At 45.0% G+C, this 57,671-nt stretch carries 47 protein-coding genes (2 of these 47 running past the window's edge); 34 read left to right on the top strand and 13 right to left on the bottom strand.

Going from position 1 to position 57,671, the window contains the following annotated elements; genetic code table 11:
• On the bottom strand, positions 1 to 362 hold the 5' portion of the coding sequence (locus ACTWQL_RS05320) for a GNAT family N-acetyltransferase (protein WP_443141364.1). The gene continues 223 nt to the left of window position 1, outside the view; 362 of the gene's 585 nt are visible here — the first part of the coding sequence; the start codon lies at positions 360 to 362; the stop codon falls past the left edge of the window.
• Between the two features lie 63 nt (positions 363 to 425).
• Positions 426 to 554 carry a hypothetical protein gene (locus tag ACTWQL_RS05315; protein ID WP_443141363.1) on the bottom strand — a complete coding sequence of 43 codons (129 nt, stop codon included), beginning with the start codon at positions 552 to 554 and terminating at the stop codon, positions 426 to 428.
• A 193-nt stretch (positions 555 to 747) separates the two neighbouring features.
• Here ACTWQL_RS05315 and ACTWQL_RS05310 point away from each other — a divergent pair, with 193 nt between their 5' ends.
• Both ACTWQL_RS05310 and ACTWQL_RS05305 read left to right on the top strand, forming a co-directional pair.
• Positions 748 to 1,806 (top strand): acyltransferase, encoded by a 1,059-nt coding sequence (locus ACTWQL_RS05310; RefSeq protein ID WP_443141362.1) that lies wholly within the window; start codon positions 748 to 750, stop codon positions 1,804 to 1,806.
• Between the two features lie 171 nt (positions 1,807 to 1,977).
• Entirely contained in the window at positions 1,978 to 3,999 is a 2,022-nt protein-coding gene (locus tag ACTWQL_RS05305; RefSeq protein ID WP_443141361.1) for a penicillin-binding transpeptidase domain-containing protein, read from the top strand.
• Positions 4,000 to 4,405: 406 nt separating this feature from the next.
• Here ACTWQL_RS05305 and ACTWQL_RS05300 read toward each other — a convergent pair whose 3' ends face one another.
• The 3 genes from ACTWQL_RS05300 to ACTWQL_RS05290 all read right to left on the bottom strand — a co-directional run bounded on the left by ACTWQL_RS05300 (position 4,406) and on the right by ACTWQL_RS05290 (position 7,312).
• A complete protein-coding gene (locus ACTWQL_RS05300; protein WP_443141360.1) occupies positions 4,406 to 5,098 on the bottom strand; it encodes an OmpA/MotB family protein in 693 nt (230 codons plus the stop codon).
• Between the two features lie 5 nt (positions 5,099 to 5,103).
• Positions 5,104 to 6,672, bottom strand: coding sequence for a hypothetical protein (locus ACTWQL_RS05295; RefSeq protein WP_443141359.1), 1,569 nt, complete (start codon positions 6,670 to 6,672; stop codon positions 5,104 to 5,106).
• Positions 6,673 to 7,135: 463 nt separating this feature from the next.
• On the bottom strand, positions 7,136 to 7,312 hold the full coding sequence (locus ACTWQL_RS05290; protein WP_443141358.1) for an aspartyl-phosphate phosphatase Spo0E family protein: 177 nt from the start codon (positions 7,310 to 7,312) through the stop codon (positions 7,136 to 7,138).
• A 265-nt stretch (positions 7,313 to 7,577) separates the two neighbouring features.
• Between ACTWQL_RS05290 and ACTWQL_RS05285 the strand changes: the two genes are divergently transcribed.
• Entirely contained in the window at positions 7,578 to 10,889 is a 3,312-nt protein-coding gene (locus ACTWQL_RS05285) for a 5'-nucleotidase C-terminal domain-containing protein (RefSeq protein ID WP_443141357.1), read from the top strand.
• Positions 10,890 to 10,963: 74 nt separating this feature from the next.
• On the opposite strand, the gene ACTWQL_RS05280 is transcribed toward ACTWQL_RS05285, so the two are convergent.
• Positions 10,964 to 11,230, bottom strand: a complete 267-nt coding sequence (locus ACTWQL_RS05280) for a hypothetical protein (RefSeq protein WP_443141356.1) — start codon at positions 11,228 to 11,230, stop codon at positions 10,964 to 10,966.
• Positions 11,231 to 11,568: 338 nt separating this feature from the next.
• Here ACTWQL_RS05280 and ACTWQL_RS05275 point away from each other — a divergent pair, with 338 nt between their 5' ends.
• Positions 11,569 to 13,011, top strand: a complete 1,443-nt coding sequence (locus ACTWQL_RS05275) for a phospholipase D family protein (protein WP_443141355.1) — start codon at positions 11,569 to 11,571, stop codon at positions 13,009 to 13,011.
• Positions 13,012 to 13,088: 77 nt separating this feature from the next.
• Here the strand turns inward: ACTWQL_RS05275 and ACTWQL_RS05270 are convergent, their stop codons facing one another.
• Both ACTWQL_RS05270 and ACTWQL_RS05265 read right to left on the bottom strand, forming a co-directional pair.
• A complete protein-coding gene (locus ACTWQL_RS05270) occupies positions 13,089 to 13,970 on the bottom strand; it encodes a diacylglycerol/lipid kinase family protein (protein ID WP_443141354.1) in 882 nt (293 codons plus the stop codon).
• 408 nt (positions 13,971 to 14,378) lie between these two features.
• The gene (locus ACTWQL_RS05265; protein ID WP_443141353.1) at positions 14,379 to 15,326 is read right to left on the bottom strand and encodes an LCP family glycopolymer transferase; all 948 of its coding nucleotides are present in this window, start codon (positions 15,324 to 15,326) and stop codon (positions 14,379 to 14,381) included.
• Between the two features lie 200 nt (positions 15,327 to 15,526).
• On the opposite strand from ACTWQL_RS05265, the gene ACTWQL_RS05260 reads away from it, so the two are divergent.
• Together ACTWQL_RS05260 and panF are read left to right on the top strand one after the other, a co-directional pair.
• Positions 15,527 to 15,817 (top strand): YhdT family protein, encoded by a 291-nt coding sequence (locus ACTWQL_RS05260; protein WP_443141352.1) that lies wholly within the window; start codon positions 15,527 to 15,529, stop codon positions 15,815 to 15,817.
• Positions 15,814 to 17,280: a sodium/pantothenate symporter gene (panF, locus tag ACTWQL_RS05255; RefSeq protein WP_443141351.1), complete on the top strand. Its 1,467-nt coding sequence runs from the start codon at positions 15,814 to 15,816 to the stop codon at positions 17,278 to 17,280. The genes ACTWQL_RS05260 and panF overlap by 4 nt, the downstream gene beginning before the upstream one ends.
• Before the next feature lie 325 nt (positions 17,281 to 17,605).
• Here panF and ACTWQL_RS05250 read toward each other — a convergent pair whose 3' ends face one another.
• Positions 17,606 to 17,956, bottom strand: a complete 351-nt coding sequence (locus ACTWQL_RS05250) for a DUF7310 family coiled-coil domain-containing protein (protein WP_443141350.1) — start codon at positions 17,954 to 17,956, stop codon at positions 17,606 to 17,608.
• Positions 17,957 to 18,394: 438 nt separating this feature from the next.
• Here ACTWQL_RS05250 and ACTWQL_RS05245 point away from each other — a divergent pair, with 438 nt between their 5' ends.
• On the top strand, positions 18,395 to 19,732 hold the full coding sequence (locus ACTWQL_RS05245; RefSeq protein ID WP_443141349.1) for a hypothetical protein: 1,338 nt from the start codon (positions 18,395 to 18,397) through the stop codon (positions 19,730 to 19,732).
• Positions 19,733 to 19,780: 48 nt separating this feature from the next.
• Here ACTWQL_RS05245 and ACTWQL_RS05240 read toward each other — a convergent pair whose 3' ends face one another.
• Positions 19,781 to 20,908 (bottom strand): M20 family metallopeptidase, encoded by a 1,128-nt coding sequence (locus ACTWQL_RS05240; RefSeq protein ID WP_443141348.1) that lies wholly within the window; start codon positions 20,906 to 20,908, stop codon positions 19,781 to 19,783.
• Positions 20,909 to 21,168: 260 nt separating this feature from the next.
• On the opposite strand from ACTWQL_RS05240, the gene ACTWQL_RS05235 reads away from it, so the two are divergent.
• From ACTWQL_RS05235 to ACTWQL_RS05180, 12 genes are all read left to right on the top strand, one after another.
• Positions 21,169 to 22,518: a M20/M25/M40 family metallo-hydrolase gene (locus ACTWQL_RS05235; RefSeq protein WP_443141347.1), complete on the top strand. Its 1,350-nt coding sequence runs from the start codon at positions 21,169 to 21,171 to the stop codon at positions 22,516 to 22,518.
• Between the two features lie 12 nt (positions 22,519 to 22,530).
• The gene (locus ACTWQL_RS05230) at positions 22,531 to 23,739 is read left to right on the top strand and encodes a M20 metallopeptidase family protein (protein ID WP_443141346.1); all 1,209 of its coding nucleotides are present in this window, start codon (positions 22,531 to 22,533) and stop codon (positions 23,737 to 23,739) included.
• The gene (locus ACTWQL_RS05225; protein ID WP_443141345.1) at positions 23,736 to 25,289 is read left to right on the top strand and encodes an ABC transporter substrate-binding protein; all 1,554 of its coding nucleotides are present in this window, start codon (positions 23,736 to 23,738) and stop codon (positions 25,287 to 25,289) included. The genes ACTWQL_RS05230 and ACTWQL_RS05225 overlap by 4 nt, the downstream gene beginning before the upstream one ends.
• A 64-nt stretch (positions 25,290 to 25,353) precedes the next feature.
• On the top strand, positions 25,354 to 26,268 hold the full coding sequence (locus ACTWQL_RS05220) for an ABC transporter permease (protein WP_443141344.1): 915 nt from the start codon (positions 25,354 to 25,356) through the stop codon (positions 26,266 to 26,268).
• Between the two features lie 17 nt (positions 26,269 to 26,285).
• A complete protein-coding gene (locus tag ACTWQL_RS05215; RefSeq protein ID WP_443141343.1) occupies positions 26,286 to 27,206 on the top strand; it encodes an ABC transporter permease in 921 nt (306 codons plus the stop codon).
• 27 nt (positions 27,207 to 27,233) lie between these two features.
• Positions 27,234 to 28,217: an ABC transporter ATP-binding protein gene (locus ACTWQL_RS05210; RefSeq protein WP_443141342.1), complete on the top strand. Its 984-nt coding sequence runs from the start codon at positions 27,234 to 27,236 to the stop codon at positions 28,215 to 28,217.
• Positions 28,217 to 29,227: an ABC transporter ATP-binding protein gene (locus tag ACTWQL_RS05205; protein WP_443141341.1), complete on the top strand. Its 1,011-nt coding sequence runs from the start codon at positions 28,217 to 28,219 to the stop codon at positions 29,225 to 29,227. The genes ACTWQL_RS05210 and ACTWQL_RS05205 overlap by 1 nt, the downstream gene beginning before the upstream one ends.
• Positions 29,228 to 29,645: 418 nt before the next feature.
• Positions 29,646 to 31,136 (top strand): AbgT family transporter, encoded by a 1,491-nt coding sequence (locus tag ACTWQL_RS05200; RefSeq protein ID WP_443141481.1) that lies wholly within the window; start codon positions 29,646 to 29,648, stop codon positions 31,134 to 31,136.
• A 25-nt stretch (positions 31,137 to 31,161) separates the two neighbouring features.
• Positions 31,162 to 32,355 (top strand): M20 metallopeptidase family protein, encoded by a 1,194-nt coding sequence (locus ACTWQL_RS05195; RefSeq protein WP_443141340.1) that lies wholly within the window; start codon positions 31,162 to 31,164, stop codon positions 32,353 to 32,355.
• Complete coding sequence (locus tag ACTWQL_RS05190; protein WP_443141339.1) at positions 32,352 to 33,659, top strand: amidohydrolase; 1,308 nt, start codon at positions 32,352 to 32,354, stop codon at positions 33,657 to 33,659. The genes ACTWQL_RS05195 and ACTWQL_RS05190 overlap by 4 nt, the downstream gene beginning before the upstream one ends.
• A 3-nt stretch (positions 33,660 to 33,662) precedes the next feature.
• On the top strand, positions 33,663 to 34,916 hold the full coding sequence (locus ACTWQL_RS05185) for a M20 family metallo-hydrolase (protein ID WP_443141338.1): 1,254 nt from the start codon (positions 33,663 to 33,665) through the stop codon (positions 34,914 to 34,916).
• Positions 34,917 to 35,240: 324 nt separating this feature from the next.
• Positions 35,241 to 36,542: a hypothetical protein gene (locus ACTWQL_RS05180; protein ID WP_443141337.1), complete on the top strand. Its 1,302-nt coding sequence runs from the start codon at positions 35,241 to 35,243 to the stop codon at positions 36,540 to 36,542.
• A gap of 224 nt (positions 36,543 to 36,766) precedes the next feature.
• Here ACTWQL_RS05180 and ACTWQL_RS05175 read toward each other — a convergent pair whose 3' ends face one another.
• Positions 36,767 to 39,094 carry a glycerophosphodiester phosphodiesterase family protein gene (locus ACTWQL_RS05175; protein ID WP_443141336.1) on the bottom strand — a complete coding sequence of 776 codons (2,328 nt, stop codon included), beginning with the start codon at positions 39,092 to 39,094 and terminating at the stop codon, positions 36,767 to 36,769.
• A gap of 226 nt (positions 39,095 to 39,320) precedes the next feature.
• On the opposite strand from ACTWQL_RS05175, the gene ACTWQL_RS05170 reads away from it, so the two are divergent.
• From ACTWQL_RS05170 to ACTWQL_RS05155, 4 genes are all read left to right on the top strand, one after another.
• A complete protein-coding gene (locus ACTWQL_RS05170; protein ID WP_443141335.1) occupies positions 39,321 to 39,551 on the top strand; it encodes a hypothetical protein in 231 nt (76 codons plus the stop codon).
• Between the two features lie 354 nt (positions 39,552 to 39,905).
• Entirely contained in the window at positions 39,906 to 40,937 is a 1,032-nt protein-coding gene (locus ACTWQL_RS05165) for an extracellular solute-binding protein (protein ID WP_443141334.1), read from the top strand.
• An 18-nt stretch (positions 40,938 to 40,955) separates the two neighbouring features.
• Complete coding sequence (locus ACTWQL_RS05160) at positions 40,956 to 42,080, top strand: ABC transporter ATP-binding protein (protein ID WP_443141333.1); 1,125 nt, start codon at positions 40,956 to 40,958, stop codon at positions 42,078 to 42,080.
• Positions 42,077 to 43,837 (top strand): ABC transporter permease, encoded by a 1,761-nt coding sequence (locus ACTWQL_RS05155; protein WP_443141332.1) that lies wholly within the window; start codon positions 42,077 to 42,079, stop codon positions 43,835 to 43,837. The genes ACTWQL_RS05160 and ACTWQL_RS05155 overlap by 4 nt, the downstream gene beginning before the upstream one ends.
• 93 nt (positions 43,838 to 43,930) lie before the next feature.
• Here ACTWQL_RS05155 and ACTWQL_RS05150 read toward each other — a convergent pair whose 3' ends face one another.
• Both ACTWQL_RS05150 and ACTWQL_RS05145 read right to left on the bottom strand, forming a co-directional pair.
• Entirely contained in the window at positions 43,931 to 44,815 is an 885-nt protein-coding gene (locus tag ACTWQL_RS05150; protein WP_443141331.1) for a hydroxymethylglutaryl-CoA lyase, read from the bottom strand.
• On the bottom strand, positions 44,812 to 45,483 hold the full coding sequence (locus ACTWQL_RS05145) for a GntR family transcriptional regulator (protein WP_443141330.1): 672 nt from the start codon (positions 45,481 to 45,483) through the stop codon (positions 44,812 to 44,814). Before ACTWQL_RS05145 ends, ACTWQL_RS05150 begins: the two co-directional genes overlap by 4 nt.
• Before the next feature lie 225 nt (positions 45,484 to 45,708).
• Here ACTWQL_RS05145 and ACTWQL_RS05140 point away from each other — a divergent pair, with 225 nt between their 5' ends.
• The 11 genes from ACTWQL_RS05140 to ACTWQL_RS05090 all read left to right on the top strand — a co-directional run.
• Positions 45,709 to 46,917, top strand: coding sequence for a CaiB/BaiF CoA transferase family protein (locus tag ACTWQL_RS05140; protein ID WP_443141329.1), 1,209 nt, complete (start codon positions 45,709 to 45,711; stop codon positions 46,915 to 46,917).
• Between the two features lie 111 nt (positions 46,918 to 47,028).
• Positions 47,029 to 47,274 carry a hypothetical protein gene (locus ACTWQL_RS05135; protein ID WP_443141480.1) on the top strand — a complete coding sequence of 82 codons (246 nt, stop codon included), beginning with the start codon at positions 47,029 to 47,031 and terminating at the stop codon, positions 47,272 to 47,274.
• Between the two features lie 56 nt (positions 47,275 to 47,330).
• On the top strand, positions 47,331 to 48,776 hold the full coding sequence (locus ACTWQL_RS05130) for a sodium:solute symporter family protein (protein WP_443141479.1): 1,446 nt from the start codon (positions 47,331 to 47,333) through the stop codon (positions 48,774 to 48,776).
• Positions 48,777 to 48,824: 48 nt separating this feature from the next.
• Positions 48,825 to 50,075 (top strand): MFS transporter, encoded by a 1,251-nt coding sequence (locus ACTWQL_RS05125; protein WP_443141328.1) that lies wholly within the window; start codon positions 48,825 to 48,827, stop codon positions 50,073 to 50,075.
• 26 nt (positions 50,076 to 50,101) lie between these two features.
• A complete protein-coding gene (locus tag ACTWQL_RS05120) occupies positions 50,102 to 50,698 on the top strand; it encodes a flavin reductase family protein (RefSeq protein ID WP_443141327.1) in 597 nt (198 codons plus the stop codon).
• A 368-nt stretch (positions 50,699 to 51,066) separates the two neighbouring features.
• Positions 51,067 to 51,624, top strand: coding sequence for a sigma-70 family RNA polymerase sigma factor (locus tag ACTWQL_RS05115; protein WP_443141326.1), 558 nt, complete (start codon positions 51,067 to 51,069; stop codon positions 51,622 to 51,624).
• Entirely contained in the window at positions 51,614 to 52,981 is a 1,368-nt protein-coding gene (locus tag ACTWQL_RS05110; RefSeq protein ID WP_443141325.1) for a hypothetical protein, read from the top strand. The genes ACTWQL_RS05115 and ACTWQL_RS05110 overlap by 11 nt, the downstream gene beginning before the upstream one ends.
• 478 nt (positions 52,982 to 53,459) lie before the next feature.
• Positions 53,460 to 54,512: a M14 family metallopeptidase gene (locus ACTWQL_RS05105; protein WP_443141324.1), complete on the top strand. Its 1,053-nt coding sequence runs from the start codon at positions 53,460 to 53,462 to the stop codon at positions 54,510 to 54,512.
• Positions 54,513 to 55,166: 654 nt separating this feature from the next.
• Positions 55,167 to 56,177 carry a LacI family DNA-binding transcriptional regulator gene (locus tag ACTWQL_RS05100; RefSeq protein ID WP_443141323.1) on the top strand — a complete coding sequence of 337 codons (1,011 nt, stop codon included), beginning with the start codon at positions 55,167 to 55,169 and terminating at the stop codon, positions 56,175 to 56,177.
• Between the two features lie 99 nt (positions 56,178 to 56,276).
• Positions 56,277 to 57,593, top strand: a complete 1,317-nt coding sequence (locus tag ACTWQL_RS05095; protein WP_443141322.1) for a sugar ABC transporter substrate-binding protein — start codon at positions 56,277 to 56,279, stop codon at positions 57,591 to 57,593.
• 71 nt (positions 57,594 to 57,664) lie between these two features.
• On the top strand, positions 57,665 to 57,671 hold the beginning of the coding sequence (locus tag ACTWQL_RS05090) for a carbohydrate ABC transporter permease (protein WP_443141321.1). It continues 923 nt past the right edge of the window; the window shows 7 of its 930 coding nt (coding positions 1–7); the start codon lies at positions 57,665 to 57,667; its stop codon lies beyond the right edge, outside the window.

Genomic DNA, 57,671 nt, shown 5'->3' with positions numbered 1-57,671 from the left:
AATCGATATCCTGCATAGCCGATCGCACGATCCCCGTCCATGACGATCAAAAAACCGCCTCGACGGCCAGGAACTTTTAGATACGCAAGCCTCTGCTGTACCAACGTTTCCTTCGTGGCATCATCATATCCCCAGATTTTTGCACTTACCTCAACATAATGACTGACATCATCCTCATCCACTACATTTCGCACTGAATAAGGCAGGTCAACCTTTTCCCACCGATCAACGGCTTTCACCAGTCCGTAGTAGGTGTCTTCATGCTCAAGCCCCGCCGATTCAACTTTTAAAATCAAATCCTCAGGCGCAGAATCCGGACCAATCCACCAGGAGTATGGTTTGCCTTGATAAAAACGTTCCACTTCACCAATCAACTGCTCGAACGCTTCATCAGTCTCAACTTCAACCTTCGCAACTTTGTTTGATCAAATGCTTGATGACCCTTCCGTCTTGTACATCAGTAACGCCGGACACTCCACAAATTCTACATTGTCCGGCACACTTTCATAATCCCACATGACCCCACGGACATACGTCCATAATTGTTCATTCATTGCTGTCACACCTTTTTTTCACTTAACAGTCATTTCGTTTACAATGTTAAAACTCCTGCAACCCAAATTTTACAATTGCCTGAGTAGGCGTCAAATCAACATTTTACATAAATTGTAAGTCGATTTATGGTCACTTTGCCTCCCATAAGGCCGAATTGCTAATTGTAGTAATTTTTTAGGGGAGGTGTTACTAGTGGAAAAAACACTTGATAAGCCAAAGGGTAAGTTTTTCGAAGAAATTCATTTTTTGCGTGCATTCGCTTGTATCGGTGTTGTGCTGGTACACCTTAGTGCAAGTTATTATAATCAACATGACCAGACCTACAACTGGTTGACATTCGCATTAAACCAGCTCGGGCGGTTCGGAACACCGACATTCGCGTTGATAAGCGGTTTCTTATTGTTTCACCAGGTAAAAGCAAAAGGCTTTGATTTTCAAAGATTTTTAAAATCACGATTCACAAAAATCGTCATGCCGTTTGTCATTTGGAGTATCTTTTATTTGCTGATCAATGTTTTTGTATTGAAGGCCACCCTGCCAACGGGATCTGATTTCATCGAATCATTCTTGACGGGTGCTTCGTTTTATCACTTATATTTCATGGTCATTGTCATCCAGTTCTATTTCATTTTTCCTATATTGCAGTCAATAAGGACAAAACGTTCATGGACGATCGCACTCATTCTTTCATTCATAATCAGTGCGTTTTTCATAAATCTATCCCATTTCTTGTCCGTGCAAGAGGGATTGGGAGCAATCTTAAGTAACCGTGTATTCATTTTCACATGGATCTTTTACTTTATATTTGGTGGCTTTTTAGCCTATTATTGGCGCTCGATCACAAAGCTCATCACCAGTCAGACGAAATTGGTGCTTTTGGTCGTTGTTGTCTATGTTTTAGCGATTTACGAATATAAAATAATGGGGTCGATCCCCTCGAATAGGATGACAAATCTGATCAATATCCCATTATTGAGTATGGCTGTCATCGGACTTTTTCCAGTCATTCAAAACCTGCGGATCCTTTATAAACCGTTAAAATTGATCGGGACGCTGTCAATGGGAATTTACCTCGTCCACCCATTGGTCCTCTTGTTTCTAAATCAAATTCTGCCTCACACAGCCTGGGCTACAAAAGGCTTGCCAATCATGTATGTAGTGGTGATGCTGCTCTCGATCGGAATCGTCCAGGCGATCCGAAAATTATCATTTGTGCAATATATCATTCCCGTTCCGCGCATGCAGAAATAAATACGTTTTCGAAAAGCCCTTTTGCGAGGGCTTTTTTTCGTTGTAACTTAATTCCATGTTGTTCGTCTATTAATAGTGTGGCGTTAAGGTAAAAAAGCAGCCTGCAACAAAAATAAGGAAAGAAATAGTAGAATATAATAAGGGAGTAAAAATTTAGGGGGATGGTCAGACTTGCGGAGAACATTATTCATCTTTATATGTCTCATTTTCACACTGGTCGGTTGTTCGGAAAAACCGAAGCCTGAAACGACATTTGAAAGTTACATGAAGGCATGGGAAAAACAAGACTATGCAAAAATGTACAGTCTTTTATCGGAGGAATCGAAAAAGCAGATTACAGAAGAGACGTTTGCGGAAGGATATAAAAAGAATTACGAAGAAATCAAGATGAGCAACTTCAAAGCTACATACAAATTGCCAGAGGAAGAAAAGGAATACAAGGAAGAGGATAAGCCGACCTTCGATTATTCCGTAACGATGGATACATTGGCAGGTCCGCTCGAAACGTCCTATAAAGCTGAACTCGTTTATGAAAAAGGTGAAGACAACGAGAAGTGGGCGATCAACTGGAACCCTTCGATGATTGTTGCTGGTATGCAAGAAGGGGATACGCTTTCTGCAACCACGATCAAACCTGAACGCGGTGAAATTTTTGATAAGACCGGGCAGGGGCTTGCGGTCAATGGGGTCATTCAACAGGTCGGACTCGTTCCTGGCTGGATGAAGGAAGATGCGGAAGAAGTGAAGGAAAAGTTATCGGAATTGATCAATGTCCCGGTTGAGAAGATTAATGCAGAGTTGAACAAATCATGGGTGACTGATGACTCTTTTGTGCCTTTGGGAACAGTCGCAGACGATGATCGAGAGAAAATCGAAGCGATCCGGCCGCTGAACGGGACCAAATTCCAGGAGAAAAAAGCTCGTGTGTATCCGTTAAAGCAGGTAGCGGCTCATTTGACGGGATATGTCGGCAAAGTTACGGCAGATGAATTGGAGAAAAAGAAAGAGGAAGGATACACCGCTCAAGATGTTATTGGAAAAACTGGTCTTGAACGAGCGTTGGAAAAAGAACTGAGAGGCCAGCACGGCGGTGAAATTGTCATCAAAAGTGAAGATGGTACGACAAAGGATATCCTGGCTAAAAACGAGCCTGTTGATGGCAAGGATTTTGCGTTGACAATCGATGCGACGGTCCAATCATCGCTTTATCATCAGATGAGAAAGGATGCGGGCTCAGCATCAGCGATCAATCCGACAACCGGGGAAGTTCTAGCGCTCGTAAGTACGCCGTCCTATGATCCGAACGAATTTGTCTTTGGTGTATCTGGAGAACGGTACAATGAATTGTTGAATGCGCCATCAGCACCATTGCGGAACCGATTCAGTAAAACCTATGCGCCAGGCTCAACATTCAAGCCGATTACAGCTGCGATCGGCCTTGAAACTGGTGCAATCGATCCAGCTGAGAAAAAATCGGTTCCGGCTAATAACCGCTGGCAGAAGGAATCCTGGGGTGACCATTATGTAACGAGGGTAAAAAGTCCACTCACCCAGGTCAATCTGCAGGATGCCCTCGTGCGTTCGGATAACATCTATTTTGCAAAAGCGATATTGAATATCGGCGGGGAGGCATTTTTACAAGAATCGAAGCGTTTCGGTTTCGATGAAAAGATTCCTTTCCCACTTGGAATCGAGGCTTCACAGATCACGAATGATGGTTTCACCAGTGAAGGCCAGCTGGCAGATACAGGTTACGGGCAAGGTCAAGCGGAAATGAGCTCGCTTCATTTAGGGTTGACTTACACGCCATTTATTACAAAAGGGAAGTTGCTGAAACCGATCCTTTTTACAGATGGAGAAAAATCACAAACTTGGAAAGAGAATGTGATCAGCGAGGAGACGGCAAACACGATCGTGAAGGATCTTGTCCAGGTCTTTGAAAGCCCTGCCGGTACAGCAAATGATGTGAAGCTTGCTGGTGTAAATCTTGCAGGGAAAACCGGTACGGCTGAACTGAAAAAATCAAAGGATGACAAAGAAGGGACCGAAAACGGCTGGTTCGTCGCCTGGAACACCGAAAACCCATCGCTTCTCGTATCGATGATGATCGAAGACGTGAAAAAACGAGGGGGAAGCCATTACGTCACGCCGAAAGTGACAAAAGTGTTCGAAGATATCCTCGTAGCGGAATAGGATACGCGAATTTGTCGAGAGTTGTAAGCGGACTATAGTCGTTCTCCACCCGAGATATGTCTTTTGGTGGCTAGGGTGAATTGTAAGTTACAGGGAAGCTTTGTTGAATGATACGAAAAAAGAAGGAGTCCTGCCATCGAAGGCACTGGACTCCTTTTGCTGTATCAGAAGGTCAGTAAGGAAATTCTAACGGACATCAGAGACCTTATCCGTGAACAAATCCTTATTATTAAAGACCTAACGGACACCAGCGCTCTTATTTATAAAAAACAGCTGAAAAAACAGTCTTTTTTCGCAAAATAGCGTCTCTCATGTCCGTTAAATTCCCGAATCACCTCTTTTTGGTACAAATAACGGCTGTGGTGTCCGTTAAGAATTTTTGAGGTGCGAATTCTACCAGCAATGATCAGTATTCGTTGATGATCCCCTTCAGTTTATTCTGCCATTTTTCATCGTCCAAAATGATCTGGAACGAGATCCGGCGGTTTTTCTGTAGGGATTCGTCTGAGTTTCCTTCTGCAATCGGTTTATATTCCGAGTAGCCGGTCGCCGCAATGTATTGGGCGTATTTTTGCTCCTTGAACTTCGGATTGACCTCAGCCATGTACTTGACGACCGCCACCGCTCGCTCAGTCGAGAGGCTCCAGTTATCATAAGGGACTGAATCGGTGTGTCCCTCGATCAGAATGATGTAGAGGTAGCGGCTCAATTCCTGCTCGTCAATGATCTGGACGAGCGCGTCGGAAAGCTGTGATAGCACCTTTTTCCCTTGTGGACTGATTTCCGCACTGCCGGTATCGAATAAAATGTTCCCTTCAACTGCGATTGTGTTGTTCGGTCCGCGGACGATCTTATCCTTCCCGACGTTTTCCTCAAGCCGTTTTTCAATCAAATCCGAGATGTGCTTTTTCACGTCTGCCACTTTCGCCAGTTCATGCCTCACTTCGGTCTGTTCGTAGGCATTATAGATGCTCTGGATGTAAGCGATGATCGCGATGAACAGCATGACGAGGACCATCATCGCCATCATGTCGGTGAATGACGGCCAGAAATAGCTTTTCGTTCCTTCCTCTTCGTTTCGCCATCTTCTTTTTCGCATCGGCATCACCTGTGGCTCGGGTCGTGCACAGTGATCCGACGTGGCTCATAATCCCGGTCGTAGCGGTTATTCGCCGATTGGACGGTCGCATCCAATAAGCGCTGTAAAACGTGGTACACATCGCCGAAATATTGGTGCGTCTGTTTGAATTCCCGTGACAGGTTTTGATAGACAGAATCGAGTGCCCGGATGAGTTCACGCATTTCTTGCTCGCGTCCAGGGTCCTGTCTCGCTTGCCGTTCACGGTCGAACATATAACCGAGCTGATCGATGAATTCTCTTTTGAACGTTTCGATCGTGCCGTACCAGGCTTTCTCCAGCTGTTGCACCGAACCTGCAAAAGTCTCGGATGCCCGGCCGTATTGCTCGGTTTTATCCTGATACCTGTAAAACCATTCGTCGTTTTGCTGTGCCATTTTCCGCTCGAAGTCTTCCTGCTTTGTTTCGTATCGTGAAAGGACGGTTTCCACGCCGTTGACGAGGGAGCGTCCGAGTTCTTCCGTTTTCTTTTGTGACTCTTCAATCATACGATCGGAGTGCTTCATCACATGTTCCATCCGCTTTTGCCCCTGCTCAAGCTGGTCACTCGTCCGTTTGTATTGCTTTTCAAAGCCTGAGACGTGGTCGTTTAGTTTAGAAAGGCTTTTATCGACGGAATGCTGGACAGATTCGAGCTTCGTAATTGTTTCTGAAAAACGGTCGCCGAACATCACAAGGACGTCGGTGCTCTGTTTGAACTGCTCGGTGTGATCACGTTGTGCGGTCAGGATTCCTTTCACATCATCCATCGCTTCCTCAAGACCAGACGTGAAATCGACCATTTTTTCACTAAAATCACCGATGCTTTGCTGAAAGCTTTCCTGAACCTTGGAAACGAGGCGGTCCAGGAGGCGCTCGAGTGAGTCTTTCGGTTTTTCATTCTGGAGTTGTTCTTGCACGACATGGTCGAGAACGCCTTCTGCCTCAGTTAAAACCCGGTCCTGCAGGTAGCTGAGGGAGGTACCTCCGGTCAGAAATCCCGATTGCACGAAGGAGAGAAGCAGTGAGCTTCCGATCCCGGCGATACTTGTGACAAAAGCGATGCTCATCCCTCTGAAAGGCTCAGAAATCGCAGCGACGATTGCGGATACGGAAAGATTGGCATTCTCGCCCGGCTGGTTGCCGATGCTGACAAGCGTATCCTGCATTGCCATGATCGCAATTGTCAGACCGACGAACGTTCCGAGAACCCCGACGATGATCGCGAGGGAAGGCAATCCGTGCAACAAGCGGATGATGTTCCCGGTAGGCACAGGGAAAATGCCAAGAACCCGGACCGGCTGCTGCATCAAGTGTTTTTCCACTAAAACAGGACTATTCACATTCGAAATACCGGAAAGATGGAAGTTCCGGTAATCCTCTATCGCATCATTCATCCATTTCGAACCCCGACCGGTTTGGACCGTCGCAGCATCAATCTGTCTGAGCTCCTTCAGCCAATCAGCCAACTTGATCCGTGCCTGGATGTTGCCGATGATCCCAAACACGGTGATGAACCCGATAATTCCAATGACAATGATCGTTACATTTTCCAAGCTGCATTCCCCCTTGTCTACTCCCATTCTATGAAGACAACCAGGAGAACTTGCCCACTTTTAAGATCTCGGTGCCAGGCACGACAATTTCGCCCTACTGCCCCAACGGTTCCCACAAGGTGCCAGGCACCGAAGCAAAACCCTTGGGGCAGTTGAGGTCTCAAATGGTGCCTGGCACCGATTCAGAGTCCTTGGCGCAGTAGGGGTTTGAAAGTGTACCAGGCACCGAGTGGGAAGCCTTGGTACTGTTGACTTCTTTTTCGGTGCCTGGCACTAGGTATTGCAAAAAAGGCAAAGAAAAAACCACCGTTGTGGTGGACGGTGGGTACTCACACTTAAAGAAAGTATAATCTACTTTCTTCAGTATAAGTGCAACTAATGGCTCAGCCTGCGCCTATGGCTTGGCTGAGCCAAAGTTTTCTTTAAAAGTTATGTATTATATTATCCTACAAAAATCAAAAATTCAGTTTTGGATTTTTGTCCTTTGTATGATATTGAGTTTTTCATCGAGTTTCTGGCTCATTTTGACGATGGTGGGATCGGAGTAGTTTTTCAGCCTTTTACTATACTCATACATCAACTTTTGCAAAGAATAGACTTCATCATTTTCTCTAGTTTCTGTGGTTTTAGTAGTATCCATCAAAATCCTCCAAGGTCAGACATCATTCATAAAAGAGTGCAGTAATTATTTTACATTACTGTCGAATCATTGTAAACAGAAAAATAGTTTAATAGGCCTATTTAGCTATATTTGTAAAAATAGGGCAAAGTTTGCGGTTGTCAGACTGCATAATAGTAACCATGGACGATTTTTCAACCTTTTACAAATAATTCATTTAACCTTAAACAAAATCTAGTAGAGTTAGAAATATAGGGAACTAAATTCAACTTTAGGAGGAATTTACATGTATAACCAGGTTACCCGTAAATGGACGACCTTTTTAGCTTTGATCGCAATGCTTGTCACGTTGCTTCCGATGGGAGTCGCACAAGCTGAAACGGCCATTCCGATTTCGGAAGCGAAAGCCCAGAATGGACAGACTGTGACAGTAGAAGGGGTTGTGACAGCAGATTTTACAGCTAGCAATCTATCAGCGTACATACAAGACGACACCGCAGGAATCAATGTTTTTTCATTTGATGAGAATCTAGCAGATTTAGAGGAGGGCCAGGAGATTCAAGTCACAGGAGAAATCACATCTTATAATGGATTGACGGAAATTGTGCCTGGAACCATCGAGGTTCTATCAGAGGGCAACGAACTGCCTGAGCCTCAACCGGCAGAACTCTCGACCCTTTATAATAACGAAGCAGAACCGCTAGAAGGATCACTGGTAAATGTCACCGGATACATACAATCGATTCCTTCAAACGAAGCGGGAACCGGATACAACATTTCGTTCATCGATGACACGATGCAAGGCGTTGTCCTCCGGGTCGAAAATGCGACTGACATCGACGTCTCTCTGCTTGAGGAAGGCAAATGGTACGATCTTACAGCTGTTGTCGGCCAATACAATGACTATCAACTTTTACCGAGAAAAGCAGAGGATCTGAATCTACTAGAAGATCAGCCGCCAGCACCCCAACCGGAGGAGGAATACGACGCAACGGTTGAACGTGTTGTGGATGGCGATACGGTCCGCATCAATGACCCGATACTCGGGGCTTCCAATGTACGAATGCTTTCAATCGATACGCCTGAAACGAACTACAATGGACATTCACAAGGAGAGCATGCAGAAGCTGCTACTGCAGAACTTCAACGCTTGCTTCCAGCCGGAACTGAAATCACCCTTGAAGTTGGAGAAGACCCGCTTGATGATTACGGACGTCTCCTCGCGCATGTCCACAAAGACGACATGGACGTCAACAAGGAAATGGTCCGCTTAGGACGAGCTGTACCATATTTTATCTATCCGAACATGGAGCATTTCGAGGCGTATAGTACGGCTGCCGAAGAAGCGATCGAAAACGGCCGCGGCATGTGGGACCCGGAAAACCCGATCGAGGAGCTTCCTTACGAGTTCCGCTTCAATCTTCGTAACGGTCCGGATAAGTATGTCGGCGATTATTTTACACAAGAATATGTCGTTCCTGAAAAATGGGAGGACATCCCTGTACAGAACCGTGTGTTTTTCTTTGAAGAGGAAGACGCAATTGAGGCAGGATACACGCCAGCAGACGATAGTGGATCTGATGAAAACATTGAGGTTCAGCTGCTTGGTGTCAACGATCTTCACGGTAAAATCGATGTGACGGGAACAGTTGATGGTGTCCAATACGGACGCATGGATTATCTCTCTGCATATTTAAAAGAAAGAGAAGCAACGAATCCGAATACATTGATGGTCCATTCTGGAGATATGGTCGGAGCGAGTTCGCCAGTCTCAGCACTTTTACAAGATGAGCCGACTGTCGATATGATGGAAGCGATCGGATTCGATGTCGGAACGCTCGGAAACCACGAATTCGATGAAGGTGTCGACGAAATGCTACGTCTCATTGACGGCGGTGACCACCCAGACGGGACAGAAAACTATGACGGCATCGACTTTCCGATGGTTGCAGCGAACGTTGAATATAAGGATACAGGTGATCTTGTGATCGATCCTTATACGGTAAAAGAGATTGGCGGAACGAAAATCGGGTTCATCGGGATCGTGACGACAGAAACGCCGAGCATGGTCATCCCGGATGGCATACAGAATGTTCGTTTTACAGATGAAGCGGAAGCAGTGAACCGTTATGTCCCTGAACTTCAGGAGCAGGGTGTCGAGGCAATCGTCGTCCTTGCCCATGAACCGGGGAACCAGAGCGGTGACACAGCGACAGGCGAAGTATCTGAACTCGCACAGAACATCAATGATGCGGTGGACGTGATTTTTGCAGCCCATAACCATGTAAAAGTGAATGCGGTGGTGGATGGGAAATTGATCGTCCAAGCCTGGGAATATGGAAAAGCTTTTGCTGACGTCGATCTTGAAATCGACCCAGTGACGAACGATATCGTCAGCAAGTCAGCTGAAATTGTCGATGTCGTCCAGAACGGGGTGACACCGGACGCTGAGGTTACGGAACTCTTGGATTATTACCTTGAACTTGTCGGGCCGAAGTTGAACGAAGTCGTCGGAGAAGGTGCGATCGATCTTGAAGGCGGCTATGCCAGCAAAGGCCTTGTCGGGGATAACGCACTCGGCAACTTGATCGCAGAAGGTATGCGCGCAGAAATGGGCTCTGATTTTGCATTGATGAACGGCGGCGGAATCCGTGATGACCTTGATGCTGGTGAAATCACTTGGGGTGAGCTATACAACATCCAACCGTTCGGGAATACACTGGTACAGGTTGATTTGACAGGCGACGATATGCGTAAAGTGTTGAATACGCAATTTCATCCTCAGTATGGACCGGATGTCAGTATCGCCGGCTTCCGTTACACGTGGAACGAAGAAACGAATGAAGTCGTGAGCTTGTATTTACCGGACGGGACACCTGTCGATCCTGATGCGACCTATACGGTAGTCGTGAACAATTACATGTATCCGCATGGAACGGATGACTATCGCTTGGACGAGCTTGGTGAAAATCCGGTTCAAGGACCGCTTGACCTGGATGCGACAATCAACTATATACAAAGCTTTGAAGAGCCGATCGAAATGTATCCGGATGCAAGAATCAGTAACGACTATTTTGCACCGACAACGACAGTGGAGATTGCCGGAAATGTTGGAGAAGATGCTGTGAATGAAGAGGATGTGACATTTACGGTTGACGCGACAGATGGAGATGGAATCGGAGTGCTGCATACGGAATACCATGTGAATGATGGTGAGTGGACGACCGTTGAAGATGGAAGCTTCACATTGTCAGAAGAAGGCACGCACGTGGTTGAAATCCGTTCAGTGGATAAAAACTTCAACAAAGAAGAAGCGCAAGTATTCACGGTTGTGATTGGTGAAGAAGCGGTGACGCTTGATGAGTTGGATGAGATGGTGGATGAAGCGTATGAAGAAGGCCATTTCAAGAACTATGGAACGTATCGCTCATTGCAAGCGAGAATCGGCAACGCACAACGTACGGACAATGAACGCGTACAAGCTAAAAAGCTGGAGTCGATTCAGAAACACGTTGAACGAAAAAGTGGAAAGCACATCGACGCGGAATTTGCAGAAGAACTTGTAGACGCGATTGATGGGATATTAGAAACATACTAAATAAAGTAAGAAGAGTAAAAAAACCTGGTTAGGTGGTGATTTGTGAAAACCACTTAACCAGGTTTCTTCTATATTCAAACCGTTTTCCGAGATTTCACAAAAGGTAGAGACAAAAATGCTAAACCGATCAAAGATGTTATACCGCTTGCAACGAAAAAGCTCTTTGCATGTGCTGGTATTTCGCTTTCATGGACCCGATCAGCGATTTCCATCCCTAAGAAACTGATTCCAATTCCATCTCGGTCAACATCCGTACCTAGCGCTCTCAAATCCATTCCCTTTATAAAAAGCAAAACCCCCAAAGCAGCACAAACCACAAACCCGAAGAAATACCGTTTCACCAAACCCCTCCCGTATCATATTGTTATCCATATTATAACATTGGTGCCAGGCACCGAAAAAGAAGCCAAGCGTACCAAGGGTTCCCACCCGGTGCCTGGCACCAATCCAAACCCCTTGGGCTCCAACGGATTGAAAAGCGTGCCAGGCACCATCTGAGACCTCAACTGCCCCAAGGGTTTTGCTTCGGTGCCAGGCACCATCTCAGAACCGTTGGGGGACAAGGGGTGAATTGTCGTGCCAGGCACCGCTTAACTTCACTGAGTTTGGGGAATGTATATATAGCGGTGGGATCTCAGAAGATAAATACATATGGAGTTTTGAGACGGAGGAATTGTCATTGAAAAAGTTGAATATGGGGAAAAAGTCGTTCATCTGGACCCTGATTGGTGTCCTTCTTTTGATTTACATAACGACAATGGTCTATCACACATACAAATCGATTCCTGAAGGGGTTGCATATCAAAGCGATGTGTACGAAGTGGATGATGTGAAGTTCTATCATGATCTGACGTACCAAAAAGACGACAAGACTGTGCACGAACTTGAAATTTTTAAGCGGATCAACGAGATCATCATGGAGGCGGAGGATTTCATTGTCATCGATATGTTTTTATTCAATGGCTATTATGAGCCGGACCAGTCTTTCCCGCCGATCAGTGAAAACCTTGCGCACACGATCATCAAAAAGAAACAGGAGAATCCTGATATCAAAGTCGTTTTCATATCTGATGAGGTCAACACCGGTTATCGGTCGTATCAATCCAAGCTCCTTTCGAAACTAGAGGAGAACGGTGTTGAAGTCGTTTATACGAATTTGGAACGGCTCCGAGATCCTACGCCATTGTACTCCGGCGTGTGGCGGATGTTTTTCCAATGGTTCGGTCAACAAGGGGAAGGCTGGGTCCGTAATCCTTTTGCGAGTACTGCACCGGACATGACAGCTCGATCTTACTTGAAACTTTTAAATGTAAAAGCGAATCACCGCAAAGTCGTTGCGACGGATAAAACAGCCCTCGTTACTTCGGGAAATCCGCATGATGCTTCTGGCTATCACGGGAATGTCGCTTTTGAAATCAAAGGACCAATCATTCAGGAGATCATAAATGCTGAGCAAGCGGTCGTCGACATGTCTGAAAAAGGGATCGACCTGCCTACCTACAAGGAGAAAAATGACCAGAAAAATGGGCAATACCAGATCCAGTACTATACAGAAGGAAAAACACATAAGCAGATCGTCGAGGCAATTGAACAGACGAAAAAGGGTGATGAAATCCACCTCGGGATGTTTTACATTGCGGACCGTTCCGTTATCGGTCCACTCCTGGAGGCCGCAGACCGTGGAGTGGACGTTGAAATGGTGTTGGATCCGAATAAAACGGCGTTCGGGAATAAGAAAACCGGACTTCCCAATATTCCGGTTGCAGAAGAAATGATGGAGGATTCTAAAGGTAAAATCGAAATCCGCTGGTACAATACAGGAATTGAACAGTATCATACAAAAATGATGTTCATCAAAAGTGGGGAGGAAGCAACGATCATAGCAGGTTCGGCCAACTACACAAAAAGGAACTTGGAAGCTTTCAATCTGGAAGCGGATCTGCAAATCAAAGGTCCGACTGATTCCGAACTCATGAAAGAAGCTGATCATTACTTCAACCGGATTTGGAACAATGAGGGCGGTTTATACACCGTCGCTTATGAAAAAAACGAAACAAAGCTCTCTCCGCTGCAGCGAGGCGTTTATGCTATTCAGAAATTTTTACGATTAACGACCTATTAAAAAAAAAGACCTCACCAGTTTTCGGGCTGATGAGATCTTTTTTGGTTTGACGCTACGAAGGTACGATTCGGACAGAATCAAGGGACGTAAATATCAAGGTGCTTTGGCAACATCTCGATTTTAAGAGGGAGCGGGTCGCCTTCCTCGCCATCGATATTGGAATGAAGTTTTTCCGAAGATGTGATCTCAAGCTTCGACGTTGTGATGTATTCAATCTTGTCGTCATGGATGTGCTCGCCTTGTAGAAGTTCAGTCCCAATCTTGATGAACTTTGGCAGGGAGACATCATGGACGACCAAGCACTTCAGCTTTCCATCATCGACCTCAGCATCGGGAGCGATTTTTTCAAAGCCGCCGACGGAGTTCGTCAGGGCTGCCAGTACCAGGAGGGCATCACCCTTCCAGGTGCCATGATCATGCTTCAGTTCAATGTCATAAGCGGTTTTTGAAGTTAACGTCTTAAGCCCTTCGATCATATAAGCAACAGGTCCCAGCAGCGTTTTTTGCTTTGGCGAGACCTCATAAGTCGCTTCCGCAATAGCACCGACCGCTATGATATTCATAAAATATCGATCGTTCACTTTTCCGATATCAACCGCACGTGTCTCACCTTTGTGGATTAAATCGACGGCTTTATCAAAATCAAGCGGGATATTAAGGGCTCGGGCAAAATCGTTCACTGTCCCCATTGGAATGATCCCGAAATTCGGGCAATGCTTCTGACCGGCAAGACCGTTCACCGTTTCATTCAGGGTCCCATCGCCGCCCATGGAGACAACAACATCGAATGCTTCCATACAAGACGTCCGGGCAAACTCCATCGCATCCAGTTCTTTTTCCGTGAGCTTGATGATGACGTCATAACCCTTCTTACGCAGGACATCTTCTACCTTGGACATATTCTTTTCAGCCTCTTCCTTACCGGAAGAAGGATTCACAATGATCATCGCTTTCTTCATAACAACATCCCCCCTTGAAAATTCAACTCGAACAGTAAGGAATATACAACACTAATACCCCCAATGACAGAAGCCTAACCTTGGATGACATACATTAAAAACTCAGGGTGCCAGGCACTGAAAAAGAAGTCAACCGTACCAAGGCTTCTCAACCGGTGCCTGGCACTCATCCAAACCCCTTCAGCGGCAACGGTTTGAAAAGTGTGCCAGGCACACTTTCAAACACCAACAGCCCCAAGGGTTTTGCTTCGGTGCCTGGCACCTCGCGGAAACCGTTGGGGCACAAGGGCGAAATTGTCGTGCCAGGCACCGAAAAGTCAAAAAAAACCACTGGTCCGGTTTACGGTCCAGTGGTTCCTTACGTAATTCACATCACATGCATCATTTTATTTTACTTTCTTCTCCGACTCAAGCTGCGTCTCCGTTTTCTGAAACTGATTGGCTTTCGATTTCAAGGTGTTCTTTCAGCTTTGAACGGATTTCTTTCCGTTCTTCGTCGGAAACGATAAAGTAGAAGATGTTATTGATATATTTTTCTGTAGCGTTAACTTCAAAGGTTTCAATATTCTTTCGTGCACCTTTATAATTCTCCTGGATATCCTTCATCTCAGCGAACGTCATATTCGTTTTCACGTTACTGCTGATGACATCCAGCACATCATCAAACTTTGTAATCGAGGACACACGAGCACCTTTATCAATGACCCCTCTGATGATCTGTCGTTGACGTTCATTCCTGCCTAGATCACCCTTAGGATCCTGCTTCCGCATCCTTACATAAGCCAGCGCTTCCTTCCCGTTATCAAGCTCAATTTCACCTTGAGGGAAGTTATAACCACCAGCATTGAAACCAAAGCTGTTCTTCACAGTCACACCATCAACCGCATTGACGATATCCTGGAACGATTCCATGTTCACCTTGATATAGTAATTGATGGGTATATCTAAGAAATTTTCGACCGTTTCCACAGCCATTTTCGTGCCACCGAACGCATAAGCATGGTTGATTTTATCGTCAAAACCTTTACCAATGATTTCCGTTCGGGTATCACGCGGAATATTGAACATGATCATCGAATCATCATGAGGATTCACCGTGATAACCACCATCGTATCCGATCTGCCGCTATCATTTTTCCGCTCATCGACACCTAACAGCAAAATCGAGATCGGTTCTCTCTCTTTTTTATCCACTTTTGGTTTAGGAACATTTTTATCACGCTCAGGATCAATCGGTTCATGGATCTCGTTAGCCGTATCCTTGACCGAATCATACAAATAATAAGCGTAGCCTCCGATACCGACTACCGCAATCCCCAAAACAATGACAAGTCCCCAGATGAATTTTTTCAACATTTATTAGTGACCTCTCTTAATTCTAAAATTTCACATCTAACTCGATTATACAGCAATCGCAAATCTATCAAAACATAATTTTTTACATTGGAGGAAACGATTTATAATTCGCGAAGTGATAGAAAGAAATAGTCGAGTAGACGAAAGTGTTCTGTTAAAATAGTGAACAAAAGCTAGTCTGATAGATTTGAGGGATTGTAATGGGGGATGGACGCAACCAAAATCGAGATGATCTGCGTTTCAAAATAGCCAACCGTGAAGCTTTGATGGGTGTCATCCTGGCTGTTTTCAACTTCATCTGGTGGTTCGCTTTTGCCTATGGCTTAGGCAGAAAACCGGTCGAAGAATATACATACATTTATGGGTTTCCAGCGTGGTTTTTCTACAGTTGCATCGTCGGCTTCCTGCTTTTTTCAATGCTTGTTTTTGTGATGGTAAAATTATTTTTCATCGAGGTGCCTTTTGAGGACAGAGAGGAGGACGCCGAATGAATTGGGATGTCATCATACCTCTCTTTGGTTTTCTTGTCATCGTCTTTTTGATCGGGACCTATTCGTCCAAGTACATAAGGAAAGCTCCGGATTTTTTGCAGGAGTATTTTTTAGGGAGCCGCCAGCTGAACGGCTTCATTTTAGCATTGACGATGGTCGCGACCTTTGGAAGTGCGAGCAGTTTCATCGGCGGACCTGGTGTTGCGTATAATCTCGGGCTCGGATGGGTGCTGCTTGCGATGTCCCAGCTTGTCACCGGGTATTTTACGCTTGCGGTTTTAGGGAAAAAGTTCGCGATTGTCGCTCGAAAAATCAACGCCGTTACACTGATCGACTTTTTAAAAGAAAGATACCAGAACAAGTGGGTCGTGTTGCTTTCCGCAACGAGCATCGTCATTTTCCTATTCAGCGCGATGGCCGCCCAGTGGGTTGGGGGAGGCAGGCTAATCGAGTCGTTCACAGGGCTTTCCTACACAGCTTCGTTGTTCATTTTTGCGAGTTCCGTGCTCGTCTATGTCGTCATTGGCGGTTTCCGGGCTGTTGCCATCACCGACAGCCTTCAGGGAATCGTCATGTTCATCGGGACCTTGCTCTTGTTGGTAGGCACTGTTGTTGCGGGTGGCGGAATTTCGAACATCATGACGGAGCTGGCTGTTGAAAACCCGGATCTCGTTTCACCATTCGGAGCGGATGGATCATTGACGCCGTTGTTCGTGTCCTCTTTTTGGATTTTGGTCGGGGTAGGGGTCATCGGACTTCCGCAAGTCGCCGTCCGTGCGATGTCTTACCGTGATTCGAAAGCGATGCACAAAGCGATGATCATCGGAACGCTCGTTGTGGGATTCATCATGCTCGGGATGCACTTGATCGGTGTGTTCGCTCGGGTTGTTGTGCCAGGGATCGAAGTCGGGGACAAAGTCATGCCGCTTGTAGCGTTAGAAGTGTTACCAGGCTGGCTTGCTGGAATCGTTCTTGCCGCACCGATGGCAGCAGTCATGTCGACGGTCGATTCGTTGCTTTTGCTCGTCAGCTCCGCGGTTATCAAGGACGTTTATGTGAACTATGTAAAACCGACAGCCTCGCAACGCCAGGTAAAAACATTGAGCATTGGGGTTACGGCGATCATCGGAATTCTCGTATTCCTGATGGCGATCGATCCGCCGGACTTCTTAATCTGGCTGAATTTATTTGCGTTTGGAGGACTGGAAGCCGCCTTCATCTGGCCGGTCGTGCTCGGCTTGTACTGGAAAAAAGGCAACGCCTACGGAGCGTTCTCTTCGATGATCATCGGAGTCGGCTCCTACATGATCATCCACCTGACCACACCGAACCTGTTCGGCATGCACACCGTCGTGCTGCCAGTGGTGCTGTCCTTTATAGGCTATGTACTCGTCAGTCTCATCACCCAGCACAAACACCAACTCCAACAACGCGAAATCATACAACGCTTCTGGGGCGCGTAAGTTCATCGACAATTCATCGGTGGCCATTTCCACGGTGTCTTCCATGGTGCCAGGTACACTTTTAGAAGCCAGTTATATCAAGGGTTACAAAAGTGTACCTAGCACCTGTCTGTTTTAATCAAACATTTGATTGAACGAACAAAGCTTAGTGTGTCAGTTCATTTGCGTGGTTAAACAAAATTTGATTGAACGAATGAAAAATTGTCGTCACTTAAAAAAGAAAAAACAATAGAGCTACTTTGAAGAGTTAAAGAAGTAAAAGAGAAGTTAGAAGTTGAGGAACAGTATTTTTGGGGAACAGATTATGTTGCTGAAGAATGATAGATTAATCTTGTGTAAGACGGATTGTTTTCTTAAGCTTGCGAATATCCGTTTTGTTTTTCCAATGTTCTTCGACTAACAACACTAATTGTTCATGAATATCTTGTTGTCCTTCTTCAAGCCTACTCATTCTATTTTCGAACACATCCATTCTCTGTTCAATAGATCCCATTTTTTGTTCGATGGAATCCATCCTACTTTCAATGGAATCCATTCTACTTTCAATAGAATCCATTCTATACTCGAGTTTATCCATCCTATGCTCAAGTTTATCAATTCTAGTATTTAGTCTGTTAAACCCCTCATTCATTTGATCTTGAAGTTCTTTGATCGCTTGCAAAATTTGATTCTCCATTTCATTCACCACCTTTCTTGACTAGTATACCATCTATCTTATAGCAAAAATAAGAGTCTCCGTAGAAGATAGTAAAAGGCTACTAGAAGAGAACTTAACTCATAATTAAGAAACTATTAAACAAACGTTTGATTAAAAATTCAGAACGTATTATAGCACCAACTCAACCTCTTTAATCAAACGCTTGATTGAACAAATACGAAAATTGTCGGGCCAAATAGTGTACCAGGCACGACAATTTAGTCCTTGTGCCCCAACGGTTTTCAAAAGGTGCCAGGCACCAAAACGGATCCCTTGTGGCCCAACGGGTTTCATTTGGTGCCTGGCACACATCATGAACCCTTTCTTACCAAGGGTTTCAAATTGGTGCCTGGTACAAAGCTCTTGGTATTTTGATATACTTGAAGTAATTATTTTCGGAATGGAAAGGTGAGTTTATTGGAAATACGCTTAGGGGTCATTGGACCTGAAGATTCAGTCAAACATATTTTGAATTCTGCTGAACCGTTTGCAGATATAACTTTATTACCGTTTTCGTACACGACGATCGATCAAGTCGATGAAATCATCCATCAAAACCGAGATTCGATTGATCAATGGTTTTTCTCAGGACAAGTTCCGTATACATATGCTTTATCCAAACAGCTTATCCAGGAAAAGGATGGAATCTATCCGCCGCTTTACGGAGCAAGCTTACTAGGGAAAGTGTTAGAAGCATTGATGGATCTTGAAGAAGTAGTCCAAAAAATCAGCCTTGATACGATTCAAGAAGAGGAGCTTCAAACGACGAAACAATATTTCTCCCTCCAAAAGTTACAGATATTTTCCTACTCTTACCCTGATTTTAGACCAGTAGATGAAATCGTCGAGTACCACCGTTCACTTTTTGAAAAGGGGAAGACCCAGGTTGCTTTCACATGTATCCGGGCGGTTTATCTTCAGTTAAAAGATTTAGGTATCCCGTGTTATCGAATCTATCCTTCACATTTGTCGATCTATTTTACATTAAGACTTTTGAAAGAACGGGGCGTATCTTCATGGTATCAACGTTCCCAGCTTGCTTTATTAGGTGTGGAACTTCTTCCTCCTGATGAAGAAGAGGAGGGGTATCTCTTTTCATATGAACTCAAACATAAAGAGCTGAGCTTGAAGCGGCTGTTACTTGAATTAGCGGAACGGATAAATGGATCCTTCGTTCAAATCGGCGATGGCCTTTATTTTATTTATACAACGCGTGGGGAAATAGAGTTTAAATTAGATAAAAGTGACCTGTTCCATCTGATTGAGACGGTCTATTCCCACAGCAAATACCATATCCGAATCGGCATCGGCTACGGGCTGAATGCTCTCCAAGCGGAAGAGAATGTACGAACTGCATTCCGGAACGCCCGTAAAAATACATCCTCAAAGGTCGTTCTTGTCGATGAAAAGAAAAAGGTTACAGAATATCTGTCGGAAAGGAAGGCTCTCCAATACGATTACCAGAAATGGGTAGATGGTGAGTGGTCTGAGGTATTACGTAAAGCCAACATATCCCCGACGGCATTAGCGAAGATCGAATCCTTAGCAAACTTCTATAAAAAAGAGGAAGTAAATGCCCAGGAAGTGGCAAGCTGGTTAGGTAGTTCGGAAAGAAATGCTCGCAGGATCCTTGCTGAACTTGAAAACCTCAAACTTGCAACCAGTAAAAGTGTACAGCTCAACGGCTCGAAGGGGAGACCCAGAAAAGTGTACCGGTTGATATTCAACAATGCCCCTACAAAAACGAATATATAAAAAGAAGTGTCAGAGCCTGCAACAGAGGGGATCTGACACTTTTACTTTTTAAAGCTTCAAAAGCAAGTGGGCAAGCATAGCCGATCTCTTCGTAAGATCTTCAATAACGATATGTTCATTTTCCGCATGCGGACCTTCACCGACCCCTCCAAGACCGTCTAGTGTGGGTATTCCGAGGCTAGCGGTGAAATTACCGTCACTTCCACCGCCGACTTGTGCTTCAGTAATAGTAAAACCAATCTCTTCAGCTGCCTTTTCAGCCTTCTCAAATAATTCTTCAATATCAGAAGTACGTTCCATAGGTGGCCTATTCAGCTCACCTTCCACCTCTAAAGTCGTCCCATCAAGCTCTGGGGTTAAACTTTCCAGGTGGGCTACAATCCGGTCAGCTTCTTCCTCAGTTTTTACACGAAAGTCGATCAATGCTTCGGCTTCCTCGGGTACCACATTCCGCCTTGTCCCGCCATTGATTACACCGACGTTGACCGTCGTACCTAGCTCATAATTAGTAAGCTCTTCTAACTTTACAATCTGGTGAGCTAGTTCATGGATCGCACTTGCACCAGCACTATGATGGTTACCGGCGTGGGAGCTTTTCCCTCTAACCTTGATTTGATAGATGCCTACCCCTTTTCTGGCGGTTTTCAAAGCACCGGTCTTTGCAACAGGCGGTTCTGTAATCAAGACGATATCACTATTTTTTGCTTCTTCCTCAATGATAGGCCGAGAGGTTTGGCTGCCGATTTCTTCATCAGACGTACAAAGGAATTTGATCTGTAGGTCATCCAGCTGTTTGAAATGCAAGAGCGCCTTCAATGCCCAAATGGATTGGATGATCCCGCTTTTCATATCAAGGACGCCTGGGCCGTATAGCTTGCCATCGACAATCCGCCTAGGTAACCGGCCTTTATCCCAAACAGTGTCAAAATGTCCCGCAATCAATATACGTTTGTTCCCGTTACCGATTGTAAAACTGAAATGGTCACCACGATCAGTTTGGGGATAGAGGGTGGGTTCCACAACCCCCAGACGTTTAGCAAATATCTCTTTCAAAACATTCCCGCACCGGTCTACCAATTCCTTATCTTCAGAAGGGGATTCAGCATCTACGAATGTAATGATGTCAGCTAGAATCTCTTTTTCATGCTCTTTTAAATAATTTGCAATTTCGGTCATGCAATCAACCACCTTATTTTAATTATAAAAATATTTTTTGATTGTCTCTTAATTTAGGAAAGGTTTCAGAAAGTAGCCGTTAACATGTATTTCTAGTTATACAGCATGTAAAAATAAAACGCAATATTTTAAATATTCATTCAAATACCAATTGACAAAATAATCTAACTATTTTAAGGTTGTTTATAAGAATTTAGGAAAAGTTTTGGAATATTGCCGAAAACATCAAAAATAAAACAATATTTGGAGGGGGAAGGTGGATGCAAGATGTTTACCAGTACATCGAGGATCACAAAGACGAGTACATAGAATGGCTTCAAGAGCTTTGTAGAATCCCGAGTGTCGCTGCCCAGAACCGAGGGATGGAAGAAGCCGCGGAGCATGTATTAAATGATTTGGCACAGAAAATAAACGGAGAAACGCAACTCATCTCCACCTCAGGGTTTCCCGTCGTCTACGGTAAGGTCCCTGGAACACATGATAAGACACTCTCGTTTTATAACCATTACGACGTTCAGCCGGAAGACCCGATGGAATTATGGGAGCACCCTCCATTTGAAGCGGAGATACAAGACGGAACAATGTATGCGCGTGGAGTGGCAGATAACAAAGGAAACCTGATGGCACGTATCGCAGCTGTACATGCCTACCAGCAGGTGAGAGGCGAATTGCCACTGACTATCAAGTTCATCGTGGAAGGTGAAGAGGAAATCGGAAGCATCAACCTTGATGAGTTCAGTGATAAACATACTGATCTCATCCAAGCTGACGGATGCATTTGGGAGTTTGGTTACAGGAATGCGGACGGAAGACAACAAGTCAGCTTAGGCGTAAAAGGGATGACCTATGTGGAGCTTGTCTGTAAGGGTGCGAATACGGATCTCCATTCCGCAAACGCAGCAGTCATCGAAAACCCAGCCTGGCGAATGATATGGGCATTGAATACGTTGAAAGATAAAAATGAACACGTCAAAATCGACGGCTTTTATGATCGGGTCCAATCCCTTTCCCGGAATGATGAGGAGGCGATCCGTGAATTGATTTACAGCGAGAATGAAATGTTAGAGCAGCTTGATCTGTCTTCATTTTTATTGAACCTGGAAGGCGAGGATTTAAAAGAGCGGCTGATTTTCGCACCGACCTGTACGATATGCGGAATTGAGTCCGGCTATACGGGCGAAGGCGCAAAGACAGTCCTTCCATTAGAAGCAAAAGTGAAACTCGACTTCCGTCTAGTACCAGATCAAGATCCACATGAAATCCTCAAAGCGCTAAGAAATCACTTGGACAAACATGGATTCGAAGATATTGAAATACATGAAATGGCTATGGAGAAACCGGGTAAGACCCCTTACAACGATCCTCTCTCAGAAACGGTTATTTCAGCCACTCAAAAGATCACGAAAATGGAACCGACGGTCATGCCGATGTCACCTGGGACTGGCCCGATGTACGTCCTTTGCCAAAAACATGGGATCCCATCCGTGTCAGTAGGTGTCGGGAATTTCCAATCAAACAATCATGCACCTAATGAAAACATCCATTTAGAGGATTACATAGATGGGATCAAACTGATTGCAACGGTGATTGAAGACTATGCCAAAAAATAAGGGGAGGATCCTTTGGAAACGAGTATACGCCCGACTATTTTAAAAGAAGCCCAGCAGTTACAAGACCAATTGTCAGCATGGAGAAGGGATTTCCATGAACATCCTGAGCTTGGGTTTGAAGAAGAACGGACATCAGCCATCGTAGCTGATTACCTAGAAAGCCTTGGTCTCGAGGTTACACGGAACATTGCCAAAACTGGTGTCATCGCTTTACTGAGAGGAAAAGAAACTGGTCTGACCTTTGCGCTACGTGCTGATATGGATGCCTTACCGATCCAGGATGAAAAAACGGTTCCTTACCATTCCAAGCATCAGGGTTTAAGCCATGCCTGTGGTCATGATGCACATACGACGATGTTGATGGGTGCTGCAACCCTCCTTAGTAAAAGGGGGTTGGAAAAAGGAAACATCAAATTCATTTTTCAGCCCGCAGAAGAAGGCAGGGGCGGAGCACAAGCGATGATTGACCATGGGGCACTTGCTGATCCGAAAGTAGATGCAATTGGTGGCCTTCATGTCAACACCGGCATCACAATTGGAAACATCACGCTCTCAAGTGAAAGGGTAGGCTGCGGGGCTGCAGATTTCTTCACATTGAAAGTAATTGGAAAAGGTGGCCATGCTGCTCACCCCCATCAAACAGTCGATTCTGTCGCGGTCACAGCTGAAGTCATTTCAGCTTTACAGCATATTTCAAGCAGACAGGTCGACCCGACAGAGCCAATCGTCATTACAATCGGTTCGATACACGGTGGTTCAGCAAGCAATGTCATCACACCCAATGTAGAAATGACCGGAACAGTGAGGACTTTGAATCCAGAGTTACGCCTGAAAGTTCCGGGCATGATGGAAAAAGTAATTCAAGGAATTACGAACGGATTCGGTGCGACGTATGACTTCAAATTCGAATTCAAATTTCCATCCATTTTAAATGATCGTGAATTGACAGAGCTAGCAGCAACCACAGCAGATGAAGTGCTTGGAGGAGGACATTGTGAAAGAGTGACACCTGGTATGGGTGGAGAAGATTTCGCCTTCTATACGGAACAGATTCCAGCTGTGTTTTTCCGCTTAGGGGTTGGAAACGACCAGATGGAACGGTATCCAGGACACCATCCGAAGTTTGATATTGATGAAAATGCCTTGCCTTATGGTTCAGCGATGCTATCCCAATTAGCACTCAATTATTTGAAAAATCACAATGAGGGGGATAAGAAGTGAAAAAACTTGCATTTACATTGTTAACTGCAATTCTCGTCTTGAGTTTGACCGCTTGTGCTTTCAATGATAAATCGAACTCCGATGAAGGTGAAGGATCGACCGAACAAAAACAGGATAAAAAGCTTGTCATAGCTAATGGAACGGATATGGTGACGTTTGATATCCATGACCATAACACCACCTCTACCGAAGCGATCCACATAAACATGTTTAATTATCTGGTAAAAAATTTAGGTGATGGAGAATTTGAATCAGACCTTGCCGAAAGCTGGGAAAATGTTGACGATACAACCTGGAAGTTCAAATTGAAAGAAGGCGTCAAATTCCATAATGGAGAGGATTTGACGGCAGAAGATGTGAAATTCACGCTCGAGCGTGTCGCTAAGGACAACAAGCTGCTCGAATATGGAAACTACAAACAGATTAAAGAAGTTAAAGTCATCAACGATTATGAATTCGAAATCATCACACATGAACCTGAACCAGCTTTATTGAACCGTGTTTCCCGTCTAGGCTCAGGTATTCTTCCATCACAATACATCGAGGAAGAAGGATGGGAGCAATTTTTAAAAGAACCAGTCGGGACTGGCCCATATAAATTCGTCGAGTGGAAAAAAGATGATCGAGTCGTCTTAGAAGCGAATCCTGATTACTTCGGTGAAGAACCGAAATGGGAAGAGCTGGTGTTCAGATCAATCCCAGAAGACTCTACAAGGGTTTCCGAGTTATTGACAGGTGGAGTCGATATCGCTGCTAACGCACCTCCTAGTGATTGGAACCGGATTAAAGATAACGAAGGGACAGACATTGCAAAAAGTCCGACACAGCGTGTCATGATGCTTGTTTTGAGACATACGGAAGGTCATCCTACCTCGGATCCGAAAGTCCGGGAAGCAATCGATCTAGCAATTGATAAACAAGCGATTTTAGACAGCCTGATGGAAGGTTCAGGGACGGTTACACGTACCCGAGTGACACCAGGTAACACAGGTGCGAACGAAGACCTCTACCAAAATACACTGTATGACCCAGAAAAAGCGAAGGAACTTTTAAAAGAGGCTGGATATGAAGACGGCCTTGAACTTGAATTAAGTGCACCGAATGGCCGTTATTTGAAGGATAAAGAATCTGCAGAATTGATGCAGGCGATGCTGAAAGAAGTCGGTATCGACGTAAAGCTTAACTTCTTGGAATGGAGTACCTTCGCAGAGAAATACTCGTCTAAGAGTTTCGGCGATATGTTCTTGATCGGTTATGGTAACTCCATGTTCGATGCTGCTCTTGCTTTAGATAGGCTCAGAAAGGCACAAGCAGAGGGTGAAACCGATTATGACAACCCTGAAGTTGAGAAGCTGCTTCAGGATGCGATGAGTAATATGGATCCGAAAGAACGTGCTGAACAATATAAGAAAGCACAAGAATTGATTGCAGAAGATCGTCCGCAAATCTACCTGTATCAGCTTGACTCGGTATATGGCTACAACGACAGTTTGAAATTCGAACCTAGATTGGACGAGATGATCATCGCAGATGAAATCACGTTGAAATAAGCATTGCAGGGGTTGACTCATCAAGAGGGGGTCAACCCTTGTACATAATGTAGGAGGGATGGATATGAAGTTTCTGTTGAGAAACATCCTCCGGATCATACCGGTTTTGTTCATCATCAGTTTAATCGTTTTCCTGCTCGTCCGCGTAACCGGTGACCCTGTTTCGCTCATGCTGCCTGAAACGGCGACAGAACAGGATAAAGCAGAACTCAGACAATCATTGGGCTTGAATGACCCACTATATGTTCAATATTTTACGTATCTTGGGGATCTGGTCACTGGAGACTTCGGTGAATCGTTCCGTTATAACCAACCTGCTCTGGAGATTGTGTTGGAGAGGTTGCCTGCAAGCCTGGAGTTAGCTTTTTTCTCGATGTTGGTTGCGATCATCATATCAATCCCACTTGGGGTTTTATCAGCGATCAAGCGAAACTCATTCATCGATCTGTTCATCACAGGGGGAGCGGTTTTAGGGAAAGCAATGCCGAACTTTTGGCTTGGTATCATGCTGATTCTCTTGTTAGCGGTACAATTCAATGTCTTGCCTGTTTCAGGTACAGGCTCAATCTATCACCTGATATTGCCAGCTATCACGTTAGGTACAGCAATCGCTGCAGAAATGACTCGGCTGATCCGTTCTAGCATGTTGGAGATCCTGAGCCAGGAATATATCCGGACTGCAAGAAGTAAAGGCTTGATCGAGGCGATTGTGGTAAACAAGCATGCGTTGCGGAACGCGCTTATCCCTGTTGTGACGATCATGGCGCTTCAGACAGCCACATTGATCGGGGGGACCTTGATCACAGAAACGGTCTTTTCATGGCCAGGAATGGGACAATTGCTCATCCAGGCTGTCAATCTCAGAGATATGGCAGTGGTCCAGGCAGCTACCTTCGTGATCGCGATCCTGGTCATCGGAAGCAATTTGCTGGCCGATTTAACATACCGCTACCTTGATCCAAGGATTAAGTACGATTAAAAGGGGGCTTTAGTTTAATGTATACCGAAACAGAAACGAAAAAAGACGTCTCACTGGAAACTCCTAAAGCCCGAAAAGCCAGTGGCAGATTGAAATGGATCAAACTCTTGTTAAGAAGCAAGACCGGAACATTGGGTTTGGTCATCGTTTTGGCGATGGTCGGTATGGCTGTTTTTGCTGATGTGATCGCACCCTACAATCCAGCAGAGACTGACGTTGTCAACCGCCTTCTGCCTCCTTCTTGGGTAGAGGGAGGGAATCCGGATTACCTGCTCGGTACCGATAACCTTGGCAGAGATATTTTGAGCCGGATCATCGTCGGTTCACGGGTCTCCCTTCTAGTCGGTATCAGTGCGGTTGTGTTGGCAGGAGCGATCGGCTTGTTGCTGGGACTGCTTGCCGGATTTTACGGAAAGTGGATCGACACGGTCATCATGAGAACCGTGGATTCATTTTTAGCTATTCCTAACATTTTGTTCATGCTGATTGTTTTAGCGGTGATCGGACCGAGTTTGATGACGATGATTTTTGCCCTTGGAGGCACGACCTGGGTGGTATATGCCCGTATGGTACGTGGTGAAACACTCAGTGTGAAGGAAAGGGATTATGTCCGATCGGCAAGGGCAGTAGGAGCAAAGGATGTGCGTATCATATGGCAATACATCCTCCCGAACATCGTTTCATCCTTCATCGTCATTGCAACTCTGAATGTCGCCACCACCATCATTCTGGAGTCCTCGTTAAGCTTCTTAGGGTTGGGAATCCAGCCGCCGGACGTTTCATGGGGCTTGATGCTGAGTGATGGAAGAGAGTATCTTGCCACAAGCTGGTGGGTCGCTACATTCCCAGGTGTCGCAATCACGATAACCGTATTGGGCATCATCTTTTTAGGAGATTGGTTGAGAGACGTACTCGATCCAAAAATGAAGATCAAATAGATACAGGTAGAAAAGTGAGGGATGATCGTGTCGACTTCATTGTTGAATGTTAAAGATTTAAAGGTTCGTTTTAAAACAGAAGACGGAATTGTCCCATCTGTAAATGGTGTTACATTTCATGTGGACAAAGGTGAAACGGTTGCGATCGTCGGGGAATCGGGTTGTGGGAAGAGTATCACCTCGTTGTCGATCCTTGGGTTGATTCCGTCTCCAGGTGAAATCCATCATGGAAAAATTGATTTTAACGGAACAGATTTACGGACAATCAAGAAAAAACAGTTGAGAAAGCTGCGCGGGAATGAGATTTCAATGATTTTTCAAGAACCGATGACCTCATTGAATCCAGTTTTTACGATCGGCAATCAAATCAGCGAAACGATCCGCTTGCATCAGCGGCTTGATAAAAAGAAAGCATTGATGAAAGCCATAGAGATGCTCGATCGGGTCGGGATTCCTGACGGGGAAACGGTTGTCCGGCGCTTTCCTCATCAGCTTTCTGGTGGAATGCGCCAGCGTGTGATGATCGCGATGGCTCTTGCATGTAACCCGAAGCTCTTGATTGCAGATGAACCTACGACGGCTCTCGATGTCACCATCCAAGCGCAAATTTTAGAATTGATCAAGCAATTGAAAACAGACTTCGATACGGGAGTCATTTTGATAACTCATGACCTTGGGGTGGTAGCCGAGGTTGCTGATCGGGTCGTAGTGATGTACGCGGGAGAAGTGGTTGAGGAAGCACCCGTAGTAGAGTTATTCGAAAATCCGAAGCATCCGTATACATTAGGCTTGTTGAGTTCTGTTCCGAAAGCAGAACATGTTGTGGATGAACTAGGCACCATTGAAGGAAGCGTTCCAAATCCAACTGATATGCCGAAAGGATGCAAGTTTCATCCACGTTGCCCATTTGCAACGGATAAATGCCGGAATGAACATCCGGAATTGGAACAATACGATACCCATCATAAAAAGCGCTGCTTCTATGATGTGGAGAAGGGAGGGGTTGCATGATGAGCACGAGTACTGCAGAAAATCAGCAGCCATTGATCCAGGTCAAGGGTTTGAAAAAGCACTTCCCAATTACGAAAGGCTTGTTCAACCAGACTGTCGGCACAGTCATGGCTGTTGATGGCGTTGATCTTGAGATTTACGAAGGCGAGACGCTTGGGATTGTCGGTGAATCCGGCTGCGGGAAATCAACGACCGGACAAATGCTGTTAGGGTTATTGCCCCCCTCAGAAGGGTCTGTCTCTTTTGAAGGAAAAGATTTAACAACGCTTTCTAAAGAGGAACTCCGGTCGATGCGGCGGGACCTTCAAGTGATTTTTCAGGATCCCTATTCCTCCTTGAACCCGAGGATGACGATTGAACAATTGGTCGGTGAACCGTTGAAAATCCACGGACTGAAAAAAGGAAAAGCGTTACGTGAAGAAGTAGTCAGGTTACTTCGAGTTGTCGGCTTGGATGAGCACCATCTGAAGCGGCATCCGCATGAATTCAGCGGTGGGCAACGACAAAGGATAGGGATCGCTCGTGCTTTAGCTTTGAATCCGAAAGTGCTGATTTGTGATGAACCAGTTTCGGCATTGGATGTATCCATTCAAGCACAGATCTTGAATTTGCTGAAGAAACTGCAAAGGGAATTCAACCTGACTTATATCTTCATCGCCCATGGACTTCCTGCTGTACGCCATATCAGTGATCGGATCGCCGTGATGTATTTAGGGAAGGTCGTGGAAATCGCAGATCGGGACAGCTTGTTCGAAAGTCCGACGCACCCATATACGGAAGCGTTGTTGTCCGCAATTCCGGTAGCGGACCCGACGAAACGGAGAATCCACAAGCCGTTGGAAGGCGACCTCCCGAATCCTTCGAATCCGCCATCAGGCTGCAGCTTTCATACTCGCTGCCCCTACGCCCAGGAACGGTGTGTCCAAGAAGAACCTAGTTTAGTAGAATACAAACCCGGTCACCACGCCGCTTGCCACTACCCGTTAGGTGTACCAGGCACGACAATTTAGCCCTTGTGCCCCAACGGTTCTCAAAGAGTTCCAGGCACCAAAACGGAACCCTTGCGGCTCAACGGGTTTCATTTGGTGCCTGGCACACATCATGAACTCTTTCATACCAAGGGTTTCAAATTGGTGCCAGGCACCGATCGGGAGCCCTTGGTACCATTGACTTCTATTTTGGTGCCTGGCACCGAAATTCTTTCTCTATCCGTTTATTTCCATCTAAGAATTTTCAGAATTCACTAGAAATTTGGTTGGATGTGCGGTAAGGTGTTATTAACGGAACAAAAAAGGACATTATCCGTAATTGGCACAAATACCTTCCGATTACTGTTTTGGTAGTGTCCGAATTCTAGGAGGAGGAATAAAGTTGCCGTCGAATAATCCGAACACTTCAAACAATAGTGAAACCGCTAACAAAGGGTTCATGCTTAGATTCCTTGATAGGGTGGAAGTACTCGGGAATAAACTTCCGCATCCTTTCATGCTTTTCGTGTACCTGGCACTAGGAATCATCGTCTTGTCTGCTGTCATCAGCATGTTCAATGTCACAGTCGATCATCCTGGAACAGGCGAAGAGGTCGCAATCAAAAGTTTAATCTCAGGTGAAGGACTCAAATACATCCTCACTTCGATGCTCACCAACTTCGTGGAATTCAAGCCACTCGGCCTCGTACTTGGTATGATGCTTGGGATCGGACTTGCTCAGAAAGTCGGCCTGATCCAGACATTCATGAAAAAGACGATCATCAATGCACCACCGAAGCTCGTCACATATGCAGTTGTCCTGACAGGTATTTTAGGAAACCTGGCTTCTGACGCTGCATTCATCATTGTACCGCCGATCGCAGCGATGGTCTTCCTGACACTCGGTAGACATCCGATTGCGGGACTTGCTGCTGGGTTCGCAGGGGTAGGTGCTGGTTTTACTGCCAACTTCCTCATCACCGGTACTGACGCGCTTCTTTCCGGAATATCTACTGAGGTCGCCAAAAACATCGGTGACGGAATAACCGTAACACCAGTAGATAACTATTTCTTCATGATTTTCTCAGTCGTCATGCTCATGACAGTCGGTACATGGATTACGGAAAAAATCGTTGAGCCGAAACTCGGAAAATACGATGGACCATCTGATGAGAAGGAACTTGAAGAAATCAAACCGATCGAATCTCGCGGACTACGAAATGCCGGAATTACTACTCTGATCTACATGGGTCTCCTGGCATTAGCACTCTTTTTACCAAACTCAGCACTACGGAATGAAGATGGCGGCCTGATCCCATCACCATTCTTAGATGGCATCGTCCCGATCATCCTGTTCTTCTTTATTGCAGTATCTGTTGCTTACGGGATCACGGTTAAAAAAATAAAAACCACGAATGATGTACCGAAATTCATGGGTGAGTCCATGAAAGACATGTCTGGATTCATCATCCTGATCTTTGCTGCAGCCCAATTCATCGCTTACTTCGACTGGACGAACATCGGTGTATGGATTGCTGTTTCCGGAGCGGAATTTTTACAAAGCATCAACATGACAGGATTGCCAGTCATCGTCGGATTCATCCTACTCGCTGCTGTCCTAAACCTATTGATTTTCAGTGGTTCAGCCCAGTGGGCATTGATGGCGCCTGTGTTCATTCCGATGTTTGCGCTTCTGGATTATAATCCTGCGTTCACACAAATGGCTTTCCGTATCGCAGATTCATCCACGAATATCATCACGCCATTGAACCCATATGTGCCAATGATCCTGGCGTTTATGAAGGAATATGACAAGAAGGCAGGTTTCGGAACACTGTTTTCCGTCATGCTGCCGTATACAGTCATTTTCCTGACCATCTGGACGATCCTGTTCGTGATCTGGAATCTACTTGGACTGCCAATCGGACCTGGCGTCTTCATGAAATCATAGATAATCAATATGGGGGTTTTACGAAATGCTAGATTTTAAAGGAAAAGGTGAACAGATCGAGAGAGAAATCATTGCGATAAGACGTCACTTTCACGAAAATCCTGAACTGAGTGAAGAGGAATTCGAAACCTCTCAATTCATTCAACAAAAACTCGAAGAATACGAGATTCCTTTTAAAAAGGGATATGCGAAAACAGGTGTGCTCGGAATCATCAAAGGCGGACAGCCCGGTGGAGTCGTTGCGCTCCGTGCGGATATCGATGCCCTTCCGATCAAAGAAAGGACCAACGAACCGTTCACCTCTAAAAAAGAAGGGGTCATGCATGCGTGTGGACATGATGCGCATACTGCAATGCTCCTCGGTGCTGGAAAACTTTTAAACACGCAAAGGGAACAGATCAAAGGAACCGTTCTGCTCGTCTTTCAACCAGCCGAAGAGAATGCACCGAACGGAGGTGCAAAGCCGATGATGGACGATGGCGTTTTTGATGAGTATACACCCGACGTCATTTTCGGTCAGCATGTTTGGCCGGATCTTCCAAAAGGACAAATCGGAATCCGTGATGGCGCGATGATGGGTGCGTCGGATCGTATCAAATTCACGATCAAAGGCACTGGAGGTCATGCGAGCATGCCTCACCAGACGAACGACGCGATCACGATAGCGACAACAGTCATCAATCAACTGCAAACAATCGTAAGCCGGAACGTCGACCCGTTATCTGCTGCCGTTTTGACCATCGGAAAGATCGAAGGTGGTTACCGTTACAATGTCATCGCCGACGAAGTCCTGGTTGATGGAACGGTTCGGACACTTGACAAGGACACCCGTGAGCGGATCAAGAACCGTTTTTATAAAATTGTTGAAGGAACAACGGAAGCAATGGGTGGGACTGCTGAAGTCGAATTCAGCAAAGGTTACCCTGCGACGATCAATACACCGGAATGGGCGCAACACGTTCGTTCCACCGCGCAAACCTTGCTGGGTGAAGAAGCGACGCCAGAGCTCAACCCATCCCTTGGCGGAGAAGATTTCAGCCGTTTCCTTTTAAAATATCCAGGTGCTTTCTTCTGGTTAGGGACGAAGCCGAAAAATGGCCAGCCGAAGCCGCTTCACGACCCGTCATTTGAGATTGATGAAGAGGCACTTGCGGGCGGAGTCGAAATGATGGCGCAGGTTGCTGCCGATACGTTGGAAAAATTGGAGAAACGCTTATGAACATTGAAACATTCGTAGAGCAAAACAAAGACCGATTTAGCGCGTGGCGGCGTCAATTTCACCAATACCCAGAAGTGGGGTGGACGGAGTACGTCACGACCTACCGGGTCCATGAAATCCTATCTGAACTCGGGTTTACGACATATCTCGGAAAAGAGGCACTTGTAAGCGAAGAACGGATGGGTGTTCCTTCTGATGAAGTCTTGCGACTGGAAGAGGAGCGAGCATTGGCTGAAGGTGTTCCGGAGGCTTTTTTGGAAAAAATGAAAGGCGGTCACACGGGAGTCGTGGCTACGTTCGATACGGGGAAAAAAGGACCGCATATCGCCATGCGATACGACATAGATGCCTTGCCGATCAAGGAGTCTGAAAGCCACCAGCATCAGCCTGCCCTCGAAGGATATCGCTCAAAAAGAGATGGGCAAATGCATGCTTGTGGTCATGATGGGCATACCACGATCGGTCTAGGTGTCGCTTCCTTTTTAAAATTGAATGCCGAAAAGCTGAGCGGCCGTTTTACGCTTCTTTTCCAGCCTGCTGAAGAAGGCTCTAGAGGGGCGAAAGCGATGGTGGAAAAGGGCTGGCTAGATGATGCGGACTACTTTTTATCCGGACATATCGGCATCCATATGAAGCGATACATCGGCCAGATCGCTGCGACAACCAGCGGATTTTTAGCAACGACCAAATGTGATGTCACATTCTCTGGTCTTTCTGCACATGCGGGAAAAGAACCTGAAAAAGGTCGAAATGCCCTGCTTGCAGCTTCGTCTGCTGCTCTCAACTTGCACGGGATTGCGAGACACGGAGATGGAAAGACCCGGATCAATGTCGGTACCCTGAACGCTGGGACCGGGAGGAACATCATTCCCGATCACGCTGAAATCCAGCTTGAAACAAGAGGTGCGACAACCGAACTGAACGACTATATGATCACTGAAGCGAAGCGGATCATTGAAGCAAGCGCTGCGATGTATGGAGTCGAGGCGGAAATCAAGATTGTCGGTGAAGGAATCGATGCGAAGAGTGACGAGACGTTCATTCCGATCCTTCAGCATGTGGGGAAAGAGAGCTCGTTGATCGAATCTGTAATTGATCGAGATGTAATCGGCGCATCAGAAGACGTAGCGTATATGATGGAGCGGGTGCAACAAAAAGGGGGACAAGCAACGTACCTCTTATTTGGAACACCACTTGCAAATGGACATCATCATTCAGAATTCGACTATCAAGAGGATGTTCTTGCTGTAGCGGTCGATACGCTGGCAAGAACCATCGTCCATTTACAACAAGAAGAGGTGTAATGAATGGCTGACGAATCATGGTTGATAAAGACGTTAAAACAATTGAATCTGACAGATAATATGAAGCAAAAAGAAGGTTTTAGCCGCCTCGGTTATAGTAAGGAGGAATGGGAGTCGATCGCTGTTTTTGAGAAAAAAGCAGAGGAAATCGGGCTCGATGTAAGGCGTGACGAAGCCGGAAACTGCATTGCGCGCTGGAACGGTGGCGAGGGGGATAAACCTGCGGTCGGTATCGGGTCCCACCTAGATACCGTGAAAAATGGTGGCGGTTACGATGGTGTAGCGGGTGTCCTTTGCAGTTTAGCAGCGGTAAAATCGTTGAAAGAAGAAGGGTTTCAGCCAAACTCACCGATTGAAGTGATCTGTTTTGCATCAGAAGAATCTTCGCGTTTTGGTGTCTCCACTGTTGGCAGTAAAGCGATGTCTGGGCTTTTAAAACCACAACAGCTGGAACCTATTGAAGATGATGACGGCATCACAATCAAGGAAGCTGTTGAAAATCGAGGGCTTTCCTGGGAACAGCTGCCCGGGGCGGAACGCAAAAAAGAAGAGCTCCGTCAATTCGTCGAGCTGCACATTGAACAAGGGACTCGAATTGAAGATGCGGGGAAATCTTTTGGTGTCGCTACTGCGATCGCCTGTCCGACTCGGCTGAAGATTGATATCATCGGAAAGTCAAGCCATACCGGCACGACACCTATGGCTAAAAGACAGGATGCGTTGGTCGCAGCTGCACCGATCATTTCATTCATTTCGGAACGCGCAGGTCAGCTTTCTGAAGAAAATGATGTGCCTGTTGTCGCGACCACAAGCATGGCCGATGTTTCTCCGAACAAAATGACGAGTATACCGGGACGGGTCGAACTTGGCGTCGATATCCGAAGTGTAAGTGATGAGCTGAAACGAGGACTGGCAGAAGAGATTGAAACGGAACTTGAAAAACTGGCTAAGGCTTACCAGGTGGATATCACACTTAGGAGGCTCGTTGACGATAATTCCGTTTTCCTTGATGAAAAGGTAGCGGAAACGTTGAAGGAGACAGGTGAACAACTTGGATTCGACTGCCTTGTCATGGAGAGTGGCGCCGGCCATGATGTCATGAACATGGCTTCCAGGTGGCCGACAGGTCTGATTTTCATCCCATGCCGTGATGGATTAAGCCATCATCCAGATGAACATGCTTCAGAAAACGACCTGCAAATGGGCGTGGAAATTTTAAAACAATATCTTAAAAACGAGACGAAAATCCCTTCTTGATGAAGGGTTTTTTCGCACTTCAGGAAAATTTAAAAACATTTTCTGAACGAAACTAGCCCCTCTTCGTAAGAACGTAGGTTAATTTGGATACATTTTTTTGTGGAAAAAACATTCCAAATCAGATACCCCAAAATATGTAGGTTTAGACGTGTCAAAAAAGAACATTGCTGTTTCAGTCGCTGACGAGGGAAAAGATCAACCCACGTATATAGGGATGATACCCAATACACTTCAGCCTGTGCTAAGACTTGTTTTGCCACGTTTTCTTTAATATCGAAAGGTTTGGTATAGTAAGAAGAGGAAATTGTTGGACGGAGGACGCTTATGAAAATACAGTTAGGCATTTTAGGGCCAGAGGATTCAATTGAACGGATCAAAGAATTCGCTGAACAAATGAATGATTTTGAGATCGCTTATTTTCCATATACGCACGCTTCTGAATCAGAAGAGTTGATCAAAGGGAACGAAAAGCAAATCGATCACTGGTTTCTTTCAGGTCCAGCCTTATACCGCTATCTGATTCGTAATCGTTTATTAGAGGAGGAAAATACAAGCTATCCGGATTTGTACGGAGCCAGTTTGATGGGTACGATCGTCGGAGCGCTCACAACAATGGAGAATCGAGTGAAAAGATTCAGTCTCGATACGATCCGTGATTCAGAGCTTGAGAGTGTCAAAAACGACTTCAAACTTTCCAGTATCGAGTTTTTCCTCTATCAAGGAGAAGAGTTCTTGCCGGCGACAGAGGTCATCGAATACCATGAATCCTTGTACAAAGAGGGGAAAATCGATGCGGTCCTTACTTGTATCAAAACGGTCTACTTGTCGATGAAAGAAAAGGGCATCCCCTGTTTCCGGGTCATCCCTTCACGCTTGGGGATCGAACTGGAGCTCAGGTTTATCAAAGAACACGCGCAGGCGAATTGGTACCGGAAATCTTCCCTGGGTATTGTCGGGGTTGAAGCGGGGCTTTCCAATGAACAACAGAACAATCAGTACTACTCCTACAAATTGAAACAACAGATACTTGATCTGAAGCGCCTGATGCTTGATTTCTCGGAAAAAGTCCAGGGTTCTTTCGTAGAAGTGGGTGACGCGCTGTACTTCATCTACACAACGAGAGGGGAATTGGAATTGAAAGCACGGGAAATCAACCCGTCCCAAGTTGTGAATGATTTTGAGAAACAAACTGGACTTGCCCTAAATTTGGGTGTCGGGTATGGGATGACAGCATGGGAAGCGGAACAGAACGTACGGCATGCCCTCCAGTTGTCACGAGAACAAGGAAAGCAGACCGTGGTTGTCGTGAATGAGGAAAAAGAGGTCACATTGCATCAGCATAGTGAAAAGCTGACTTATCAGCAGCGGTTTTCCGGAGAAGCTTGGGAAAAGAAGCTGAAGGACGCGAAAATCTCCCCGGCGATGATTTCGAAGATCGCATCGTATTATCGGTATTATGAAAAAGATTTTGTAACCGCCAAAGAAATCGCCCAATGGCTCAAAAGCACCGATAGAAACGCACGCCGTATCCTATCTGAACTCGAACGCCTGAACCTCGCCACCATCAAAGGCGAAGAACAAGGCGGCCGCGGCCGACCACGCAAAGTCTACAAGCTAGAGATCTAGGTGGGTGCCATTCCTTCTGTTTGTGTACCAGGCACGACAATTTACCCCTTACGCCCCAACGGTTCTCAGATGGTGCCAGGCACCGAAACGAAACCCTTGGGGCTGTAAGGATTTCAAAATGTACCTGGCACCGAAACAAAGCCCAAGCGGCACAAGGGATCTGCTTTCATAAAAAGTGCCAGGCACCGAAATAGATAACTACGGTGCCTGGCATTTTTCTATTTCTATTCGCTTACGTTGACTTGTATTGGTTCGGATACGAGGTTCCATTCTTGATCTAGCATGGTGAAGGTGTGTTTGACGAATACTTGTGCTGTTCCTGGTGATAATGCTTCTACGTTATTGCCTTCAACTTTAACGACACCGTCATTGTTCATGGTATAGAGTTCAGTCTCGATATTTTCAGTTTCCCCTGTTCTGTAACTAAGGAAAGCTTTTGCGTTAATGTCCCGTGACTTTCCGACCTTCAGATTAACCTTCTTAATCGGTGTTTCAAGATTGATCGGGGAGTGGGTCAGCCATTGCGTATAATCGGTGATCGGTCCGATCAAGCCTTCTCTTAGTTTATCGGCAAATGGGTCCTCATCCCGGAATGTCCAATGCATGCTCAGCATTCCGCGTTGTCTCATATACGTAAGGAATTCTTCGTAAACCGTTCTGTAGCTTGCGTTAAGCGTCACATTCCATGTAGTTCCATAGTCAACCATTTTTTTCGCATTATCCAACTTTTCCTGATCTCCATCTGGAGCACCTGCGGAAAATAAATATCCTGTTGCTAACTTTGGCTCAAGCTGGTTGAACGTCTTCATGCTTTCCAAATCAAAGTTTTGGAGGACGACTTGATTCATCATGTCCATTTCCTTGATTTCTTCAAGAACCTGTTCTTCGATGTCATAAGCTTTCAATTCAACCAAAAGCACGACATCTTTCCCCTTGAATTCTTGAAGGAATTCTTTAAACGTAGGAACAGGTTCTCCCGCAAATTCTTCTCCAAATTTAATACCTGCATCAAGTTTTTTGATTTCTTCCAGCGTCATATCTTTTACCGCACCAGTACCGTCAGTGGTTCGATCGACCGTATAATCGTGCATGACGATGACATGACCGTCTTTTGTCATATGAAGATCCGTCTCGATCATGTCTGCTTCCAGGTCATATGCTAACTTATAACCTGCCATCGTGTTTTCTGGTGCAAGGGAAGGTACTCCACGGTGTGCAGCTACAATCGGACGCTGTACGATCGTATGCTCCGGATATTGGCTGAATGCTTCTTCCGAATATTCCGGGTTATCCGTCACGACTCCGTCGACGCCCATATGGATCAGTTCGTGTGTGGAAGCTAAAGAATCCCCGCCGATTCCCCAGACAGCCACCATCCGATTATGCAAATAATAGACGATCTCCTGAGAAAGAAGTTTTTGTGGTATTAAAACGACCTTACTCTTACTAGAATGGACGTCAAAAGGAATTTTTTCCAAATCATTCTTGTTCAGAGACTCTCCATCATAGACAAGTCCTCCACGTATTTGTGGTTTAATCTCTTTAATCGCTTCAACGATAGCCGCATTGCTAGATACGAGATGGACATCCGTCGTCTGAGTTGCTTCGAGACTCTGCACGATTTCCTCTTGAAGACCCTCTTCCTCTACATGTAAAACAGCGATCTTTTCATTTTTGATCGACTGTAACTCCTCGTTCAAAGGCTCTCCATTCGCTTCCAGCGTGCCATCTTGACCACGTTCCACTTTCAATATGGCGGAGGCTGCTTTATTTTCACCACTAGCAGTGTCAGGTCCTGCAATGATCGTAGGTGGATTGATGATGTTGGTCTCGGCTTCTTGCGGAAGAAACGCATCGGAATCTTCAGCAGGAGGCAATTCTTCATTGTATGTAGTGACTTGGACGTTATCGAATTGCACCGTTGAACCGCTTGCCTGGAATCCTACATCTCCATTGGACCATTGGGTGGCGCCGTCAGTATCAATGACCAGCTCACCGTCCACGAATTGCTGTACGCGATCTCCACTCACAATCACCTTCAAGCGATAGCTTTTACCGTATTCGAAATTCTCCTTGTAAAAGTTCGTTTCTGAAACAGCCCATCGATTACTTGCGTTCCTCGTCGCAAACTCCAACCCATTCAATGCGCTTGTCCCTTTTCTGATTGCAAACTGATAGTAAGGATAATCCTCATTCTGTATCCGGTACATTAAAGAAGCCCAGCGTGTATTTTCAACTGCTGACACGAAAGTCATATCTGCTTCAAACATATAGTCGCCGTACTCCTCAGCAATCGGAATACTTACCCTCGAGGGACTGGAGGTTGCAGGTGAAGTTAAAACAAGCTTCCCATCCTGAACCTCCGCATTACCTTCAATCAAATTCCAATGCTCAGGTAGTGATCCATCCGCTACATTTTCAAAAGATTCATTGACCAATTCTACAGTCTCTTCTTCAGCCTGGATCTTCCCTTGTGGACCAGTGACGAATAAACTTAGTGCGAGCGTGGATGAAGCTACAATACTACTAATCGTTTTGAACTTGCCTTTCATAACAACTCCTCCTTTAAGTCTAATTAATGAATGACGTACGACTTCCTCACCTCCTTTAGTAAAAAGCAGTACAGACCTGTGATGTGAGCTTGAGAATTTTTATAGGCAAAGGCGTTGTTAAATAATACTGTTGATTTCTGATTAAGTTTGATGAAGCGAATTTTCGACACTCCTGCGGGAAAGCGAGCGAGGCGAGACCCCACAGCAATTATGGCCACCACTTCGTGTGGTGAACGTCGAAGCAAGCCCGTCCTGTGCAAGTGAGCGAGGTGGCTTGCGGATCGCACGCGGAAAGGGAGTGAATTTCGCAAAAATCAATAAATATAACAAAGCACAGGCAAAAGAAAAAGAAGACACCGCTAGCCAAACCCTTTCATTCAAAAGGATTATTAAGGCAGGGGTCTTCTCAACGTCTCTTCCCAGGATTATTAAATTTATCCTAAATTATACAAAATAATCTGAATCTTTCCATCGACAGAACGACCTAATTAACGCAGGCAATGTTTTTCTAATATAAGAAATGGTTGTCTGCAGCGCTCACCTCCAATAAAAAGATCACAAAAATAAGACTAAAGTCCTTATTAAATAAGGGGAAAAATTTTATATCTAAAAATTTTGACAATTAAATTGATAAATCATTTTATTTTGGTATAATGTAAAATAATAGAATATACGTGAGCAGAGACGAGGAGAAGAAGCTCATCAAGTATGACCTGGAACCATAGGATCGTTCCGGGCATTGTTTGATGGCCTTCTTCTTCTTTTTTTGTTCAATTTCATTCTATTAGATTATTAAAAGGGAGGCACCATAATGAAAAGAGTATTTTCTTTATTCATGACTTTGTTTGCGCTTACAAGTTTACTAGTTGCGACTGCCTGTTCCTCAAGCAGCAGCGGTGGAGACGGTCCAGGTACGATCAACTTCTATTCTCCTGAAACACCCGATATGGCAAAAGAACTAGGGGAAGCCTATGAAAAGGCAGTAGATGGCGCCACAGTAAACGTTCAATACGCAGGGACCAACGTACTTGTAAACCGTATGATGGCAGAAAAGGACAATCCACAAGCGGACGTATGGTACGGCGGGGGCGGAATCCTTCCTTTTGAAGCGGCTGTAGATAAGGGAATCATTACTCCTTTCACGCCAGAGTTAGCGGAAGGTTGGGAAACGGTCGAAAACGGAATCAAAGTTAAACATCAAGATGGTTATTATACAGGTGCAGAAATCTTCGTTTTAGGTTTTGTGTATAACACGGATCTCGTTTCTGAAGAAGAAGCGCCAAAAACATGGGAAGACCTATTGGATCCTAAATGGGAAGGGAAGATCCAATTTTCAAATCCAGCAGCATCCGGAACTGCAACATTGATGGTGCTTTCACAAATGATGCTGCAGGGTGAAGAAGAAGGTTGGGAGTATTTCCAAAAGCTTTCTGACCAGGCAAACTCCATTCCGGATTCAGGGTCAGGGCCGACACAAAGTGTAGCGAAAGGGGAAGCGGCAATTGGAGTAGGGTTTGATTTTATGGCTTATGAACAACAAGCAAAAGGTGAAACGGTGGATTTTGTCGTCCCTGAAAAAACACCGATCCTCGTCAATCCTGTTTCGTTAGTAAAAGATGGTCCAAACCCTGAAGGCGGTAAAGATTTCATAAACTTCTTGCTTTCTGAAGAAGGGCAACAGATCCTGGCAGACTGGTACCATATTCCGATCAATCCGAATGTAGAGTCGAAAACACCTTTGAATGTTGAAAATATTAAAAATAACGCGATTGATCTTGATATTGAATGGGTTATCGAAAATTACGACCGGATCCGTAATGAATGGAAAAGTAAAATCAAGTAGTTTTAAGGAGGAGATTTCTTGGGCTCAGTAAAGATTGAAAATTTGGTCAAGAAATTCGATGACGTAGAAGCACTCAGTGATGTCAATTTGGAAATCAAGGAGGGCGAATTCTTTGCCCTCCTGGGCCCATCAGGTTGCGGTAAGACAACGACGATGAGGTGCATCGCAGGTTTTGAAAATCCAACATCCGGTACAATCAAGATCGGAGATAACGTAGTCAACCATGCTCCGCCTAACCAAAGAAACTGCGGAATGGTCTTTCAAAGCTATGCCTTGTTTCCTCATTACAACGTTTTTGAAAACGTAGCGTACAGTCTTAATATTAAAAAGCTAAAAGAAAGCGGACTGACAGGAAAGGTGTCTACATACGCCAGACTACTTAGCAGGCGGCTTTCTAAGTATCCTAAGGATATCGAACAAAAAGTATGGGAAACACTCGAATATGTAGAACTTGAGCATCTCTCAGATCGTTTGACGAGCGAATTGTCGGGTGGTCAGCAGCAACGTGTCGCACTCGCCAGAGCACTGATCATGGAACCTGCAGTATTATTGATGGATGAACCATTATCCAACCTGGACCAGAAACTGCGTCATTCCATGAGGAACACGATCCGAAAAATACAGCAAGATTTAGGGATCACAATGATCTTCGTCACCCATGACCAGGAAGAAGCGATGAGTATGGCTGATCGTGTTGCTGTCATGAACGACGGTAAAGTAAAACAGATTGGAACGCCTACAGACCTGTACAGTAACCCAGGGACAAGCTTCATTGCGGATTTTGTAGGGAGTTCGAATATCCTGAAAGGGAAAGTCGTGAATCGTGAAGGTTCGTATTGTACGGTCCAGTTCAACGGCTCTCAAATACGCTCAATCTCAAAACCGAAAAAAGATGATGTGGAAGTGGTGATCCGTCCCGAAAATATCTCAATCATTAAGGAACATGAAATCGACCCTACGAAAAATATTCTTGAAGGTTCGATCATGTTTTCTACATATTTAGGAGCGGTTGTCAGGTATGATATCCAGGTCGGCACTCATCAAATCATCGTGGATACGACCTATAAATCCGGAGACAGCATCCTCTCTCCTGGTCATAAAGTCCATCTTACAATTGAACCTGAGAGGGTGCTGTTAATATGAAAAGCTTTAATGGTTTATCCGTTTTAAAGTGGGTCATCTCAGCGTTTTTCTTATTGTTTTTGATCATTCCATTATTATCAGTTTTCCTTGTCAGTTTCACCGGACAGCCGATGAATCTGCTCGGGTCTTTGACAAACCTTGATACCTTGAACGCGACGATTGAAAAGTTCAAAGGGAGTTCCCTTGAATACTATACAGAAATCCTGTCACGATCAGGTTATCTTGACGCGTTGAAGAACAGTCTTGGATTATCATTACTTGTGTCATTGCTTGTGATTTTATTATGTATGCCGATTGCTTACGGGATTGCAAGGACGACCATGCCTTTCAAAAAGACGATTTCTGCTTTATGTACGATTCCTTTGATCATTCCGACATTCATTTCAGCATATGCGTTCATCCTCATGTTTGGTCGGACGGGCTGGTTTACACAACTGTATCAGGCCATAGGATTTGAAGGCAGTTTCATTAATCCTTATACGATGACCGGGATTGTTCTCGTCCAGGTGTTCTTTTTCTTTCCTTATGCTTTATGGCCGATGGTCGCTGCATTTAAAATCAGTGATGTGACGCTTGAAGAAGCCTCGCAAAATATGGGAGCGAAAAGCTGGGTGACGTTACTCTTCGTTACCTTCCCGCTGGCATTGCCGGGAATGATTTCAAGTGCACTTTTGATCTTTACGGTCAGTTTTTCCGATTTCGGGACGCCGATTATCCTTGCTCCGAAAGATCTGAACTTGATCGTCGTTGAAGCTTACCGAGAAATCGCTGGATTCTTCAACTGGGCAGGCGCTGCCATTTTAACTGTAATTATGGTATTGGTCGCTGCATTTTTCTTCTGGTTGCAGAATCTGTTGCTCAAGGGGAAGGACTATGGCTCCGTTTCTGGTAAACCGAAGAAACAAAAGCTTAACGATAGTAAGCTCGTAACAAGATTACTAGCTGGTTATTCGGGATTGGTCGTTTTGGTACCGTTGTTTGCAGTTCTTTCAGTTGTATTGCAATCTTTTGCAACAACATGGGGCGCATCTCCATTACCTAGAGGGTACACATTGAAGCATTATCAAACGGTGTTCACTTCATCGTTTGAAAACATTTCGAACAGTATCATTCTAGCCACCGGTGCATTGATCTTGAGTGTGGTAATTGCAACGTTCGTCTCATATTTTGTTGTCAGGCAGAATGCGACGAAGTTGGATTTCCTGACCTCACTTCCGTTGGTCGTACCGGGAATCGCGTTCGGAATCGCTCTGATCCAGACATTTAATACCGCGCCGTTGCAACTGACAGGTACAGCATTGATCCTAATTGTTGCCTACAGTATACGAAGGCTGCCTTACATGATCCGTTCAACGATGGGCACGATGCGGTCAATTAAAAAAGATATCGAGGAAGCAGCGGTTAATCTCGGTGCGACACCTCTGACGGCAGCGATTACGGTGATCGGACCTTTGATGCTGCCTGGGATCGCAGCAGGTTCGATTCTCGTATTTATCACAGTTATCAAGGAGACGAGCATTTCTGTCTTGATGGCACCCGCCCAATGGGCACCTATGAGCCTAGCAATCTTTCAAAATATACTCAGAGGGGAATACTACACAGCAGCAGCCATGTCCGTCTTGCTCATCATCATCGTCTTGATCCTGCAAGCACTCGCGAAAAAAGTGTCAACCAAAAGCACGAAGAAGCAAGTTCGCAAAGATACCGCAGGCGGTGCTAGGCACCAAGAAGAAACCCAAGTGGGACCTGGACTTTGAAACGGTGCCAGGTACACTTTCAAAGTCCTTACGTACCAAGGGATCTGAAATGGTGCCAGGCACCGAAAAGTTTTCGTCGCCTGGCACTTTCTCCTATGCAATTCCAGCTTTCATGAGCATGCCGTCGAGGGGGCGTTCAATGTTTTGTTCCATCCCTTTGGCGGTTTCGACGAGCTGCTCGAGATCAGTGCCGGTCTCGACTCCCATACCATGGAACATGTTGACCATGTCTTCTGTACAGACGTTCCCGACTGCTTTTGGCGCAAATGGACAGCCTCCGAGACCGCCGATCGAGGAATCGAATCGTTCCACACCGGCATGATAGCCCGCAAGAACGTTGGCAAGTCCTAACCCACGTGTGTTATGGAAATGCAGCCCTACATCTAAATCCGCACCGAAAGCCCTCTTAAATGCAGCGACCACATCAGCTACCTGTTGCGGATTTGCCATGCCAGTCGTATCTGCCAACGTAATCGCGCGGCACCCAGTTTTCAAGAACGTCTCAGCCACACGCAAAACCCGTTCAACTGGCACTTCGCCTTCAAAAGGGCATCCGAATGCAGTTCCTAGCACTCCGACAACGTTTCTCCCGGCCGCAACACCATCCGCCACGACCCCACTAAGCTCAGCCGTCGCATCCTCGACAGTCCTTTTCGCATTTTTCAAATTAAACGAATCACTCGTCGTCGTGACAACATGCAAATACCCGATGTCCGTCTTCAGTGCTCGTTCCAGACCAGTCCGGCTCAAAACCAGTCCCGCATACTTCACGTCATCCTGAACAGGCAACCGGCTCAACAGTTCCTCTGCATCTGCCATCTGCGGAACGACTTTACGGTTAACGAAGGATACAGCCTCGACATACTGCACGCCTGAATCAATCAGCTTTTGGATCAATGCAACTTTTGTATCAGTAGGGACGAACTTCACTTCATTCTGTATCCCATCTCGCGGACCGACTTCACAGATTTCAATCAATGGAGATCCTCCTTTATCAGATGGTGGTTCTTAATATCCTCCAAATGCGCCAACACATTGTCACGGCCTTCGTAAATATGTTCATGCATCGCGATCCGTGCACGTTCCGACTCCTGATTTTCAATCGCTTTTAAAATGATCCGGTGGACGTCAAGAGAGCGTTCCAACTGCGTCCGGTCATACCAATAAAACGAACGGAAGATGAGCGGTACAACGACCACCTTTGAAATATGAAAATGAATATGTTGGTTTCGTGAAGCCATCACAATCGCCTCGTGAAATTGATGGTTCACTTCAACGATCTTTTTGACGCTATGGATATCGGATGAAATATAGTCATCAATTGCTTGTTCATACAGTTCATTCGCTTTTGCCATTTTTTCAATATCGTCATTCGTGCGATGGAAAGCGGCCTGTGAAGCGGCATATCCCTCTAAAAGAGTCCGCAAATCATAAATCTGCCGGATATCTTCTTTCGTAAAACTCCTCACACTGACTCCGCGTTTTAGAGGCACAATCAGTCCATCGGCTTGTAATTTTTTAATCGCCTCACGGATCGGTGTCCGGCTCATCTGGAGCTCTTTGGCGAGATGCTCCTCGGTCAACCGCATCCCCGGCTCATATTTTCCTAGCACAATCGCGTCTTTTATATAATTGTATACATCCATATCAACACCTCGATTCTATTGTATACAAACAGAAATAAATTTTCAATAAATTCAAAAAACAAGACCGAAAATGACAAAATAACCATTAAACACCACCTAAAACAGCAATTTTACCCAATTATAAAACGTTTTTAAAAAGCTGTTGATTTTTTGTATACAAATTTGTTAGTATTGTATGCAACATTCTGAATCTTTAGACAGTCACTCGTGTAAGGAGGATAAAATATGACCGAAAATCCTGACCGTTTGCCTCTTGAAGGCGTACGCGTCCTTGAATTAGGATCGCTTTTAGCTGGACCATTTTCGGGGAGGCTCTTCGCCGACTTCGGTGCAGAAGTGATCAAAATCGAACCACCTGACAAACAGGATCCGATGAGAAATTGGGGCAAAGAAAAGGATGGGGTAGGGCTGTGGTGGCCGATCCAATCACGGAACAAGAAATCGATCACACTCAACCTCCGGGAAGAAAAAGGGCAGCAGATTTTAAGAGAGATGGTAAAGGACTCTGATATCATCATCGAAAACTTTCGTCCCGGGACAATGGAAAAGTGGAACTTGTCCTATGAGGCGCTTTCGGAAATCAATCCGAAGCTGATCATGATGCGCACCTCAGGCTTCGGACAGACCGGACCGTACAAGCACCGCGCTGGTTTCGGAAGCGTAGGGGAAGCGATGGGCGGATTGCGGAACATCACAGGTTACCAGGACCGAGCACCGACACGTATCGGCATATCGATAGGCGATACACTTGCCGCCTTATTTGCTACGATCGGCTGTCTCGTCGCCCTTCACGAAAGGGAGCAATCCGGAAAAGGGCAGGTCGTTGATACAGCCCTTTATGAATCCGTGTTTTCCGTCATGGAGAGCTTGATCCCGGATTATCTGCTTGCCGGTTATGTTCGGGAGCGGATGGGGAATATCCTTCCCGGCGTAGCGCCGTCCAACATCTATTTTACAAAAGATGAGACGTACATCGTAATCGGGGCCAACGCAGACGGTGTTTTCCGAAGACTATGTGAAGCGATGGACCAACCGGAACTGGCTGATGACGAAAGATTCGCCACCCACCACGCACGCGGCCGGAACATGAAAGAGCTCGATCTTTTAATTGAAGAATGGACGAAATCACTACCGGCAAGGGAAGCACTCATCAAGCTTGAGGAGAAGGGGGTGCCATCCGGAATGATCTATACCGCAAAAGAGATCGTCGAAGACCCTCACTACCAAGAACGCGAGATGATTTTAAAAGTCGATCACCCCGAGCTTGGGGAATTTCCGATGCCGGGGATCGTACCGAAATTAAGTCGGACGCCAGGCAAGGTCAACCACCCAGGACCTGAAAAGTTAGGGAAACACAATGAGGAGATTTACAGCAATTTACTCGGATTCACCAACACCGAACTCAAAGGTTTACGATCAACGAACATCATCTGAAGATCATGAAATTACGGGCTCAGCCATCGTCTAAGCTTGGCTGTGCCAAGTTTTTACCTTAAATATTCACAAAATTCTATCATTTCTGGGAGGTTGAAACACGTGGAAAAGATGAAAGAGCCGATCAAGAAAAAATGGATTTGGATCGGACTGGTCCTGATCATCCTCGCAATCGTTCCCTGGTACTATCCTGACAAAGCGATCGAACCGATTATATTTGGCTTTCCATTTTGGGCATTCTTATCGGGGATTTTTTCATTGGTCCTGTGCGGATATTTGAGTTGGTTGTGCACATATCAGTGGAACATCGTCGAAGACCTTGAAGAAGCGGAGAAAAGGAAGGTGGATGAACAGTGAATCTAGCGTTTTCGGGTTTAGATGGCGTCCTCATTCTCGTCTTTTACGCATTGGTCATGCTCCTGATCGGCTATTTGTCCGGTCGAGGAGATAAGAAACTTCATCACTCGATGTCGGGTTATTTTCTGGCAGGTAAAAACCTGGGCTTTATCGCATTGTTCTTCACCTTGTACGCGACGCAATACAGCGGAAACACGATCGTCGGGTATGCGCCGACTGCGTATCGGAGTGGTTTTTCCTGGCTTCAATCCGTTTCCTTCATGACGATCATTATCGGTGTTTATCTGTTGTTCGCGCCACGTTTGTATGTCATCTCAAAACGGAATAAATTCATCACGCCGACAGATTGGCTTCGTTATCGGTTTAATTCGAAAGCGGTTACACTGTTAGGCGTCTTCCTCATGCTTTGGGGACTCGGGAATTACCTGTTGGAGCAGCTCGTCGCAATCGGACAAGCTGTTGCAGGAATGACTGGTGGAACGATCCCGTATCAGGTCGCCGTCATCGCGTTCATTTTAGTCATGCTGGCCTACGAATGGATGGGCGGGATGAAGGCTGTTGCTTTTACAGATGTCATGCAAGGGTTGGTGTTGATGGTCGGAATCCTTGTCTTTCTTGGAGGCGCGCTCTATCTTGTCGGTGGAAATCTCACGAATGTCACGACCTTCATTATGGACTCAGAACCAGCCAAGGTCGGGGTGCCGGCGATGGAGACCTCAATCAATTGGTTCAGCATCCTGCTGCTGGTCGGTTGTGGAGCGGCGATCTACCCGCATGCGATACAACGGATCTATTCTGCAGAAAGTGAGAAAACGTTGAAAAAGTCGTTTGCACGTATGGCATGGATGCCTCCAGTAACGACTGGGTTGGTGTTCGTGATCGGCATCATCGGCATTTCGATGTTCCCTGGCTTGAATGAAGCAAGCTCGGAACAACTTGTTGGGATGATGGCAAATGAAATTGCATCGATCAATTCATTCTACTACTGGGTAATGATCCTATTTTTCGGAGGGATCGTGGCGGCAATCATCTCGACAGCCGACTCAGTGCTGCTCAGTTTTTCGTCGATGGTTTCGAATGACATCTACGGCAACTTCATCAATCCGAAGGCTTCCGAACATCGAAAAGTCCTGGTTGGAAAAATTGTGGGCGTCATCGCGGTCATCCTGCTTTTGTGGGTCGCATGGAATCCTCCAGGAACACTTTATCAGATTTTCGTGTTAAAATTCGAGTTACTCGTACAAGTTTTCCCAGCCTTCATTTTAGGGCTGTATTGGAAAAAGCTATCCGCAAGACCGGTATTCTGGGGAATGCTGTTAGGTGCACTGATCGCCGGCGGCATGACACTGACCGGATACGGAACCGTTTATGGAATCCACGGTGGCGTCATCGGACTCGTCGTAAACTTCGGCGTAGCGGTTGTTGGATCTGTCCTCGTGCCGGTGTCTTCTAAGCAGGAGGTTCAGGCGGGGGAAATGACTTCTTTGAAAATAGAAGCTTGATAGGTCCTTCTTTCCATTTTAAAGACTAGAAAAAAGAGATGATTTGATGTGAACACGGTTGAGCTTAAAGCAGAACAAAGACTTTCAATAGAGCCATGGCGAATGTTGCTGTGGCTTCTTATTGCTCAGTTGATGGTTGCGTTCGTCGGCAGGAGCCTCGGACCTTTAGGAATATTGATCGGAGACGACCTTTCCCTTACAAAAGCAGAAATCGGCCTGCTTCCATCCGCACTTTTTATCGGGCAAGCTCTAGCATCTATTCCAGTAGGATTCATGGCTGATTTCATCGGTTCCAGACGGTTGCTTTTGATGCTTTCGCTCTGCTTGGGCGTCAGTTTTCTGATAATGACGATGATGACGAACTTCGTTTTTGTCTTGCTTTTAGTCTTGATTGGCGGACTTGGATACGGCGCGATGCATCCGACTTCGAATCGAGGCATCATTTACTGGTTTTCTCAAACCCAAAGAGGGACTGCGATGGGGATCAAACAGATGGGCATCACGTTCGGATCCGCTATGGCTGGTTTTCTATTGCTGCCTCTTTCCGCTGAATTTGGCTGGCGTCCGGTGCTTTTGATCGCGTGCATCGGCTTGATCATCACCGGTTTTATCGCATTCGCTTTTTATAGGGATCCATTGGGAAGCTTGAAGCCCCGAAAAAAAGAAGGAATCTCGTTCTTTAGTAGATCGCTAGTGAAAATGGGAAAAAACAAACCCCTGCTGCTGATCAGTTTGAGTGCGATGGGGTTAAACGGATCGCAAATGTGTCTGAATACGTATCTTGTTCTGTTCGCTTATGAAAAAATGGGAATCAGCCTGTTTTTATCGGGAATCCTGCTCGTCATATCTGAGGTGAGCGGTTCGCTAGGAAGAATTGGCTGGGGCGTTATTAGTGACAAGTTGTTCAACGGAAGACGCTTGGTTATCGTTTACATCATTGCCGTTTTAGCAGCGATCGCAAGTACGACCGTTGCCTTTTTACCAGAAGGCACTCCGTTTTTCGCACTGGTTCCAGTCATCGTCGTGTTCGGATCTTGTGTTTCTGGATTCAACGGGATCTGGATGAATATCGCCTCAGAACTCGTTCCGAAAGAACAAGCTGGGCTGTCGAGCGGGTTCAGCATTACGTTAGGGTCGATGGGCGTCATTTTCATCCCGCCGATGTTCGGGTTGATGGTCGACCAGAACGGACATTACACAGCAGGGTGGCTTTCAATCACCGCAATTATGGGTATTGTAATAGTACTGTTAACGATGTTTTCGCATCACGTCAAGAAAACTAGATTAGCAGACTCCTGATATATGGATAGAGGAGGGAATAGATCATGGAATTTGATCCATCACAATTAGGTACAAAAGAAGTTTATAAATTATTGACAGGGTCAGTCGTTCCGAGGCCGATTGCATGGGTCTCGACCATTTCTGAGGAAGGGAAGTTGAACCTGGCTCCATTCAGTTTCTTTACGGTAGCCTCAAGAAAACCGCCGATTTTAGCAATTTCGATCGGGCCAGGGGTAGGAGAACGAGCAGGTACGGAAAAAGATACGCTTGTGAATATCCGTTCGCAAAAAGAATTCGTCATCAATGTTGTGCCTTCGGAGTTAGGGAACCAGATGCAAAAAAGCTCAGAAAACCTTCCGAGCGAGGTGAACGAATTCGAGGAGGCTGGATTGACGCCGGTAGACAGTGCCGTCGTTAAACCGAAGCGGGTAGATGAAGCACCAATCCAGATGGAATGCAAGCTTCATGATATCATTCAGCTCGGGTCCGACCATCTTATCCTTGGCGAAATGATCCACTATCATATCAAGGATGAATACTACCTGGAAAACTACAAAGTCAATCTTGAAAAACTCCAACCACTCGGAAGACTAGCAGGCAACTACAGCGAAAACACCACGTTTTTTAAACTGCCAAGATGATAGAAGGAGAGAAAGCCCAGTTGAACAAACCATTGTTCAACTGGGCTTTCCTTATTCAATCAAACATTTGATTGAAATCCCAAACCCCAATATACCAACCACTCCAATCCCTTAAACAAACGTTTGATTGACCAAACGCAAAACATGTCGCTTATATTAGTAAAACCTCCTGTACCAGGCACGACAATTTACCCCTTGCGCCCCAACGGTTTTCGAAAGGTGCCAGGCACCGAAAAAGAAGTCAATGGTACCAAGGCTTCTCATTCGGTGCCTGGCACACATATAGGCGATTTAACATAATTTCATCATTTTTGAATCTTTTTCCATATCTTCGCTCGTCATAGTAGTATAAAGGGGGAGGGAGTTGTTTGATTTTGCCATACTCGAGTAATAGTGGGAAACCTGCATATGCAAAAACCGACTCAAACCAAGATAGAGAGATATTGTGTGATGCTGTCTCAACATACGGTAAACAGCTGACCAATTTTGCATTCAGTTATGTGAAAGATTGGGGTTTATCTGAAGATATTGTTCAAGAAGTATTTTTAAAAGCGTTTCGGAACTATCAATCATTTAGAGGTGATTCGTCATTTAAAACGTGGCTTTATAAGATCACTGCGAATCAATGCAAGGATTACTTGAAATCATCCTATTTCAAAAGAGTCGTTTTATCCAATTTCTTATTGACAAAACCAAAACGAGATGAATATGAGATTTTCAGCAACAATGATGAACTATCACAGAGTGTTTTCCGGCTTCCTGTTAAATACCGTGAAATCATTATTTTACATTACTACGAAGATCTCAAGATAAAAGAAATCGCAAATTTATTGAATATGAAGGAAGCAACTGTTAAGACGCGGTTACAAAGAGCTCGCACGATTTTGAAAAATGAATTAGAAAGGAGCTCATCCAATGAAAAGTAAGCATGAAGATTTGAAGTCATCGCTTGATCAACATGTTTTCAACAATAATACATTTGATAAACGAAGTGAAAAAAGAATTATTGAACAATTGCATAAAGAGCAAACAAAAAGGAATGGGAGCTTCTTTAATTTTGGGAAAGTCTATAAACCTGTTTTATCCCTAATTGCCTTATTGGCATTTGCTTCGTTTTTATATTTTTATATTTCCAATGGAGAGCAGACTAATCAACCAGCGGATCCCGGACCGGAAGAAACGGATAAACCTCCAGTGGAAGCACCGCAAGAAACCACTTCCCAACAAGAAATTTATAAAAAGATGCTGAATTCTGCACCGTACTTTAACTCAGCTGAGGGAATTTACAGAATACAAAATGGGGAAGACGGTGATCCAACAACTGTAAAATTTGCCGTAAACCATGAATTGCAATCGTATTACGAACATGTTCAAAATAATGAATCCGATATGGAAATTATTTTGAAAGACATTGAAAAACTAGTGGTCGATCACAAAAAACAAACCTATACAAAATCAACGGATCTAGACTTCGAACCTGAGCAACAAGCCTATTCAAGCTATTTATATCCTAAAGAGTTAGCAAACACGTATCTACAAGATTTTGAGACCTGGGAGATAAAGCAAACTGATGATAGCAATGATCAAGACGCTGTTGTGGTTGAGGGAAAAACAGACACTGAAAAATTCAGACTTGAAATCATGAAAGACACGGGAGTCGTTTTAAGTTTCACTATACGGGAAAATGATAAAATCACCCAAACAGTCACAACTAATGAAATTACCATAGAGCCCAATCTTGCAGCCGACCAATTTACGATTGATATTCCTGCGGGTTACGCTGATACAAACGCTGTGAGTGATGAGGAGACTGTTGAAAATGATGAAGAAACCAGCACCCAAGAAAATGAAGGAGAACCTAGTAATTCACCAGCAGATGAATCAAGTTCACCTGCAAGTCTTGCACAAGAATTAACAGGATATAAAATGAGTACATTCGATCCACTTTATAACGCAACAAAAAAAGAAGTCATTGAACATTTAGGGAAGCCGATTAAAGATGATTCAGGTACGCCTCAAAGTGATGATCTACCTTGGTTGACTTATGAGGATCTCCTTATAAAGTTCAAAGGTGAAACAGTATATGTCATACAAATAAAAAAGACAGGGGAACTTTCAGAGGAGGAATTGAAAGAAAAACTCAAAGAGTACCAGCACGAATTTGAGCCACCTGCCTTGTATAACACATACAGCTATAATTACGATGGAAAACCATTTGATATCCAATTCCATTTTGGCTCTGAAGGGTTTCAACACGTACAGTTGTATAGCGGCGCACCATGATTATCAATAAAATAATTGAAGTAACAAACGACCCGATCGTACATTGATTCGCATGTACGATCGGGTATTTTTTTTGAACACTGTGTACCAGGCACGACAATTTACCCCTTGCGCCCCAACGGTTTTCGAAAGGTGCCAGGCACCGAAAAAGAACTCAATGGTACCAAGGCTTCCCATTCGGTGCCTGGCACCAATCTGTAGTGCTTGTGGCTCAAGGGTTTCTAATAAGTACCAGGCACGCACTCAGCTTGACCTACTTGATTGATAGTTAAATAGTTTTGATTTTATTTGCTTTGAAAAGTTTGCAGGATATAACAATGCAACAATTGAATGTAGGGTGTGGAATGTGGTCTGAATCTAGGAATTACAGGGATTTTCTGTAATTCTATTAGGTTCGGAAGGATAGAAAGTCGGTTACGAAAACGAGGCAGCCGGCTGATTTTACTATTTTTACATAATTATAGGAGGAGCTAGAATAATGAATCTGAAGAAGTTCAAACTGAAACAAACCCTCACGTATTTTTCCATTATCCTGTTGGGTAGCATCTTAATGTTACCGACGTCTACTAGTGCTCATGAAAGTGTAGTAGATCCACATCAAACGTATACGTACTCTGAGATGGTTCGTGATATTAAACTACTAGCTGAGAGGCATCCTGGTCTCATAGACTATAAAGTAATTGGCAAGAGTGAGTACGGACGCAACATCTATGCGGTCTCCCTCGGAAACAACGATCCTGGCGGACCATCCGTTTTTATCAACGGTTCCCATCATGCGAGAGAGTGGCTGACGACGAACCTCAACATGTACATGATCGATGAGTACGCTCGGGCATATCAAGCTGGAAGCACAATCGATGGTTATAATGTAAAAGAAGTATTGGATAAAACAACGATGTGGTTCGTTCCGATGGTCAATCCAGATGGCGTTACGCTACAACAGAGCGGTTTAGAACCTTTCCCGGATAACGTACATGACGACTTGATCCGGATGAATGAGGGAAGTACTGATTTTACGAGATGGAAAGCCAATGCTAAGGGCGTCGATTTGAACCGGAATTACAATGCGGATTGGAAAAACATCCAGGATGCTCGCCCCGAACCGAGCTGGGCATTTTATAAAGGGCCGGCACCACATAGCGCATCGGAAGTCAGGGCGGTGGTGAACTTTACAAAATCAATCATGCCTGAAATCGCTGTCCCTTATCACAGCGCTGGAGAAGTGATTTATTGGAACTATAAACAAACAGGGGCACAATATGACCGAGATCATCGGATCGCCAGTGAGGTCAGCAATATGACTGGGTATCAAATGATCTATGCTGGGGATAATCCGTCAGGCGGAGGGATGACAGATTGGTTCATCAGCAAATATCAACGACCGGGTCTAACAATGGAAATCGGAAAATATGCGGGTCAACGTCACCTTCCAATATCAGAATTCGATCCAGCCTGGGAAAAGAATAAATCCGTAGGACTGTACGCTGCAGAAGAAAGTTTCCAATTGTACGAAGCGAAATTCGGTAACTAAAAAATAATTGTAAAAGGACTAACTACCAAACAATCACAGTGGCGGAGTTAGTCCTTTTAATGTGTGTTAAACAAACGTTTGATTGAAATCGAAAACTCCATAACCCCAACCGTTCCCCGCACTTAAACAAACGCTTGATTGACCAAACACAAAAATTGTCGCAATATTCTCGGTGCCAGGCACGACAATTCAACCCTTGTGCCGCAACGATTCTCAGATGGTGCCAGGCACCGAAAACGAACCCATGCGGCACATGGGTTTTCAAAGTGTACCTGGCACCATTTTCAATCCCTTGTCCCGCAAGACTTTCAAAAGTGTACCAGGCACCGTTCTGGATCCCTTGGTGCAAATAGCTTTTGGATCGGTGTCTGGTACATTCTGTGGGTACAGTCTACCTCCTAAATTATTATTTTCTGAATATTGACATATTTCATTATGTTGTCTATAATGGCACCATATTAATGAAACCGGTTCGATTAAATTCTTTAAAAATCTCACATATCATACAAAAAAACTTTAAAAAAATTTATATTTTTTTGATTGTTAATGAAACCGGTTCGACGATTAAATAAACGATTCAACGAACGCTTCAACAGACAAAACACTTGTCTCACAAAAATAAATTTCGTTTTGGATGGGGTAGAGGAGATGGCTATGGTAACGATAGGTGATGTGGCAAAAGCTGCAGGTGTTTCTAAAAGCACCGTTTCAAATGTGTTCAGTAAAAAACGTCCAATAAGTAAGGAAGTGACAAATCGAGTTTTGGAAGTGGCAGCTCAGTTAAACTATGTACCCAATCATATGGCGCGGAGTCTAGCTACTAAGAAAACGATGATCATTGGATTGAAAATGCCTACTATAGATTATGAATTAAGCAGTTTTGAAACGAAAATCATAGACGGAGTTGTAAAGAAGTGCTCGGAAAAGAGCTATCGAGTCCTATTAGATAGAATCTACGAAAATGATGAGGCAAGTTTCGCTTCTCATGATCCAGTAGATGGAGTGATTTTATTAAATCCTAGAGATGAAGATGAGCGGATCAGGCAATATAAACGATCCAACACTCCCTTTGTAATTATTGGAAGACCAGATGAAAAAGATAATGACACGAAATATGTTGATAATAACAATACTGAAATGGTTAAGGAGGTTGGTGAATATCTGATCGCCAATGGTCACACCGATATTTTGTTTCTAAATGCATCCCTTCATATGACAGTGGCAGAGGATCGGAAAGCAGGGCTGAAAAAAGCCTATGAAAACTATGGCGTTCCATTCCAAGAAGACAACGTTATATATAATCATCAAAACCGATTTAAAACCTCTTCAGATTATGGTTACAAAAGTTTACTAGAAAAGTATAAAGAGAAGAAATACACCGCAATAATCGCAGATACAGATCGTGTGGCTCTTGGGGTCATGCGTGCTGCGAGAGAATTGAAAATCGACATTCCTAATGACCTTTCATTGATAGCGTTAAGTAACAATGAAACGCTAGCCCGCGAGATCAATCCACGACTCACCAGCACCGAATTGTTTCCTGAAAAGCTAGGAGAGGAAGCAGCCAGTATATTGATCACTACTCTGCATGATGATTTATCACCTAGAAGCAAAATCATTCCAGCGAAGCTTGTCATCCGTGATTCTTGTAAAAAAATAGAATAAAAATTTACTTCATGGAAGGGGGAGGTAAGCAAAAGATCAACTTTTTTAAGTTTTAATTGTAAGGGCTTACAAAAATGTTGAAAAAATAGGAGGATATCCATGAAAAAAGTGGTGTTGTATTTATTTATCACGTTATTGGTACTAGCTGGATGTCAATCGAACTCTGAAGGCTCTTCAGGAGAAAAAATGAATGTAGAACCTCCAGATCGTGACTTAGCAGCAGAGGGTCTTCCAGAATTCAATGAAAAAGTAGCAGATCTACCAAAAACCGATTTAGAGATTTGGTTAGCAGCTGACTATGTCAATACTGCCCCTATTAAAGATGCGATTGAAGAATTTAAAGAAGTGTATCCCAATATTTCAATCAAGACAGTAGGAATCGAATGGGGAGACATGCCTAATAAAATCAAATTAGCGGTTTCCAGTGGTGCCGTGCCTGATATGGGACATTCCCACGCTTTTGCAATGGGTGCTCAAGGACTTGCAGAGCCTGTCGATGACTTGTGGGAAGATTGGGGCGAGGAAGATAAATTCCTTCCAGGTGGAATTGAAGATGTCGTATGGAAAGACGTCAAATATGGGATGCCGATTGATGTGAATACAACCATTTACCTCTACAACGAAAAGGTTTTTGAAGAAAATGGCATCACTGAACCTCCGGAAACGTTTGATGAATTAGTGGAGGTTTCTAAAAAAGTGACCAGCAAAGAAGATGGTCGTTATGGGATTGTGACAAGTGCAAGTGGCTGGAGTTTCTTTGGTAATGTCGTAGCAGCTGGTACAAATAACCTGAAATTTGACGGAGACAACATAACAGCCAATCTTAATGATCCAACGATAGTGGAAACGATGGAAAAGTTCACTGGACTAGCTACCGAACATAAAGCTTCCCCAGTTCCGCCTCCGCAACAACGCCAGACAGATCACCCTGTGGCAATGTTCGGCTCGGGGAGAGCGGCTTCTTTTATTTCAGGTCCATGGGATATCGCCCGTATTAAAAATGAATTTCCACAAGCATATGAAGACTTAGCAACCGCTCCGCTTCCAGGTGGCGGAGAAGGATCGGTTTTAGGCGGAGGAAGCCTTTTCGTTCCTAAAGGTTCTGAAAACAAAGCTGCTTCCTTTGAGCTGATGAAATGGTTTGTTTCTGATAAGTATGCAATGAGATTGGCAAAAGAAGAAGGACGGCATCCGGTAAAAGCACACCTATATGAAGATGAGTTCTATGATGATCCACTTTTAAAACCATATGTGGATACCCTGCAATCCGCTGTTCCTTATAAATTGGAAGCATTTCCTGAAGCGAATGATGCGTGGGGTAAGGCACTGCGAGCATCCTTTGATGGAGCAGATCCGAAGAAACAGTTGGACAAAGCCCAAGAAATTGCAGAACAAGCGATTGAAAAATCAAACTGAGTTCCTGATTACAAAGGTTAGGTACAAAAGGGTATGTGGATGCATACCCTTTTCCTTTAAGGAGTGAAAACATGAAAG

Source organism: Pseudalkalibacillus sp. R45 (assembly GCF_052246725.1).
Classification (GTDB): domain Bacteria; phylum Bacillota; class Bacilli; order Bacillales; family Fictibacillaceae; genus Pseudalkalibacillus.
This window is presented reverse-complemented; position numbering and strand designations above follow the sequence as displayed.

Excerpts from the sequence above, each read along its gene's own strand:
- ACTWQL_RS05240 (WP_443141348.1), bottom strand. The coding sequence starts at position 20,908 with ATGACCGAAATTGCAAATTATTTAAAAGAGCATGAAAAAGAGATTCTA.
- ACTWQL_RS05315 (WP_443141363.1), bottom strand. The coding sequence starts at position 554 with ATGAATGAACAATTATGGACGTATGTCCGTGGGGTCATGTGGGATTAT.
- ACTWQL_RS05285 (WP_443141357.1), top strand. The coding sequence starts at position 7,578 with ATGTATAACCAGGTTACCCGTAAATGGACGACCTTTTTAGCTTTGATC.
- ACTWQL_RS05135 (WP_443141480.1), top strand. The coding sequence starts at position 47,029 with ATGAAAGAGCCGATCAAGAAAAAATGGATTTGGATCGGACTGGTCCTG.
- ACTWQL_RS05235 (WP_443141347.1), top strand. The coding sequence starts at position 21,169 with ATGCAAGATGTTTACCAGTACATCGAGGATCACAAAGACGAGTACATA.
- ACTWQL_RS05195 (WP_443141340.1), top strand. The coding sequence starts at position 31,162 with ATGCTAGATTTTAAAGGAAAAGGTGAACAGATCGAGAGAGAAATCATT.
- ACTWQL_RS05110 (WP_443141325.1), top strand. The coding sequence starts at position 51,614 with ATGAAAAGTAAGCATGAAGATTTGAAGTCATCGCTTGATCAACATGTT.
- panF (WP_443141351.1), top strand. The coding sequence starts at position 15,814 with ATGAATTGGGATGTCATCATACCTCTCTTTGGTTTTCTTGTCATCGTC.
- ACTWQL_RS05220 (WP_443141344.1), top strand. The coding sequence starts at position 25,354 with ATGAAGTTTCTGTTGAGAAACATCCTCCGGATCATACCGGTTTTGTTC.
- ACTWQL_RS05140 (WP_443141329.1), top strand. The coding sequence starts at position 45,709 with ATGACCGAAAATCCTGACCGTTTGCCTCTTGAAGGCGTACGCGTCCTT.
- ACTWQL_RS05155 (WP_443141332.1), top strand. The coding sequence starts at position 42,077 with ATGAAAAGCTTTAATGGTTTATCCGTTTTAAAGTGGGTCATCTCAGCG.
- ACTWQL_RS05270 (WP_443141354.1), bottom strand. The coding sequence starts at position 13,970 with ATGAAGAAAGCGATGATCATTGTGAATCCTTCTTCCGGTAAGGAAGAG.
- ACTWQL_RS05185 (WP_443141338.1), top strand. The coding sequence starts at position 33,663 with ATGGCTGACGAATCATGGTTGATAAAGACGTTAAAACAATTGAATCTG.
- ACTWQL_RS05290 (WP_443141358.1), bottom strand. The coding sequence starts at position 7,312 with ATGGATACTACTAAAACCACAGAAACTAGAGAAAATGATGAAGTCTAT.
- ACTWQL_RS05095 (WP_443141322.1), top strand. The coding sequence starts at position 56,277 with ATGAAAAAAGTGGTGTTGTATTTATTTATCACGTTATTGGTACTAGCT.
- ACTWQL_RS05205 (WP_443141341.1), top strand. The coding sequence starts at position 28,217 with ATGAGCACGAGTACTGCAGAAAATCAGCAGCCATTGATCCAGGTCAAG.
- ACTWQL_RS05215 (WP_443141343.1), top strand. The coding sequence starts at position 26,286 with ATGTATACCGAAACAGAAACGAAAAAAGACGTCTCACTGGAAACTCCT.
- ACTWQL_RS05200 (WP_443141481.1), top strand. The coding sequence starts at position 29,646 with ATGCTTAGATTCCTTGATAGGGTGGAAGTACTCGGGAATAAACTTCCG.
- ACTWQL_RS05145 (WP_443141330.1), bottom strand. The coding sequence starts at position 45,483 with ATGGATGTATACAATTATATAAAAGACGCGATTGTGCTAGGAAAATAT.
- ACTWQL_RS05180 (WP_443141337.1), top strand. The coding sequence starts at position 35,241 with ATGAAAATACAGTTAGGCATTTTAGGGCCAGAGGATTCAATTGAACGG.
- ACTWQL_RS05260 (WP_443141352.1), top strand. The coding sequence starts at position 15,527 with ATGGGGGATGGACGCAACCAAAATCGAGATGATCTGCGTTTCAAAATA.
- ACTWQL_RS05165 (WP_443141334.1), top strand. The coding sequence starts at position 39,906 with ATGAAAAGAGTATTTTCTTTATTCATGACTTTGTTTGCGCTTACAAGT.
- ACTWQL_RS05265 (WP_443141353.1), bottom strand. The coding sequence starts at position 15,326 with ATGTTGAAAAAATTCATCTGGGGACTTGTCATTGTTTTGGGGATTGCG.
- ACTWQL_RS05300 (WP_443141360.1), bottom strand. The coding sequence starts at position 5,098 with ATGCGAAAAAGAAGATGGCGAAACGAAGAGGAAGGAACGAAAAGCTAT.
- ACTWQL_RS05175 (WP_443141336.1), bottom strand. The coding sequence starts at position 39,094 with ATGAAAGGCAAGTTCAAAACGATTAGTAGTATTGTAGCTTCATCCACG.
- ACTWQL_RS05100 (WP_443141323.1), top strand. The coding sequence starts at position 55,167 with ATGGTAACGATAGGTGATGTGGCAAAAGCTGCAGGTGTTTCTAAAAGC.
- ACTWQL_RS05130 (WP_443141479.1), top strand. The coding sequence starts at position 47,331 with ATGCTCCTGATCGGCTATTTGTCCGGTCGAGGAGATAAGAAACTTCAT.
- ACTWQL_RS05190 (WP_443141339.1), top strand. The coding sequence starts at position 32,352 with ATGAACATTGAAACATTCGTAGAGCAAAACAAAGACCGATTTAGCGCG.
- ACTWQL_RS05105 (WP_443141324.1), top strand. The coding sequence starts at position 53,460 with ATGAATCTGAAGAAGTTCAAACTGAAACAAACCCTCACGTATTTTTCC.
- ACTWQL_RS05250 (WP_443141350.1), bottom strand. The coding sequence starts at position 17,956 with ATGGAGAATCAAATTTTGCAAGCGATCAAAGAACTTCAAGATCAAATG.
- ACTWQL_RS05120 (WP_443141327.1), top strand. The coding sequence starts at position 50,102 with ATGGAATTTGATCCATCACAATTAGGTACAAAAGAAGTTTATAAATTA.